Below are 49,350 nucleotides of genomic sequence, written 5' to 3'. Positions count from 1 at the left end.
CATCCGCTACTTCGACCAGTTGGGAGTCCCCCGGCTGGCCGCGTGACCTCAACTCGCCGAACCGCCGGATGCGGACCCGCTTGTCCGGTGGTGTGGCAGGGGAACTCCGAGGCTATTCCTCGGAGCCCCTATGCCGATTGTCCTGGGTACGCCGAACGTCCGCTCGGCATAAGACCCGCTCCCTGATCCTTCGCTCGCGCTCAGGACAAGCTCTCGCGGTTCGTTGCTCGGGCATGGGGAATGGTCTGGAAGTCTCAAAGTCTGGAGGTCTGAAAGGTCGTCGCCCAACGCAAAGGTCCGTGCGCTGGGGTCCATTGAGTCCATTCAGTCCATCATGTCCATTGCCTATCGACCCGCTCCCTGACGGTCGCGGTTCGTACCGTCTCGATCCTCATGCCTACTTTGTCCGCTTGCGTTTTGGCGCCTTTTCCTTTTTCGGCGACGGCACCTGCCCGCGCGCGATCCGCACGACGCGGCGCGTCGCGGCAAACGCGCAATACAGCACGAGCGCGGCAAGCAGCCATCGCGCAATGTGGAACAGCGCGAGCCAGAATGTGAATCCGCGCGGCTTGAAATCCGCAAGCCCAAGATAGGCGTCGAGCCCGCCGGTGACGCGAAGGCGCGAGGTTTCGTCGTGAATATCCGCGACGGCAAGCCACGGCCGGCGGAAGATGCGCGCGAGGTCGCGGCCGTATTGCAAGCCCGGCAGCGCCCGGTGCACGTAGTCCGTCACATTCAGCGCGAAAAACGCGCCGCCGCGCGGTCCGCCGTCAAGGAAAATTTCGATGCGCGATCGCGGCGGTTCCGGCGGCGTCGCGCGCAGAATCTCGACGCCCGACGGCGTCGTGGACATGAGCAGCAGTCCCGCGTGCAGGTCCAGGAAGTACGGCTTGTCGTAGAGCATCATGCGCACGGGGCCGCCATCGGCCAGAACGCCGGCAAGATCGCCGAGCGCCTCCTCAAGTCGCGGGCGCGCCGCCTCCTGCTCGGCCTCCGGCAGCGTGCCGATGTAGCGATTCGCGTTCGCAACGCTGAAATGTTTCTGCGTGCGAAGGGCCTCGCGCAGGCTTTCGGCGGCGCCGAAGGCCTCCTCGAGATATTTTTTCTGCGAGGAATGCAGTGGCGGATTGCGCAGGTTTTCCACCGTCTTTCTGAAGATCGTCTCGTCCTTCACCTGCGCGACGACAAACCATTCCCCCTCCTTGTCGCGCGAAAAAATCACCTCCGGCCCGACGCCGGCAAGCACCTCGCGCACAAGGAGCGCGCTAAGCTTCTCGCGCAGCTTGTTGTCGCCCATCGCCTGCGTCGGAACGAGCAATGTGAGGAAGGCGTCGGCCAGATCGCCCAGCTCGCCTGACCGGATGCCCGCCGTGTAGGCGCGATCGTCGTTCAAAAAACGCCGCAGCGCCCAGGGGTCGTCGGTTGACTTCGCGGCGAATTGCCTGACGACAGCCTTTCCCGGTTTCGCTTTCAGGATCGCCTCGCCGCGAATGGCGTCGCCCTCCAAACGAAGCTGCAACGCGCCTCCGGCGAAATCGGATTCGGCCGCGAAAAACTTCTGGGTCGCGCTACCCGATTCACCGGAAATGATCGCCGTCGGCGTCAGTACCAACGCACGCACGTCCGCGGGGCCCGACAAAAGGCCGCGCGCGGCCGCGAGGCGATCGCCGTGCTCAACCGCGGCGGAAGGCAGCAGCCCCTTGAAGGCGGAAATGGCATCTTTCACCTCGCTGCTTCCGCCAATAACGATGAGGTTGCGAACGCGCGCGAGGCGCAGCTTATCCGACTCGTAGATGGGGTGTCCGAGGTGCTCGGCCGTCTTGTCGGCGCGCGCGGAGATGATGTCGAGCCCGAGCATCGACAGGAACACGATCGGGCGGCCGAGATCGATGACGAAAAGGCGCGGCACGGCGTCGGGGTCCGTCCAACTCGCGACGTCCGCGGGCGTCATGACGGACACGACGGGCTGGAAAAAGCGGATCGCGTCCCACGCGAACGGCTTGGCGCGAACCGCGTCCAGGATGCCGACGCCGAGCGCGAGCTGCTGCCCGCCGATGCCAAGTTCGGTCAGCACGCGAAACGAGTCGGACGCGATCAGCATCTCCGCCGTGCGGGCGAGGTCGGGCAACTGGACGATCATGCCCGTGTTCGCGGGCATGACGTCGGCCACGTCGATCGGCGCGAAGGCGACCCACGCGCCGGCCGCGGCGATCGCGGCGCCGATGAGAATGACGATGACGTTTCGAATCACCCGGCTCTCCTTTGGGCGCGGCCGATTGGACCCGGAACCCGCGCGGCAGGTTATGAGACGCGACAGGCGCGGGGATCGTCAAGGCGCCGCCGGGACCGCCGGGCCGGAAACGCCGCGAGCGATGCGCCACGCGCACACTCACGCTATTGGCCAAACGCCTTGGCGTGCGTCCGGAAGAGATCGAGACGTTCTGAAGCGCGATCCCGACGCGCGTGTAACCCGGCCCGCGTTGCTCCCGCCGCCCGTTGTTGATAAACAATTCGGTTCATCCGTCGCGCGCCGGCGCATGGCCTTCGTGAGCCGCGCGAATGTTCGAGGTGCGCTTGGAATCCGCCAACGTCGATCTTTCCGTCATCGCCCCGTGCCTGAACGAGGCGCCGAACATCCGGCCGCTTGCCGAGCGCGTCGGCGCGGCGCTCGCGGCGCACCCCGGCGGGTTCGAGCTTGTCATCGTCGACGACGGCAGCCGCGACGCGACGTTCGAGGAGATCGAGCGGGCCGCGAGGGATTTCCCCTTCGTCGTCCCCGCGCGGCACCGCGTCAATCGCGGCATCCCCGAAAGCTGGCGCACCGGCCTTGCGGCATGCCGCGGGCGGCGCGTCGTGACAATCGACTCCGATCTGCAATACCGCCCCGAGGACATTCCGCGCCTGGTGGCGGCGATGGACGAAACCGGTGCCGAGTTCGTGCAGGGATGGCGGCAAACGCAGGTGCGCCGCGGCCTGCTGCGCAAGGTGCTCACGGCGGGGCTATCGGGCCTTTTGAGCGCGATGTTCGGCGCGGGGCATCTGCGCGACAACAAAAGCGGCTTCGTGCTTTACTCGCGCGACGCGCTCTCCCGCGTTCTCGACTACCGCCGCCCCTTCCGCTACTACCAGCATTTCATCGGCATCGCGGCCATCGCGCACGGCCTGCGCATCGCCCAGGTGCCGATCGTGTTCGACGAGCGCGCCGCGGGCGAAAGCTTCATCCACGATCCGTTGCGCTTTTCGATGCGCGCGCTCGCGGACCTGCCGCGCGCGGTGATGGAGTTCGGCGTGTTTCGCCGGCGCGCGGCGGCGGTGAGGGACGCCTGATGTGCGGCATCGTCGGCATACATGATTCCCGCCCCGACGCGCCGCGCCCGCTGGCGCGTATGATTGAGCTCATCACGCACCGCGGCCCGGACGAGGAGGGCGCGTGCAACCTTGGCCCCGTCAGCCTTGGCGTTCGGCGGTTGAAGATCATCGATCTGGTGACCGGCCGGCAGCCGATGACCAGCGAGGACGGCCGCGTCGTTGCGGTTTACAACGGCGAAATCTACAACTTCCGCGCGCTCCGCGACGAGCTTGTCCGCGCGGGTCATGTCTTCCGGACGAAGACCGACACGGAGGTGCTCGTCCACGGCTACGAGCAGTGGGGCGAAGGTCTCATCGGCCGCCTGAACGGCATGTTTGGCTTTGCGATCTGGGACGGAGAACGCCTTTTGCTCGCGCGCGACCGCATGGGCGAAAAGCCGCTGTACTACGCGTTCGAGAACGGGATGCTCGTGTTCGCCTCCGAGATCAAGGCGATCCTGCCCGCGTTCGAGTCCGCGCCCGATGTCGACGAGGAGTTCTGGGTTTACGACACGCCGGTCGAGGGACGCACGCTCTTTCGCGGGATCCGCGAGCTGCTTCCCGGCCGGCGACTGATCTACGACGGCAAGGATCTGTCGGTCGAGCCGTATTGGGACATCCCCGCCTCGCCGCCGTCGGAGGCACCCGTCGAGCGGCTGGCCGAGGAATTGCGCGAACTTCTGATCGACGCGGTGAACATTCGCCTGATGAGCGATGTGCCGCTCGGCATGTTTTTGTCCGGCGGCATCGACTCCGCGGCGATCGCGTGCATCGCGAGGCCCGGGACGGTTTACACGTGCCATTTTCCGCTCGGGGCGAAGTTCGACGAGCTGCCCTTTGCGCGGCTCGTCGCCGAGCGCATCGGCGCACGCCACACGATCGTCACGCCGACGGTCAACGATTTCAAAAAGCGCCTGCCGCGCGTGATCTGGCACGTCGATCAGCCGATCGCCACCGCCTCGACGATCAGCGAGTTCATGCTCGCCGAGCGCGCGTCCGCCGACGGCATCAAGGTGATCCTCGGCGGACAGGGCGCCGACGAAATCTTCGGCGGCTACGTTCGATACCTCTTCATGACCGGCGGCGACGCGCCCGGCGCGCCGGAGCTTGCCAATTATCGAAGCCTCGCGGCGTATTTCGAAAAAGGCGCCGGACTGCCCGACGACGCGGCGCGTTATCACCGCCTCGTGCGGCGCGCCGCGCCCGCCGACGACACGCCATACGAAAACCGCCTGCGCCGTTTTTTCTCGCGCCACGACGCGCTCATCGACAAGATCGGGCACGCCGACGCGCGGCTGTCCCTGCCGTCGCTCCTGACCATGAACGATCGCGCGTGCGCCGCGTTCGGCCTCGAGAATCGCTGCCCGTTCCTCGATCACCGCGTCGTCGAGTTCGCTTTCCGCCTGCCGCCGGCGGCGAAGATCGACGGATTGCGCACCAAGAGCGTGCTGCGCCTTGCCTTGCGCGGCATCGTGCCTGACGAGATTCTCGACCGGCGCGACAAAATGGGGCTCGTCGTGCCGTTTCATCAGTGGCTGAACGGCCCCCTGAATGCGTGGGCGGCCGATCTCGAGGCGAGCCTCGCGCGGCGCATTCCGTTACCCGACAACAACACGGGCCGAGGCGAGTTCGACCGCTCGCGCTACACGCGCGTTTGCCTCGAGCTCTGGTTCCGCCAGTTTTTTCCGGATTACGTTCGTGCATGAGGTGGCGGTTGTCGTGCCGGTGAAAAACCGGCGCGAGATGGTCGTGCGGGCGATCGCGTCCGTCCTCGGCCAGACCGCGCCGCCCTCCGAGATCGTGGTCGTCGACGACGGCTCCACCGACGGAACCGCCGACGCCGTGCGCGCGCTGGGCGATCCGCGCGTGGCGGTCATCCCGTCGCGCTCGGCCGGCCCGGCGGGCGCGCGTAACACCGGCATCGACGCGACGGCCGCGCCCCATATCGCGTTTCTCGATTCGGACGACACGTGGGAGCCGGGCAAGCTCGCCGCGCAACTCGATCTGCTCGACCGCGCGCCGGCGGCCGGTCTCGTGTTTTCGGACGCCTGGATTGTCCCCGCGAGCTTTCGCGGCCCGACGGTTTTTACACGGCAGCCGCCGGCATGCGGCGACATCGAATTTCGTCTCCTGCTCGACAACTTCATCCCGACGTCCACGGTGATCGTGCGCCGTGATGCCTTGGGCGACCTTCGTTTCCGCCCGGAATTTTCGCCGGCCGAAGACTACGATCTGTGGCAGCGTCTGATTGTCGGCACGAAGGCCACTTTCGTGCCGAAGGCGCTGGCCGTGTATCGCCTGCATCGGGGGCAGCTCGGCGCCGATCTGCCGGCGATGTACCGCGCGACGCGCCGTGTCGTCGCCGAGGCAAGCCGCGCCGCAAGTCTGTCGCCGGCGCAAAAGCGCGCGGTGGATCGGCGCATGTATCGCCTGTCGATGGCCGCGCGCCGCGCGGCCGCGCGCCGGGCATGGACGCCGGCCTATTGAGCGCGCGCGCCGGGCGACGGAACCGAGCGGGCCATCCGGACGTCGAACGATCATCCGACGACCGGCCTTGACAGCCCATGGCGATTGCTCATTGATGAATGCTTGATGCGTTGACACGCGGAATGTAGGGTCCAAATTTCGATTCCACATGGCCGAAACCTCCGAAATTCTTGAAAAAGCGTCCTCCGGTGATCTGGCCGGAGCGGATCTGTCGCGCGCGAACCTGAAAAACCAGGATTTGTCCGGCGCGAAACTGGCCGGCGCGAATCTCGCGCGCGCCAGGCTGGCCGGCGCAAACCTCGCCGGGGCGGATCTTTCCGGCGCGGATCTTTCCGGCGCGAACGTTTCCGGCGCGAACCTTAACGGCGCCAAATTGGCGGGCGCCAGACTCGGCCGCGCGTCGTTCGACGGCTCGGACCTGACCGGCGCCGATTTTTCGGGCGCCGAGGGCGATCGCGCGGGTTTCCGCAAGGCCACCGGCGAAGGCGCGAACTTTCGCGAGGCAAAGATTCCCGGCGCCGCGTTCAGCAATGCCGCGCTCGTCGGCCCCGATTTCACGGGAGCCGACTTGACGGACGCCGATGCCGCGGACATGACGGTAAAGGGCGGCCGTTACGCGGGCGCGACCCTGTCCGGCGGTGTCTATCAAAACGCCATATTCGAGGCCTGCGACTTCGCCGCGATTGCCGGCGAGCGCGCGGATTTCTCCCTCGCGACGATCAGGGACGGCACATTTGCCGGCGCGCGTCTCGCGGAAGCGGACTACTCGAACGCGCTTCTGGAACGCACCTCGTTCGCCGACGCCGACCTGACCGGCGCGCGTTTCAACATCAGCGACCACCTCGAGGTGAATCTGACCGGGGCGACGCTGGACCGCGCGAGCTTCAAGTCGGTCTCGGGGTACACGGAGGAGGAAATCGGCGCATTCGCGGAGCGCGGCGCTCGCGTCGATCGCTTCGTCATCCGCCGCGCCCTCCGCTTCGTGCGGCGCAGCCGTCCCGCGCAGGCTGTCCTTCTTGCCGCCGTCGTTGCTCTCGGATTCGGTGTTCAAGCCTGGCTCGCCAACCCGGAAAACTGGTCGTTCGCCAAGCTCGATGAGCGCGGGCAGGAGGCGCGCGATCGCGGCGATTACGAAACGGCGCGACGCTATTATCAGATTGTCGTCCGCAAGTACGCGGCCAATCCCTTGCGCGTCGCGCAGGCGATGAACGCCATTGCGTCGACCGCGCTGGACCAGAGAAAGGTCAGCGAGGCGCGCCGGCTCTTTCAGGAGGTCATCGACACCTTCCCGGATCAGGACAATGCCCTGCTCACCGCGGAATTCGGCATGGCCGCGACCTACGCGGAGGAAGGTAAATTCGAGGAGGCGATCGAGCGATACAAGGCGTACGCGGAGAAATGGAAGGATTTCCCCCAGGCGGCCGACGCGCACGACCGCGTCGCGCGCATCTATGTCCGGATCAACGAGTTTGAAAAGGCGGAAGAGCAGTATCGGCTGATCATCGAAAAGTACGCCGCGGACCCGAACATCATCCTGCGCGCGGAATTCGACGTCGCCAACCTGTTTCTCGAGAACGGCCGCGTGCGCGAAGCCGTCGACCGTTACCGGAAAATCGCGGAGGCCTACGCCGACCGACCCGACACCGCGTCGCGCGCGTTCGCCGGCGTCATCAACGGCCTGGTGACGATGAGCAAGCTCGACGAGGCGCGCGAAGTTCTCGCGCGGATGCGCGAAACCTATCCCGATCAGACCGACAACCTCGTTCAGGCCGAATCTCAGATCGCAAACGTCGAGGCGGTCATCGGCGATCCGGGCAAGGCCGAGGAGCGATTCCTGGCGATGCTCGAGCGCCTGGGCGGCGATTCGCAGGCCCGATGGGTCGGATCAAGACTGGCGCAGCTTTACACCAACACCGGCCGGCCCGGCATGGCGCTCGAACTCTACGACCGCCTCATCGATCGCTTCCGCGACCGCCCCGCCGAGCGGGACGATCTCAAGATCGAACAGGCTCAGGTGCTCATCCTCGTGGATCGCGTCAACGACGGCGTCAACGCCCTTCGCGCGGTCGCCAACGACGCGGTGGAAACCGATCAACGGCGGCGCGCCACGGTGCAACTGGCCAATGTGCTCGCGCAGCATCGCCGCTACGACGAAGCGCGACCCATCTTTGTCGAGCTGACCGAACTCGGCAAGAACGATCCCGCCACCGCGTCGCAGGCCTTCGTGGGACTTGGACACATCGCGCTCGAAACCGGGCGCTTCGACGAGGCGGCCACGCAGTTCGAGCGAGCCATCGACGTCGCGCACGAAAATGGTGACAAGTTCCAGGCGTTCGGTGCCCTGCGCCGCCTGTGGGAGGAAGCGAAAGATCCCAAAAAAGAGTTGCAGACGCTTGAACGCATCCGCGAGACGTTTCGCGACGAGCCGAACTTCGAGAGCCTGATCGACGTCCTCTTCGCCGATTATTATCGGCGCGCCGGCGATATCGACGCCGCCAAGGAGGCGCTGCGCGCGGGTGCGGACACGGACAACGCCAATCAGGCGGCGGCCGCTCTCTCCACGCTTGTGCGGCTGTTGACCGAGACGGGCGATCTCGACGGCGCCAAGCAGGTGCAGGACGAGATCAACGCGCGATTCCCTAACAACACCGGGGCGATTCTCGACGCGCAGATCGCGCGCGCGCAAAGCCTGCTGGCGCGCGGCGACGAAGACGAGGGCATCGCGTTGTACGAACAGGTGACGCAATCGGGCGACGCCGCGCGGAGCCGCCACGCGTTGTTGGCGCTCATGAATCACCACGCGCAAAAGCGCGATATCGGAAGCGCGCGGCGATACTACGATCGCCTGATCGAAAACGCGCCCGAAGCTTCGCACGAGGCGGTCACCGCGCGACTGACGTTCGCCAGCGCGTTGCGCACGGCCGGACTCGGGGACGAAGCCCTGAAACATTATCAGGACATGGCGGAAAGCGGCTTCGGCAAGCAGGTCCGCGCATGGGCGCTCGACGGCATCGCCGGCATTCACGTCGACCGCAAGCAGTACGGCGACGCCGAGGCGCTCTACCGAACGATTGTCGAGGAGTTTCCCGGCGAAATGTACGCGCGCGACCGCTTCCGGGCGCACATCGGACTGGCCACGGTTTACGAGGCCAAGCGCAACTACGCCGAGGCGGAACAGGAATACGAAAAGGCGAGCGAGCTGGTTTCCGACGCCGAAAGCCGCGGCCAGGCCCGCGCCGCGCTGGTACGCGTGGTCGCCGACTCGGGCGATATCGCGCGCGCCGAGCAGATGGTCGACGAGTTCGAAAAGAGCGCGTCGGCCCATCCCTCGCAGATCGAGCAGGCCCGCCTGTCCGTGGCGACCGCGATGAGCACGCAGGGGCGCAAGGACGAGGCGCTGCGCCGCCTGGAGTCGATTATCAAGGAGGTCGATACGCCGTCGGCCCTGGGACAGGCGCTCACGACGATGGCACACACCTACGCGCAGGTCGGCAGGATCGACGACGCGGTGCGTTCCTTCGAGCGACTCGAGACGGAATTTCCCGGCGATCCCGCGGTGTTCGAAACCGCGCGTTTCGGCAAGGCGCAGGTGTACCTGGGCGCGGGCCGGCTGGATCGGGCCGCGCGCGAGTACGAGGCGATCCTCAAGGGCGACGAGCGCCCGTCGGTGCGCTTGCGCGCCAAGGCGGAACTGGCCGCGCTGCGCGCGCGCGAGGGCCGCTTCGACGAGGCTCGCCTGGCCTACGAGGAGATCCTGGCCGAGCACGCGGACAACCTCGAGGCGGTGGCGGCGGCCAACCGCGGCATGGGCGCCATCCTCCGGACGCAGGGCCGATACGACGAGGCGATCGAGGTCTGGCGGCGCAATGCCGGCGAGAAATTCGAGGAAGGCGTCCGCGTGGAGGCGCTTTCGTCGATCGCGAATCTCAGCACCGAGCTTGGCCGGTTCGCCGAGGCGCAAAAGGCTTACGAGGAAATCGAGGCGGTCTCGCCGGGCTCTCGCGGGCTCGCGGCGAATTCGAAGTTCGGCCAGGCGCAGGTCTTGCGGCAGAACAACCAGTTCGAGGACGCCGCCAGTCTCTTCGCCGAGGCGGCCAAGGAGGCGCCTGACCGCCAGACGCGTGGCAACGCGCTGATCGCCGTCGCGCAGATCCAGGCGCAGCTCGGCCGCAAGGACGTCGCGCACGAGCAGTTCAACGAGATCGTCGAATCCTTCGCGGGCGTGCCTTCGGTGGTCGCGCAGGCGCGTTTCGGCCGCGCCGAACTGCTGCGCACGGATAAACGCCTGGACGAGGCGTTCGCGCTCATGGATCAGGTCGCCCAAAGCGCGCAGGAAGAGAGCGAGCGTATCCAGGCCATGAGCGCCATGGCGCAAATCCGGCTGGAGCAGGGCCGCTTCGACGACGCCGTGGCCGACTACGAACGGATGCTCAAGGCCTTCGAGGGCAACGATTCCGTGCGTCTCGACGCGCTCGGCGGCATGGCCGACGTGTACCGCCGCCAGGGAAAGATCGAACGCGCCCTGGCGACCTACCGCCGGGTTCGGGCCGAGGCGCCCGACGAAACGCGGCGCCTATGGGCCGACTCGGCCGTCGCGAGGATGCGCCTGGAGCGCGGCGAGCACGACCAGGCCATTCGTGCGTATCAGGCGATCGTCGATGAATACGGCGCGAACAAGGCCGCGCGCCTGGATGCGCGGATGGGGATCGCGGAGGCGCTCAAGGAACAGCGGAAACTCGGCGAGGCCGAGAAAATGTTCCAGGCCGTCGTGGACGAGGCGCCGGAAAGCCCGCAGGCTTATTGGGCGATGATGGGCACGGCGCAGATCGCCGGCGAAAAGGGCGCGTTCGACAAGGCGCAGGCGATCTACAAGGAGGTCGGCGAGCGATTCGGCCAGAACGCGCAATCCGTCGCCGACAGCAAGATGAATCTCGCGAATCTCTTGCGGAGCGGAAACAAGAACCGCGAGGCCCTCGCCGCGTATCAGGAGATTCTCAAGGAGTTTCCGAACACACCCTACGCGGGCTGGTCGCTCGGGGCGATCGCGCAGATTCATCTGGGCTTCGGCGAATACGACGCCGCGCGCGAGGCTTACAAGCGGATGATGGAGACGTTCCCGGCGCATCCCGAATTCACGGAGCAGGCGCGCATGGGCCTGGCGGAGGTGGAAAACCAGGCCGGAAATCGCGAAGCGGCGCTCGCCGCCTACCGCGAGATCGTCGACAAGGCGCAGGATCCGGAGGCCGCGATGCGCGCCCGGCTCGCCATCGCGCGCTCGCTCATGGCGGTCGAGGAGTACGCCGAGGCGCGCAAGATTTTCGAGGAAATCGCCGGCGCCGCGAAGGTCGAGCCGAGCCTGAAGCTGCAAGCCAGCCTCGGTGTCGGCGAAACCGCGATGGCCGGCGGCGATTCGCGCACCGCGCGCCGCGTTTTCGAGGAGGTCGCCCGGGAGGCCGGCGATCGCTCCGAGGCCGGCAGCGCGCTGCAATTGCTGGGACAGGCGCTCGTGAATCTCGGCGAGTTCCGCGAGGTCGAGAACGTCATCCGCGAGATCAAGAGCCGATTCCCCGGCGACCAGAACAGCGTCATCAACGTGCGTCTCGCGCTTGTCGGCAAGTTGCGCGAGGAAAGGCGTTTCGACGAGGCGATCGCCAAGCTCGATCCGCTCATCAAGGAATACGAAGGCCAGCCGCAAACCGCGTGGGCATTGCATGCCAAGGCGCAAATCCTCTCGCACCAGCGTCGCACGGACGACGCCAACGCCGTCTACGAATCGCTCATCGAGGAGTATCCGAACAATCTGACCTCCCTGATCGACGCGCACCTCGGCATCGCGCGCAACCTTCACGAGGGGGGCCGGGGCGACGACGCTCTCGATCGATATCGCATGGTCGCCGAGAAGTGGCCCGACTATCCGCAGACGATCTCCGCGCTCAATCAGCTCGCCCAGCTCTATCAGGAACGCGGCAACGACGAGGCGCTCGAGGATGTCCTCAAGCGCACGCTCGCCATGGACGCCGCGGACGCGAATACCAAATCGAACGCGGCGATCACGCTGGCGGGCCTCTATGGGCGAAAGCACCGCATCCGCGACGCGCTCGCGCAATACGAGATGATTTACACGCGCTGGCCGGAAACCAACCAGGCGGCGTGGGCGATGTCCTCGGCCGCGCGCCTGTTGAACGAAAACGGCGAGCAGGCCGCGGCGGTGAAACTCCTCGAGGATCTCATCGCCAAATACCCGGCGACGCACGAGGCCGTCGTCGGCGCCAAGGCCGCCCTGGCGCAGATTTACGAGCGATAAGCAATTGGGAATTGGGAATTGCGAATGGGGAATGTCATCGCAATGCCGGGCTCCGAATGACGACGGCCGGGCGCGTCAGAGCCACGCGCGTCAGCAAGCGGCCGTGCGGTTCGCACAAGAAGCGGGTTGCCCGGAAAGAACCACGCCGCAACTTACGACGGCATTCCCAATTCCCAATTCCCCATTCCCAATTCACTTGAATGACCAAATCCCGAAGCTCTTCCCGTGCAGCGGGTGCGTACGAGCCTTGTCGGGCGTCGAGAACGCGGCGGCGACCGCCGAATCGTCAAGCGGCGTGAACGCGGCATAGCCCGTGTCGCCCACAAGGTCCGCGCGCAGAAACCCGAACGCCACAAGCGTCTCGCCGACGGGCAGGCTCACCAGGCGATAGTCCTGGCGCAAACGCGGCTCCTCGTAGATGCGGTATTGCACCGGTTCGAGCGCGTTTTCGTGAACCCACTTCGCAAAGCCGTCGGGCGTGCGTTCGTAGGCGCTCGGCAGCACCATCACGATTTCGGGCCGCGTCGAAAGCGAATACGCGTGGTCATATTTCTGGTGTCCGACGACGCCTTTGGTCATGTCGAGTTCCATCTTCGCGATATTCGGCTCGACAAGCCCCATCATGTCGTGGATCGATCTCTCCGAAAAAAATCCGACGGCGCCGATCGGCAGCGTCGCGATGGTCGCATCCGGCGGCGTGTGCTCGCCAAGCTCGCGCCCGACGTCGGCGAAGTGCCGCACCACACGTTGCAGATCGCGGTGGATGAGCCCCTGGAACGTGTAGAAATACGCGAACACGTTCAGGACCAGCACGAGGCCCGCCGCGCGCGCAAAGGCTTTCGCCGCGAGCGGTTTGGGGTCGGTTGTCTCCATCTCCACGTCGTCCGTGCGCGCGCGTCCCAAATGCCAGAACGCCAGCGTCACCGGCGCGAATTCCGCGAAGAAAAAACGATGGAACGGGTAGAAGTCGCCGCCGACGCGCACGATGTACAACCCGTGCAGCGCCGCAAGGCCAAGCGCCAGCCACACCAAACGCGGCAGGTTCCGCACCGGTTTGGGCCGCGTCACGGCGATGACAGCGATCAGCAAGGCGGCAACGGCCATCAGCGCGTTCGGCGCAACCAGGAAAGCGAGCGCCGCCGGCGCGATCGCCACCCACGCGCGTCCGCGCGTCGACAGCCGCCATGCGCGATCGGCGAAAAGCGCCGCGAACGCAATCGGCACGAGCGTGCCGAACCACGCGACGCGCAGATACGTCAGACCCGCGTGCAACAGCGCGGCGCCGCTTCCGCCGACCTTGGCGTAGAACGTGTTCGGCATGAGCTGGCCGAAGTACGACCATCGCCACAGCCAGTAGCCGCCAAAGAGCGCCACGACGATGGCGCCGTAAAACACGCCGCGCGCCGCGCGATCGCGATTGAACGGAACGAGCCACGAGAGCCCGAGCACCGGCGCGATCAACATGCCGTCCGGATGAAAAAGCCCCGCCGCCACCGTCGCGAGCGCGCTTTTCAAGGGCCAGCGGCCGAGGTGCTGCTCGTCCAGGTGCCCCATCAGCGCGGCAAGCAAGCAAAGCGCCATCGGCGCGGTTTCCATGCCCGCCCACGCCCACACAAGGCTCGTCGCCGAAAGTGCGAGGAACGTGGCGACAAACGCCTCCGGCTCGCCGGGGGGCCGTTTTCGCGCGTGCGTCGTGTGACGCCACGCGATCGCGACGACGCCCGCCTGCGCGAGTAGGGAGATCGCCACGGCGACAAGGTCCACGCGCTTGACGCCGAATGCGGCAAACGGCGCAAGAAGCGCGATGAGCGCGACGCTCGTTCCGCCCTCCACGCGCTCGCCTTCATTGTAAACAAGCCCCAGCCCCGCGCCGGCGTTTCGCGCGTAGCGGTGCGTGATGTAGGCGTCGTCCACGGGGCGCAGGAAGTCGATCGGGTTACTCGGCCGCGCCAGCGAGAGCAACGCAAGCAGCGCCTTCGCGCTGATCATCGCAAAAAGCGCAAGCACGAAAACACGCCGCGCGGTCAGCATGCGCTCGCTCCCGTTGCCCCGGCGCAACGCTCATTCCGTGCCCGTGCCCGTGCCCGATGGGCCGGCCGGTCGCCGGTCAGCGTTCGCCGGTCGCCGGTTTTCATCGCGCCGCCTCGGTCAACGGCGCTGGCCGCGGCGGACGTTTGCCGCGCAGCACGCCGCGCAGCGCGGGGAAAAACATCGCGAACGCGAACGACGCGGGGAATGACAGCCAGTGTGCCACGTGCACGTTCGCGTTCCCCGGCCACGAGGCGCCGTAGTGCAAAAGGCCGCTCGCAAGCGAGAATGTCGCCAGCGTGATGCCCCAGCGCCGCGCGTACGCGGGATCGTTCGCGCCCGCGTCGCGCCTGGCGGCAAGGCGCTTCACCGTCACGGTCACAAGCGCGAGCACGGCGGCAAGAACGGGAAACATCATGATCGGGCGGTTGAAGAAGATGACGAGGATTTCCATGAAAAGCCAATGCGAAATGAAAAACAGGAACGATTCGCGGCCGATCAGCTCAAACCACCGCGCCGCGCGCGAGCGGCCCCGATACCACCAACGCAGTCCCAGAAACAAGAGTCCCGCCGCGCCCAGGTAACGAAGCACGTAATCGCCCTTGCCGCGGAAGTAGAAGTCGATGAGGTTCCGCTCGATGAAAAACGGAACGAAAAACGACGCCGCGAACGACACGAAAAACAGCGCGGCGAGCGCCGCCGTCACTTTCGGCTTGGCCGCGTCGCGCGCGATCACCCCGCCCACGAGCGCGAATCCCGCCCACGGCAGCACGGAAAAATGCACGAAGAGGAAGCGATCCCAAATCGGCAGCGCGGTGAGATCGGCGAGGAACGCGAGGTAGCGCGCCATCAGGTCGCCGTGCGGATAATCCGGCCGCAAGCCCCGTTGAAACTCGAGCGAACTCACCGTGATGTGCCCGTGCGCGATGTCCGGCGGCGTCACGGTGTATCCGAAGGCGATGCCGAAAAGCAAAAGCGCGATCGCGATGATCGACCACGCGGGCCAGCCCCGGCGCAGCGGGATGTATGTCAGAAGCGCTGCCGCCGCGATGCCCTGGAAGATGTCCATCAACCCGACGGACATGCGGTTCAGGTTGTAGGCGACGGCCAGCCCCGCAAGCGCGACGTTCGTGACGAGATACGCGCGCGTCGGCCCAAAATCCGTCTTGCTCGCGTTCGCCTTCACGTAATGCCAGACGTTCAGTCCCGTCGCCATGAAAAACAGTGCCACCGACAACTCGCCGACGATGACAAGCGGATAGAACATCGGCGCGCGAAACGACGGCACGCCGACCTGAAATCCCACGTGGCCGTAAGCCATCAGAACGCACGCGAGCCCCTTGGCGAAATCGATGTCCGCCTCGCGCGAGGGCGCCGGCGGTTTTCTGGCGGCGTCCGTGCTCATCTCACGATGACGTTCGCCCGGACGCCGGCGCGTCCTTCGGCGGGACGATATGGGTCCAGCGCGCGCGCAGCTTCGCGCGCAGGTCGGGGAAGACGAACGCGAACGCGAACGCGGACGCGAACGCGAACAGGCGCGAGACGGGGAAGGCGCGCCCCGAAAGGACGACGCCGAACACGAACGTCACGAGCAGCACGGCCATCGCGCCGCCGACAAAACTCGCGCGCTTGCTGAAACGCTCGCGCAACCGCGCGAAAAGCGGCAGCGTCACCGCCGTCGCCGCGACGATGATCACGGCGCGCGTGTACATGCCGGACTTCGGCAAAAGGAAAAGCGACATGACGATGAGGAAAAAGTGCAGGATCAAAAACAGCAGCGATTCCAGCCCCGCGAACTCGAGCGCCCCGAGCAGACGGTTTTTCCCCGCGCCGCGATACAGGTGACGCATTACCAGGAAAATCAGCCCCGACGCCGCGCCGGTCTGCAGCACGTACCCCGGCACGCCGCGCAGCATGAGCTGGAACATGTCGCCGAAAAACGCCTGCGGAAGCAGGAAGGAGCCGGCGATCATCGCGACGAACAGCGCGCCGATCGCGATTTCTCCCTCGCGGGTGCGCGTGCGGTAGAGCGCCGCGCCGATGAGGAAAAACACAATCCAGGGAAACAGCGAGAAGTGCGCGAAGAGCTGTCGTTCCCAAAGCGGCATCGCGAGAATCGCCTCGCGCGTCGGCTCGAGATTCATCCGCACCGGCCAGTAGATCGCGTACGCGACGCCCGCGAGCACGAGATACACCCAGGCGGGCGGGGAGAACCGCGCGACGAGAAACAGCACGGCGGTGCAGATCGCGACGCCCTGAAAGATATCCGGCACGCCGAACAGGATCGACATGACCGAAAAGTTGTACGTGTAGCCGAGGAAAAACAGCACGGCCGCGCTCGCGAGGTAAAACGGCGTCATCGAAAAGCCGGGCTTGCCGCGGTTGCGGTCGACGAACGTCAGCACGTTCATGCCGGAGGCGACAAAGAACATCGGCCCGGAAAAATCCATGATGTAAAGGACGATCTTGTCGAACGCGGATAGCGACGGCAGCCCCGCCGGCAGTGCGCGCATCGCATGGCCGACGAGCATGAGGTAACAAGCCAGTCCCTTGAGCAGGTCGATTTCGTGATAGCGCTGGAAACGGGGTTCGAGGGTGGCCATGGGTTAGGAGGAGTGAGGATTGAGGATTGAGGACTGAGAGAAATCGCAAGGGCGCAATTGTGCTCGACGATTGGGCTGTGGTGGTCTGCGGCTCATCATCCGGAACGAAATATAGAACACCCGCACCGCGAACGGTATCGCCAAAGCATGGCTGCGATGGACTCGATCCTCAATCCTCGATCCTCGATCCTCAAGCCGACGCGTAGCGTCGGCGAAGCCGCTCGCGCAACCAGGGATGAAGAAACGCGAAAGCGTAGGCCGACGGGAACGCCACGAGCATCGCGGCGCCCGGGCCAAATCGCGCCATCACGAAAAGTCCCGCCACAAAACTTGCGCCAAGAAGCGTCGCCATCAACGCGACGCCGTGCCTTGTCGCCATCACCTTGTCGCGCAGGGCGGCGATCGAATGCAAAGTCGAAAACGAAACCACGAGAACGATGAGCGCGCGCAGCCACAGGTTGAGCCCGGCGCCGCGCGCCAGCAGAAGCAGCGCCAGCACGCCCAGGTGATGCACGAGGAACAAAAACGACTCGCGCCCGGCGTATTCGATAAGCCCGCGCGCGTGCCCCGGCTCGCCCGCCGGATAAATCCGCCGCAACGCGAACATCAAAAGCGCGGACGCCGACACGAAACGCATCGTGTAGGTGCCGCTGGCGCGCATCAGCATCTCGTATTTGTCGAGATACACCACCGGCCGCATCGCGATGTCGGAATAGACCAACATGGCCGCGAAAAACACGGCGAGCGCGACGAGCCACGCGCGCGATCGCACGCGGTAGAGCAGGGCGCCGATCACCACCATGCCCGCCCAGGGAAAAAACGCGAAGTGCAAAAACCAGAAACGCGCGACCCAGGGAAGCCGGCGGAACGCTTCCTCGGTCGGCGGAACCAGCGCGTGCGCCTGGCCCGAGATATTGAAAATGGCGTACGCCACGGCGAACAGCAGCCAATTTGGCGCGCCGGCGCGAAGCAACACGTACGTCAGCGCCGTGCCCATCGCGACGCCCTGAAAGATGTCCGGAACGCCCAGGTGCGCCGTGCCGAGCGCGAGCGCGTACGTGTAACCGAGGAAAAACAGCGCGGCAGCGTTGGCGAGATAAAAACGCGTCGCCGAAAAATCCTTGCGCTTTCCGTATCGCTCAAAAAACTGCAGCACGCCCACACCCGCGGCGACAAAAAAAATCACCGCGCCAATGTCGATCGTCAAAACGAAAAGTTGCGCGGCAAACGGCATCGGCGCGCCGCCGGCATCGGCGATCGTTTCCTGCACGCGCAGCGGATGGGCGAGCACCATCGCGACGCATCCCATCCCGCGCCAGAAGTCGATGTCGCCAAGGCGTGCGCGCGTTTTATCCGGCGGTGGCAAGGAGGCCATTGTCCCTCAAAAAGCGTGCGAGGTTTTCCGCGTACCACGGCATGACGTAAGCCGGCGGATGGATGTCCCGATACTCCCGCGCGCGGTCCTCGGCCGATAGCACGAGCGTCGGCACGCCGCCACGCCCGGCGTAGTCGTGATAGTTTTCGACGACGGACCCCGGCCCGACAAACACCGCTACGCGCACCTCCCGCGCGCGGGCCGCGGCGATAAGCGCGTCAAACCCCGCCAGTCCGCGCTCGTGGGAGTCGATCGTGCCGAGCCACCCTTCTTTTCGCTCGTACAAATAGGCCAGCAACGCCAGCCGGTAGAGCGCGACCTTCGACGCCAATGACACGTGATACGACGGCACCCGCGGGTCGTTTCCGTCGAACGTCCAGATCACACTCAGCAGATTCGGCAGCAACGCCGGATCGCGCGCAAGATACGGGGCCAGGCGCGATCCGCGCAGCATCGGGCGGGAATAAAAATTCGAGGGAGCGAAAAGGACAAGGTCCGGATCGTACTTTTCGAGTGCCTGCCGCCCGACGATCGCCATCTGTTCCGGCGCGTAACCCGGCGTGCCGAAGTTCCACACCTCGTAGCGCCCCGGCTCCATTTCGTTCAGGGCTTGTTCGAGCCGCGCCGGCCAGGCCTCCTCGTTGGAAAGGCCGAGGCCGTACACGTTCGATCCGCCGACGACGACGATGCGAAAGACGCCGCCGGGTTTTTCGGCCGCGTACTCCGGGCTTCGCGCGCCGAACCGGTTGATGGTGACGCGGCGCGATTTCTCGAGGATCGCCGAGCCCGGCTTGAGCCGATAGAAAAGATCCGGATCGGGATCGGCGACGTGCACCGCGAGGTCCGCATTCTGATAGAACATCAGCTTCTCGGCCACCAGGAGGTCAAGCTCGAGAGTGCGTGTGAGCAGTTCGGCGAACGCAAGGCCCGCGGCCGTGCCGATCGCGAGCGAGCCCACGACAAACAACACGCGACGCCCGACAACCGCGGATTGCAGAACGAATCGGTAGGGAAGCTTCATCGAACGCGCGCGGGCCGTATCACGGAGCCGACGCCGTGACCTTCTCCGCGAACTTCGCGAGAGCCTGCCCGTACGCCGGCCCGGCGACGATGGCCACGTCGTTGTGCCCCGCGCCCGGGAAGATCACGATATCCTTCGGCTCCTTCGCCGCGTCATGGAGCTTTTTCCCCTCGGAAACCGGGATCAATTCGTCCTCGTCGCCGTGCAGGACGAGCACCGGAGCGTCGATCCTGCCGATCCGCGCGGCGGAGTCGTAGCGCTCGCCGCCGGATATCGGCCCTTCCGGCAAAAAAGGAAACAGGCGCCGGGCGACCGCGGGGATCGACGTGAAGGTCGATTCGAGCACGACGCCCGCCACCTTGCGTTCGCTCGCCACCTTCGTCGTCACGCCGCCACCCAGCGACTTGCCGAAAACGATGATGTTTTCGCCCGACACGCCATTTTGCGTCAGCCACGCGTACGTCGCGAAGCCCGCGGCGTAGAGCGACTCCTCCGACGGCGTGCCGCGGCTTTTGCCGTAGCCGGGATAGTCCACAAGGAACAGGCCCGCGTTCATCGGCGCGAGATCCTCGCGGATAAGCGCCCATTCGAACACCGTCTGCGCGTTGCCGTGAAAAAACAGCACCGTGGGCCGGCCCGCGGGCGCCTTCCAGTAGAGGGCGTGCACCTCGCCGCCGCCATCGATCGGCACGAAGACCTCTTCGGCATCCCGCGCGTACGACGGCGGCGCAAGATCGCGCGCAAGGGGCGTGGGGTAATACAAAAACCGGCGGATGATGTTTGCGATCATGACCGAATCTTTGCCCTCGATGTCGCCGCTTGCCGCCGGCGGCTTTAACGTCCCGCAAGAAAAAGCGAGGATGGCGGCAAGAATCCCCGCGGCCGCCGCGACGACGGCGAACGAAACGCGCGCGCGGCGGGTCCCCAACATCGGCGCGGATTATGAACGAATCGACGAAGGATGACACGCTCACGCCGCTGGGGCGGCGGCTGGTCGAACGGGCGCCCGCCCACGGCTTTCCGCTCGCGGGCGTGCTCGACCTGGCGGCGGCGCGCGGCGCGCTTTCGCCGCACGTGGCGCGATACGAAGCGTTTCTGTCCGCCGGCCGCCACGGCGATATGCACTATCTGGCGCGCGGGCGCGACCGCCGCGCCGATCCCGCGCTTGTGTTTGAAAACGCGCGCGGCGTGCTGTGCGTCGCCGTGCCGTACGGCCCGGACGTTGACGAAAACCTGGGAGCGCAGGCGTCTCGCCTGCTTCGGAACCACCCGCTCCCTGACGGTCGCGGCTCTGATCGCGCCACCTACGCGCGTTATCTTCGCGGCGAGGATTATCACGCCGCGATCCCGCGCCGCCTCGAAGCGCTTTGCGCCGACGCCGCGCGCGATTTCGAATTCGCGTTCAAAATCTGCTGCGATACGAGCGCCGTGCTCGAACGATCGCTTGCGCACCTGGCCGGCCTCGGCTGGATCGGCAAGAACACCTGCCTCATCCATCCGCGCCTGGGCAGCTACCTTTTTCTCGCCGAGGCGCTCATCAGCGAGCCGACCGGCGGGATGCCCAAGCCGATGCGCGATCACTGCGGCACGTGCTCGGCATGCCTTTTGGCCTGCCCGACGGCCGCGTTTCCGCACGCGGGCGAGCTCGACGCGCGCCGGTGCTTGTCGTACTGGACACTCGAAACGCGCGGGAGTCTCGCGCTCGATCCGCGCGACGCACGCGCAATCGAAAACCGCGTCGCCGGCTGTGATGTCTGCCAGGAGGTGTGCCCGTTCAACGCGAAGCCGCGTCCCGATTTGTGGCCCGAGTGGCGCGACGCGAGCGCGGACGCGACGGCGCTTGTCGCCTGGCGGGAGCTGTTGACGGAGGACGACGCAGCCTATCGCGCGCGCGTGTCGCGCTCGGCGCTCGCGTGGGTGAAGCCGCACGCCTTTCGCCGCAATGTCGCGCTGGCGATCGCCGCGTGCGCGGACGATCTGGACGCGACGCAGCGCGCCGACCTTGCCGCCGCGGCCCGCACCGCGCTCGATCGCGAACGAAATGCCGCCGCGCGCGACGCGCTATCCAAAGCGATCGCCTCGCTGTCAGGGCCGCAAATGAAAATGTGATCGCGGCGTCAGGGCCGCGCGACGTCAGGGCCGCAAATGAAGGCCCCGCTCCGAGCGGGGCCGGAATGCGCGGTCGAGTTCGCCCCGGCATCCCCGGTATCGCGGTTTCTTGCCAAGGCGTGGCCGACCGCGCACTCCGGCCACGCCGCCGGCGTGGCCTGCGCTTGCGGCTCTGACATCGCCGGCGGGGGCGTTAGCCGACAAATTTCTCCGCCACACGCGCGAAGATCTCGACCCCCAGCGGCATGACGCGCTCGTCGAAATCGAACTCCGGGTGGTGGTGCGGCTTGTCGAGGCCGCGCGAGGGATCCGCGGACGTGAGGAAGAAAAAGCAGCCCGGCACTTTTTCGAGGAAATACGACATATCCTCGCCGCCGAGCGTCACCTCGGGCGGGCGCACGAAATCCGCCCCGGCCGCCTCGCGCGCGCAGGCGGCGACGAGTTCGGCCGCGCCGGTGTCGTTGACCGTGACGGGATATTGCGGAATCCACTCGAAGCGGTGCGTCGCGCCCATCGCGCGGCAGATGCCCGCGCCGATTTCCTCCACGCGCTTGGGCATGCGCGCGCGCAGGTCCGGATTCAGCGTACGCACCGTGCCGCGCAGGCGCACCTCGGGCGCGATGATGTTGAAGTTCGATCCGCCGCCGATCTGCCCCACGGTGACGACCGCGGCTTCGATGGGGTTCGTTTCGCGGCTGACGATCGTCTGCCACGCGGTGACGATGTGTGCTGCGACGACAATCGAATCGACGGTCTGGTGCGGCATCGCGCCGTGCCCGCCGCGCCCGACGACGGTGAAGACGAACTCGTCCACGCTTCCCATGATCGGCCCCGCCCCGACGCCGACAAACCCGGCCGGCGCGCCGTTCCAAAGGTGCAGCCCCACGGCCATATCGACCGTCGGGTTTTCGAGCGCACCGTCATCGATCATCGGTTTGGCGCCGCCGGGCCCTTCCTCCGCCGGCTGAAACAGCAGCTTGAGGTTGCCCGCGAACGTGCGCGTGGCCGCCCACTCGGCGAACGCGAGCAGGATCGACGTGTGCCCGTCGTGTCCGCAGGCGTGCATGCGCCCCGCGTTTCGCGAGCGATAGGGCGGCGTGCCGGCCTCGTCCATCGGCAGCGCGTCCATGTCCGCGCGCAGCGCCAGCGTTCGCTGGCCCTCGCGACCGCGCTTGACGCCGATCACGCCGGTTTTCGCGGCGCGTCGCGTCTCGTATCCAAGCTCGGTGAGCCGAGCGAGCACGATGCCGCCGGTGCGTTCTTCCTCGAAAGCGAGTTCCGGGTGCGCGTGCAGATCGCGGCGCGTTTCGACCATGCGCGGGTAGAGCGCGCGGATCTCGTCGCGGACGTTGCCGGGGATGTTGTCGTCGGTCATCGAATCGCCTTTCGCTGTTTCCGAATGGACCCTATGGACATCAATGACGGGATGGACTTGATGGACACGATAACGAGCGCCATTCGTGCCCGCGACCGTGCCCGCTTGCGGTGTCCGAGCCGCAAACGAAGTCGCCCCCGCTCCGAGCGGGGCGACGAAGTGCGCGGTTGAGTTCGCCCCGGCATCCCCGGCATCGCGGTTCCATGCCGGGGCGGTATCGACCACGCACTCCGGCCACGCCGCCGGCGTGGCCTGCGTTTGCGGCCCTGACATCGCCGGTGGCCTGCGTTTGCGGCCTGACATCGCCGGTCGTCGCTACCGGTCGCCAGTCGCCGCGCGCCGGTTGCCCGTTATCCATCGCCCGATCGCGGCAAAGTTTTCGCGCAACTCGCGAAGGCCCATGTTCGCCGCGCCGTGCGAAAAGCGCCACGCGGACAGCACGCCGAGCACCGCCGCGGACGCGGCCATCACCGCGCCCGCCGCGCCCTCGAAGTCACCGGCGAGCTTCGGCACGACCGACACGCCGATCGACGCAAGGGCGAAATCGAGCGCGAACCCCGCCGCCAGCGCGCCAAGCGCGATCGCCGCGAGGTAGACGCGGACGAATCCGCGGCCGAACACCCCGCGCAGCACGACGACGGTCGCCGCGTTGGTCGCCGGGCCGGACAGCAAGAACACGAGCGCCGCGCCCGGGCTGACGCCCTTGGCGACGAGCGCCGCGGCCACGGGCGTGCTCGCGGACGCGCACATATATAAAGGTATGCCCGCGGCGAGCATGACAAGGTACGACGCATGCCCGCCGCCCAGCCCGATTGAGGCAAGGTCGTTCGGAACAAGTACGGTGATGACGCCGGTCAGCAACAGGCCCGCGAACAGCCAGAAGAGGATGTCGTCGGCCACCTCGACAAAAGCGTAGCGCGCGCCCCGCCGCAAAAGCGAGCCAAAAGGCTCGACTCCCGGTTCCGTTTTTCGCGCGATCGCGTTTCGGATCGAGCGGCCCACGCCGGCGAATCCCACGCCGTCCGGCGATTTCGCGCCCGCCGTGTTGCAGACGGCCGAGTCGCAACACGCCGCCTCGATCGCCTTCTCGTCGATCTCCGGACCGGCCGGCGCGTCGCCCTCGCCGCGCGCGGGAAAGAACATCGCGAATACGCCCGCGAGCACGGCGGTGAAAAACGACGCGATCGGCCGCGCGATCGCCACAAACGGGCCGAGCATCCCCCACGTCAGCAGGATCGCGTCCGCGCTGGATTCGGGCGTCGTGATGAGAAACGACATCGTCGCCGGACGGCTCGCGCCTTTTCGCGACAACTCGATGCCGATCGGAACGACGCCGCAACTGCAGATCGGCAAAGGGATCCCGAACGCCGCCGCGCGCGCGACCGAGCCCATCCCGCCGCCGCCCAGGTGCCGCTCCACCGCGTGGCGCGATAGCGCGACGTGCAAAAGCCCCGCCCCGGCCAGCCCGAAAAGCAAGAACGGCGCGGCCAGCACATACGCGTCGAGGGTCGCCGAAAGAATGTCCAGGATGATGTTCATCGCTCTCGCCCGCCAGCATCGCGGCGCGCGATTCCGGGTGTCAAGCCGAAACCGCGCTTCGGGCAAGGGGGCGGGTCGCCCGCGACGGGCAATTTGGTTATTGTGCGGACCTTCGAGCGATACCCATGAAAAGCCCACCCGCGACAAACACGAAGCGCCGATCCGCCGCGAGCGCGTCGAAATCCGGCGCGACGCGCGGCCGGCGCCTTGCCGTCGCCGCCGCGATCATCGCCGCGATTCTGGCCGCGTTCGAGATCGCGCTTCGTCTTGCGGGCTATGACGTGCCGCCGCCGGGCCTGACGAACGACGGCACGCCCGTCGCCGGCAACGCCTACGAGCCGCGCAACACCTACCTCGATTCGCCGTTTTCCGGCGCGACATTCAATGTCGTCGTCGCCGGCGGCGCGTGGCCGTTCGGTCTCGGGCTGAAACGCGCCGAGACGTTTCCCGCGATTCTTGCGGGCAGACTCGAGACCGCGGAGATCGCCGCCCGTGTCGTCAACCTTTCGCATCCCGACCACACGAGCAACGACGTCGCCTCGCTGTTGCCGCGCGCGCTCGGGCGCTACAAGGCGGATCTGGCGATCGTCATGACCGGTTTGACGGACAGCGTTCCGGGGACGCTGCAACGGGAGTTTTTCGCTCGAAAGCCGCACTCGGCCGTGCCCGCGGCGCCGGGCGGGCTTGCGCTGGCGCGCCTTGCTTCGAACCTCGCCTTCGCGCTTGCGTTGAGCGCCAACGACATCGATCCGGAACGCGAACACGACGACGCGGTGCGCCAGCGTTCACTCACGCAGACGCAGTCCGCGCTTCTCGAGATCGGCGCGGCCGCCAAACGTGCCGGGGCGCCGCTGGTGTTCATCACGTACCCGCGCCTTGCCGCCCCCGGATGGGTGCATCCGCATTACCCGCTGTATCACCGCCGCAACTTCCTCGTGCGGACGGCCGCGACGAGTTTCGGCGCGCGACTCGTGGACCTTGAGATCCGCATCCCCAGGGAAAAGACGCCGCGCTATCTCGTGCCGTGGATGCGTTGGCCGCACCCGAACGCCGCCGCGCACGCCATGATTGCGGACGAACTTTGGCCGATCGTTCTCGCGCACGCGCGCACGCAAGCCTTTCGCCCGGAACCGGTTTCGCCGGACGGCGCGATGGACTAGAATTTGGCTGTTTCCACGGATTCGCGGATGACGCAGGCGGCTTGAGCGGCGAGGGGCGATCTTTCGTTCCCTTTCCACCTTTCTCCTTTCTCGTCTTGCTCGGGAGTCGTTCATGCACAAGAACGTGTTGCGCACGGTTCAGGCGCCGGAGGCGATCGGACCCTACAGCCAGGGCGTTCGTTCCGGGAATCTCGTCTTCACGTCGGGTCAGCTACCGATCGACCCGGCGACGGGCACAATCGCGGCGGACATCAAGACGCAGGCGCGGCAGGCGCTCGAAAACGTGGCGAGTGTCCTTGAAGCCGGTGGCAGCAATCTTCACGGCATCCTCAAGGTCACCGTTTTCCTGACGGACATGGCGGACTTCGCGGCGGTGAACGAGGTGTACGCGGCGTTTTTCGAGCACGCCGCGCCGTTTCCCGCGCGCAGCGCCGTTCAGGTGTCCGCGCTTCCCAAACCCGAGGCGAAAATCGAGATCGAGGCCATCGGCGTCGTCGCGCTGTGAAAAGTCTGAAAGTCCGGAAGTCCGGAAGTCTCGAAGTCTGGAACGTCGTCGCACGCGCTCGTCATCCTGAGGCGAGCGCAGCGAGCCGAAGGATCTGGCCCCGTCCCTGTCGGCGCGTGCCCGTCAACAGGGGCCGGGCAGATCCTTCGCTTCGCTCAGGATGACGACGCCTCGCACGCTTCACTCGTCATTCGTCGCCGGCCATTCGGCATTCGTCGCTCGCCACGCGTCACTTGCCGTTCGGCTCTCGACACTCGGCACTCCGCATTCAAAATTCCGGATTACCTCTCCGGCGCGGCGTCTGCCGCGGAGATGTGCGCCTGGAGAAAGTCGCGCCAGGGATCGCGTTCGGACCACGGGAGTTCCGGCGGCGGCGACGTCATGCGCGCGACGGCGAGGCGCTCGGCGCTTGCAAGGTGAAACCAGATGTCGCCAAGCACCAGCCCCGGTTCCACCGCGTGGAGAAATTTCTCCGGGATGACCCCAAGCGCCTTGGCGCGCAGCGCGTCGTCGTCGCGCGTCGAGGCCGCGACGCCCGTGCCGATGCCCAGGTGGCAATACGGACGCCACGTCTTCGGTAACACCTCGCATTTATCGACGGCGACGTTCAGGTGATCGATGTAAAACAGGCCGTACGTCGTTCCCGCGCCGTAGGCCATCTCCCGCCGGGCGAAAGGCGGCACCGCGGCGAGCCATTTGTTCATTTCCTCGGGCGCCCGCGCCCATTTTCGGCCGATCTCGCCGTAAATGACGCCGCGATCGTAGGCGTTGGAACGCAGCCGATCGAATTGCGGGCGCGAAAGATCGATGAACCGAAAGACGCCCGCGGCGCCGAACGCGACAAGAAACACGGTTAAAAGCGTCACCACGCGCGGCACGCGCTCGTACAGCAGGCCGCCGGCCACGGCGGCCCCCAGGATGAACATGGGATAGAGTTGAAAGATGTGCGCGTGGTTTTCCGCGTCCAGCCCCTGCCACGTCGCGGCGAAAAGGCCGTAGCCCGTCAGGATGTAAACCGCGCCGTACAGGGCGATGTAGACGACGGGCGTCATCGACGCGAGGCTCCGTTCGGCAAGGCCAAGGCGCGCCCGTGCGCGATAGAGCATGCGGCCCCAGGCCCGCAGCCGGCCGCGCGCCGCAACGACGATCGCGATGACGGCCGCCGTCAGGACGCCCTGATACGCGTAGCTGACGGCGCGGTCGATTGATTCGCGTCCGAAGCGAAAGTGCATGCCGGCCGCGAAATCGGACAAGACCAGATCGGCAAGGCGCGAAAGGACGCCCGGCTTTTGCCACGCCTCGGGATTCGTGTCGAACGCGTCGCTGATGCGATGCAGCCCCCAGAAGTGATGTGTCAGGTTGTAGGCGAACCAGGGCGAAAAACCGGCGATCGCGCACGCGATCGCGACCCATAAGCGGCGGTCGGCAAGCAGATTGCGCGTGGACAGGTGCCAGATCAAAAGGCACGCAAGCGGCGTGACGGCGTAGCCGTAATGGACCCACGTGCCGAAGCCCCATAGAAAGCCAAGCACCGCCGCGCGGCGCATCGTGCCGCGGTCCTCGAACAGGAAGTCGTGGAAGATGACGAGCGTCACCATGGTGAGCATCGCCGTCTCGGCGTAGTTGCCCCACGGCAAGCTCATGATTTGCACGACGGCGGGCACAGGCACGAGGTAAAGCGCCGCGGCGACAAGCGCCGCTCGGTCGCCGGCGATGCGGTCGGCCAGCAGGATGAGGCAAACACCAAGGACGAGCCCGGTGACGGTCGCCATGGCCTTGAGCGCAAGGTATTTGGGGCCGAGCACGACGAAAAACGGAATCGTCATCAATCCGAAAAAGAGCGTGCCGCCTTCGTAATCGCCCGGCTGGTATTCGAGAAGCGGCAGCGGCGGGCCGTCCATGACAAGCTTGCCGATGCTGCCCGTCTTGTATTCCTCCTCGTCGTAGACGTATTCGGAATACGACAGCACGAATCCGCGCGAAAGGACGAACAGCACCGCGAAGGCGATGAGAATGTTTCGCGTCATTCGGGGTCGGCGGGGATAGGGCGGCGGCGCCGGCGCACGGGGATCACCAACATCGCGCGCAACTTAGCACGGAAGCGCGCTTTGCGCGCGGCCGAAAATGCGCTCGAAAAGCGCGGCCGTTCAGAAGTCGCGATCGACGATGCGAATCGTCTCCTCGAAGATGTCGACGCACGTCGAAAGAAGCGGGGCGTTCACGTTCTCCGGGACGTCGGTGTGGTAGTGGTAGTTCGGCGGATAATCGTTCTCGTTCAGACAGATGAGCCCTGTCGCCTTGTAACCCCGCACGGTGGGCGGCGTCGCGTCGGTGCCGCCCGTTCGCAGGACGATCGGCGACACGCCGGCGTGCCCGAGCCGCCGCGCGGCGATCAGCATCGCGCCGCACAGCGCGGAGTCGTGGTAGTGCGCCGCCGTGACCGCCTCTCCGACGATGACGCGCGGCGTGCCTTGGGCGAGCGTTTCAGGAACGAGGAAATAGGTATTTTCCTTGTCCAGCAGCGCCCGGCGGTCGTCCATGAATTTGGCCATGCCGTTCATGTATGTTTCCTCGCTGCCGACGCCGACGAACATGACCTCGGTGTTTTCCGTGGGATTTTCCTTCAACCGGCGGGCGACATCGAGCATGAGCGCGACCGCGGACGCATTGTCGGACGCGCCAGGGCTGATACCCGCGAATTCCATCTGGCCGAAAATGGCGACGGTGATGAGGTTGCCGAGGACGCCGGCGACAAGAACGCCGCGTGTCACGCCGCCCGGACCGAAAACGGCGTACAGGATCGCGCCGGAAAGCGCCAGAACCATCGCGGCCATGATCAGCGCCAGAAGGGGCGGGGCCATGTTGAAGTTTTTCTTGAAGAAGCGCGCGGTCGGCTCGGCGCGATGCGGCTGAATCGCCCAGCCCATCTGCCCGGCGTCCAGGTGAGCGGCGATCACCACACGCTTGCCGCGCCAGGGCTCTCCGATCTTGTGCCCCTTCGCCGGCAAGCGGCCGATGACGTGCCGGCTCTCGCGCCGGGGAAACAGGGAGCGCAACAGGTAGTAGCGCGTGTTCGAATCGCCGTGAAACGAGATCATCGTAAAGACGATCACGGCCGCGGCCGCGAGCGGATACCAAAACGCCAGCACGCACGCCGCGGACGCGATCAGGCCGTGAAGCGCCCACGCCGCGGGAAAATACGGGGACAGGCGGAAGGGTTCCGTTTTTGGGGAAAGCCCCAACTCTTCCATACGGCCGTGGACGTAGCGCGCCGCCTCGGCCTCGCCGGGCGTGGCCGGGCCGCGATGCGGCTTGATCCCCGCGAGCGCGCGGATATCGGCCATCATCTGGTCCTCGGATGCGGATCGCCGCGCGTCGCCGTTGGCCTTGCCCGGCGCCTCGGTCCCCTCGCGCGCCGCGGCGCCGTTCCCGGTTGCCGTTTCCATCCGATCTCCCCCTTTAGGCGCGACTAGAGCGCGTCGTCGGCGTATTCCTTCACCCAGTCCGGCACATCGAAAGGAATATCGATCGATCCCTCGCCGGCGATGTTCAGTTCGAATTTCTCGATCGTCAGCCGCCATTTGGAAACCGACGTGAGCGACGCGTCCTTCAGATTATCGACAAGACCGCCCCAGTCGCCTTCCTCGGCGGGAACCTCGGTGTCGTAATCGAGCGCGAGCGTGTTCAATTCGTTGAGCGCGGCGACGAGGTTCTCAAGGTTGCCGGTCGTCACGGTCTTGGTCTCGCCGGGCGCGAGTTCGAACGTGCAGTTGCAATTCGGCGTATCGTCCGTGGTGACAAGCGCGCCCGCGCGCGTGTCGGTCGACTTGCTGTGCACGGCCGCGGCGTCCCCGACAAACAGCGAAAAACGCACCGGCGCCGCCCACCAGTCGCCCGTGTCGTTCGTGATTTCCAGGTTGAGGCTCGCCTCCTTCACCGTAATCGCGCCCTTGAACAGGCTCGCGATCTGCCCGTTGACGGACGCCGTCAGCGGCCCTTGCTCGAAAAACGGTACCTTCTGGCCAAGCGCCCACTCGAGCATGTTCTTGATCTTGCCCTCGACGCCGTTCGGGATGACTTCATCCAGATCCACGCTGCCCACGGGAAGCTCGTCGTTGATGGGATCCTCGATCATCGCGAGGATCTCGTCGTAGAAATCGTCGACCGGCTCTTCGTACTGGGTGTTGACCTCCTCGGCCTTGTTCGAGGTGAACGTCTGCGGATACAGCGGGAATCCGCCGGGCAAAAGCGGAATATCCTCGGCCTCGAACTCCCCGGTGATCGACTCGCCGTCGGATTCCACGCCCTCGCAACCGGGGTAGAGCATCACAGCAAGGCCAAGCAAAAAACCCAGGCCGACGAACGCAAACGGCCCGCCGCAAAGCGCACGGAATGCGCGAAAACTCATGCGTCCCTCCGAAATTTCGTTTTTCGATGCCCGAAACCCTGCGTACCATCGGCGCGGGGATTGGGCAAGCGGCGTTTTTTCGCCGATCTTCCGGTCGGCCCGCCTTTTTTTGCGTTTTTTTGCCGAACCGGGCTCCAAAACGAAAATCATTTATAAAATCAACATCTTGGTGTCAGTTCCGGGTTTGGGGCCGTTTCCGACGCGCATGGCCCGGCCGATCGGGCACCAATTGCAGGGAACCTCGCAAAATCTCTAGCAAATTCTCGCGAACATCGCCTAACGTGCCGAATCATTTGCGGAAGGTCTTTTTTTATTTCCGCTAAAGTCTGGTTGACGATCGGCCGAAATTTGCTGTTGCACGGCAACTGGTGTTGTGTTAGATAAACGCGCACCGACAACCCCTCAGGAGGGACCTAAGAGATGAATTTCAAACTGTTCTCGCTTTTGACGATCCTTGCCATGGTTCTTGGAACCGTGGCCATCGGCGTTGTGGCCTGCGGTGACGACGACGATGACGACGATGATGACGACGACGATCTGGGTGACGATGACGACGATGACGACGATGACGACGATGACGATGATGACGACGACGATGACGCGGGTGACGATGACGCCGGTGACGACGACGATGACGGCTATTGCGCCGATGCGATGGCGTCCCTGTACAACGACTGCGGCATGGGCCTCGCGGATGACAGCGGCGACTTGAGCGAAGCGGAAGCCACGGCGGCTTGCGAAGGTGGCGATCCGTTCGCCGACTGCGTGGCCGGATGTGTGTGGGCCTCCGAGTTCTGCGAAGACGTCGAGACGTGCGTCGCGGACAACTGCTAATCTGATCGAAAGCTGAGAAAAAAACGCCCCGCGGTGAAAGCCGCGGGGCGTTTTGCTTGGGGGCCCGGGCGCGTCTCTCGAAGGGCAAAATGGACATCATGGACCGGACGGACATGATGGACAGCGGTGACAGGGGCGCGTGCCGGAGTGATCGCCTTTAAGCCGCCAGCCTTCAGCCTTTTGGCCTTTCTGCCTTCAGGCGTCTGGCGTCAGCCGATTGTCGAGGCTTCGGCGGGCGTCGGCGCCGGGGCGGCGGCGGGCTTTTCCAGCGCAAAGATATTCTTGCGGCGAATGCGATCGATGACGCCATTGACCTCGTTTTCGCGGCGCTCGGCGTCCCACGCCAGGCGCTCTCCCATCAGGGACGCGATGCGATGTGCGCCTGCCTTGTCGATCGCGCCCGTTGTGCCAAGGCCCGTGCGGCGAAAGACGACATCCGCGAGCGTTCGGGCCATCTCCAGGCGCACCGCCCGGTCGACGTTCGCCGCCGTCTCGATCTCGCCCGCGGCAAGCGGTTCCGCGAGCGTCGCGTCCCTTCGAGCGGCGGCCATGAGGCCCGGCGCGTGCGCGCCGTAGGTGCGCGTCCATTTTTCGGCCTCGCCCTCGGACAGGCCGAATTCGCGCATCAGCCGCGCGACAAATCCGCGCCACGATCCGATCCGCCCGCCGGGCAGGACGAATCCGGCGGAGACGCGCGCCGGGCGCGGTCGGCCCAGGCGCTGGGCGGCCAGTTCCACCACCGTCTCGGCGAGGCCCCGGCTGGTCGTGTATTTGCCGCCGATCACGGTGACAAACCCCGCGACGCCGCCGGCCGTCTCATGGTCGGTGATCTCGTATTTGCGCGACGCGCGGTTCACGTTCATCACCGCCGTTTCGGTTTCGACGATCGGGCGCAGGCCGCCGTAGGTCCAGTCGATGTCGTCCGTCGTCAACCGCGCGTTCGGCAGCGCCTCATTCACCTCGCCGATGAACTCCGCGACCTTCTCCGGCGTAACGCGGTACGCGTCGGGATCGCCCGCGAAGACGCTGTCCGTCGTGCCGATCAGCGACCGATCCCGCCACGGGATGACAAAAAACAGCCGCCCCGACTTCGTCGAGAGCACCAGCCCCTGCTTGCCGGACAGGCGTTTGGTGACCAGGTGGATGCCCTGGCTGCGCACGAGGTCGAGCCCTTTGTCGTCGCCGGCGTAACGGTCGATCAGATCCGCCCACGGCCCCGCCGCGTTGATCGTGACGCGGCCGGTGATCTCGTGCGCGCGGCCCGTTTCCAGATCGGTCACGCGCGCCCCGCGCACGCGGCGCTTCTCGACGATGAGCTCGTCCACGCGCGCGTAATTGGCGAGCATCGCGCCGTTCGCGTCCGCGGCCAGCAGGAATTCGAGGGTCAGGCGCTCGGGCGCCCACATCTGGCAATCAAAGTACAGCACCGCGCCGGTCATGCCCGCTTTGTGCAGGCCCGGTTCCATCTCGAGCGCGCGACGCGGCGACATCGGCCGCCAGCCGGGCAGGCGGCGGTCCGGGTCGTCGAGTCTGTTTTTGTCGTAGGAGAGCACGTTGTAGATCAGCATCGCGGAAACGATGGCCGCAAGGCCGTTGGAGCGCCCGCGATAGGTCGGCAACAGGAAAGGCACCGGCGCGACGATGTGCGGCGCGATGAACTCCATGATGCGCCGCTCGCGCAACGACTCCCGCACGAGCGCGAAGTCGTACATCTTCAGGTAACGCAGCCCGCCGTGGATGAGCTTGCTCGTGGCGGCGCTCGTGCCGCCGCCGAAATCGGATTTTTCAAGGAGCGCGACCGACAGCCCGCGCAGCGCCGCCTCGTGCGCGATCGCCGCGCCGCTGATGCCGCCGCCGATGATGACGAGATCGTGCTCGACCGCGGACATCGACGCGAGATCGCGAATCACGCCCCGCTCCTTGCCCGCGCCCCGACAATCTTGTTCTCGAACGCCTTCACCGCGTCGATGAGGGCGTGCACGCGCGCGTCGCCGCGTTTTTTCGCGGCTTTCAGCCCCGCGGCGTTCTCGACCGGCTCAAAGGCGGCCGCGTAGTGCTTGATCTTCGGCTCCGTGCCCGACGGCCGCACCGTGACGCGCGTGCGTCCTTCGTCATCGAACCAGAATTGCATCACATCGCCCTTGGCGCCCTTGATTTTCCGGGTCTTGCCCGTCGAAAGATCGCGCATCGTCCCGGTCTTGCGGTCGATAACGGCGCGCACCTTCATGTCCGCGATTTTTTGCGGCGGCGATGAGCGCAACGCGGACATGATTTTTTCCATCTTCTGATGACCGTTGGCGCCGGTCAGGAACACCGAAAATTGCTCCTCCACGAAATAACCGAAGTTCGCGTAAATCTCGTCCAGATACTCCGAAAGCGTCCGGTCCGTCGCGACAAGCCGCGCGCCGAGCTGCGCCAGCGTCACGGCCGCCGCCGCGGCGTCCTTGTCGCGCACGTGCGGGCCGCGCAAAAAGCCGATCGACTCCTCGAACGCGAACACGAAGCCGTCCATCTTGCCGCCCGCCTCGGCGCCGGCCAGATATTCCGCCACGTATTTGAACCCGACAAGCAGGTCGTCCTTGATTTTGGTCCGGTATCGCCCGGCGATCGCGCGGGCGAGTTGCGTCGATACGAGGGTCGTCAGCGTGAACGGCGCCTTGGGCATCTCGCCGCGTTCGGCCAGCGATGCGAGCACGAAATGCAACATCGCCGCGCCCATCTTGTTACCGGAGATGTAAGAAAAGCTCCCGTCGCGCTCGCGCGCCATGCAACCGACGCGATCCGCGTCCGGGTCCGAGGCCAAAACGAGAAACGCTCCCTTTTCGCGCGCCAGATCGACCGCGGCCTTCATCGCGGGCGGCTCCTCCGGGTTCGGATAATTTCGCGGCACGGTGGGAAACGTGCCGTCCATCGTCGCCTGTTCCCCGGGAACGATGACGTCGCGAAAGCCCATCGCCACAAGCGCGCGGGGGATGATGGTCACGCCCGTGCCGTGAAGCGGCGTGTAAACGATGCGCACGTCGCGCTCGTCGCAAAGCCAGAGATCCTTCGGCAACCGATCGAGGTAGGCCTTGTCGATCTCCTTGCCGATGGTACGGACGAGCCCGGCCTGCCTCGCGGCGGCCAGCGGCATGGTCTTCACCTCGCCGACGGCCATCACGCGCTTGAGGATCTCGGTGTCGTGCGGCGGCACGACCTGTCCGCCGTCGTCCCAATACGCCTTGAAACCGTTATCCGTCGGGGGATTGTGGCTCGCGGTGATGACGATGCCCGAGACGCACTTCCGTTGCCGGACCGCGAACGAGAGCAGCGGGGTGGGGCGCGGCGTGTCGAACAAGTGCACGCGCACACCGTTGGCGGCGAGCACGCGCGCGGAAATCTCCGCGAACTTCCGGGATTGCGGGCGCACGTCGTAAGCGATCGCCACGCCGCGTTTGGCAAGCTTGCCGCCCGTATCGACATCCAGGATATATCGCGCAAGGCCCTGCGCGCTTTCGCCGATCGTCCGCTCGTTGATGCGGTTTGGTCCCACGCCCACGGGCCCGCGCCGCCCGCCGGTGCCGAACGGGATAATCCGGTAGAAGCTGTCGACAAGGTCCGTCGGACGCAGCAAATCGGCGACATCCGCGCGGTATTTGCGATAAGCCGGATCGGACAGCCAGCGTTTGGCGTTTTCGTAGGCCGCGTCGTCGATCTCACCGAGCTCGCGATGCAGTTCAAGCAGCCGCAGGGCCGATTTCGGGTTCACGGAATACCCCTATCCCGATCGCCATCCCGAAACCTTCTTGAGGTTCGCGATGGACAAAATGGACATCATGGACGACAGGGACGTGACGGACCCGGGCGCCGTCACGCGCCGGTGTCCGCCGCCTCGAGCGCGGACGGCGATTCGGGCATCGCGATGAACGCATCGATCGCCGCATAAAAGCCCGCCGCATCCGACAGGTCGTCAAAGCAAAGATGAGCGCCGCATTCGGTGAGCGCCTCGGGTGTATAGCTGCTCGTCGCGACGGCGACGGAGGTCACGCCGTTGTCGAGCGCGCACGCCACATCCATCGGCGTGTCGCCGATGACAAACACATGCGGCCCGAGGCCGATCGCGCGGCCCGTGTGCTCCTCCGCCTTGGCCACGGCGATCGGCACCAGCTCCGCGCGCACTTCGCTGTCGGACGCGTATGCGCCGAACGCGAAAAAGCGGTTCAGGTCGAATCGCGCAAGCTTGATGCGGGCGCAACGCTCGAAGTTGCCGGTCAGAAGGCCGAGGATCGCATCGGACCTGGCGGCCAGATATTCCAGCGCGGGCACGACGTTCGGCATCATCCGCGCGTTGGGCGAGATCGGCATCTCGTCGGCGAGGTAGCGCTCGTAGAGTCCGGCGACCTTGCCGACGATCGCCAGCTCGTCGCCGCGGATTTCGTGCTTGCGGACGATTTCGCGGATGATCATCGGGTCGGTCTTGCCGGCGGGCTTGATGCCCTCGAACGCGCCGCTGACGCCGTACAATTCGAGAAACGCGCGGTCCAGCGCGCGCGCGCCCGCCCCGCCGGACAGCAGAAGGGTTCCGTCGAGATCAAAAAGCAGAAGTTTTTCGCGCATTTTGCCGATCGGATTCCAAGGCCGGCGCGACAGGCCCGGCAGGCGGAAGATGGCGGATTTTGCCCGTGTCTTCCGGGATTTGTCCGGCGTTTGTAACAGCCGCGACGCGCCGCGTAAAGCCACGAAGCGGCTTTTCCGGTAGGGTCGTAAGCGCGCTCCTTGCGCCGGACCGCCCTTGTGGACAAGCATTGATCGATCGACAAGAATCGATTAATGAAGCGGGGCTTCACCAGGCAAAATATGCGTACGTATCGACATTTTCTTGTTCCGATCGCCCTCGCGGCCGTATTCGCGGCAAGCGCCTGCACCTTCTATTACCAGGCGCAGGCGAGCCGCGCCGTCGATAACGTCCACGCCGACATCCCCGCGCTGCTTCGCGCGCGCGCGCAGGCCGACACCGCCGTGCTAAAGGCGATCGCCGAACATCGCGCCAAGGCGTTTGCCGAAACGCGCCAGGGCGATACGTGGATCGCCGACGCCGGCGTGCTCGCGCCCGAGTCCGCCCTTCGCTTTGTCGCCGACCACGCCGCCGCGGCCGACCACGACAAGCTCGTCGAAGCCCTTCGGGCGTCGCGCGATGACGGCCTTTCGCCGGATGCCTTCCAGGTGAACGAGATGTCCGCGCGCGCCAAGACGCTTTCCGAATACGAAGCCCGCATTGCGAATGCCGTCAACGTGACGCTCGACGAGGCGGGACGCGCCCGGCTTGTGGAAGACCTCGTCGCCGCCGCGAAAAAGGACGAGGACAAACCGCCCCGGCTCGACGGGCTGGGGATCGTCGATTTCATGCTGAAGCCCGCGCACCGCGCGAACTATCCCGATATCGCCGCCGCCTACGACAAGGCCGCCGAGCTTGTCGCCGAACGCGGCGTGCTCGAAACGCAGATCGAAACCGCGGGCACGCGCGCGTATTTCAAGCTCGCCCGCGCGATGGGGCTGAAGCGCGAGATGGCGCCCGCAAGCTGGGAGGCTTCGAAATCCGACCTGACGGCTGCCGTCAAGCAGATGGCGCCTTCGACGCCGCACTACGTTCGGCTGCGCGGCGAGCTTGGCCGCTACCGGCGCCTCGCGGAAAAGTACGCGGACCTGCCGCCCGTGAAGGCGTCCGTCAAGTTGAAAAAGGGGGCGAAAGATTCCGACACCGTGCGCACGGTGCAAGAGCGCCTTTCGCTCGAGGGCTACTACTCCGGTCCGATCGACGGGCATTTCGACGAAGTGACCGAGGCGGCGCTCATCGAATACCAGCAAACGCACCAGGTGGTGCCGGACGGCGTGATCTTCAAGGGCACGGCCGAGGCGATGAACGTCTCGTACGAAAAGCGCGTGCGCCAGATCCGCCTCGCGCTTGCCAAGCTTCGCCAGTCCGACTCGCGGTGGGAGAACTATTTCGTCCGCGTCAACATTCCCGAATTCATGGTGGAGGTTGTGGAGGACGGCAAGATCCTTCGCCGGCACAAGGTCATCGTCGGCAACCGCGCGGCGATCAACCACACGCCGGAGTTTACCGCGACGATCAAGACGGTCGTCTACAATCCGGCGTGGTACATGACCTCGCGCATCTTCAAGCTCGAGGAATTGCCGAACTGGCACGAGGATCCGGACTACTTCAAGAAAAAGGGGTACGTCGCGCATTTCAACAAGGAAGGCATCCCGATCGCCGCCTACCAGCCGCCGGGGCCGGGCAACGCGCTCGGCAAGGTAAAGATTCTTTTCCCGAACAAGAACGACGTGTACATGCACGACACGCCGACCAAATACCTCTTCAACCGCAACGACCGGGCGTTCAGTCACGGCTGCATCCGTCTTCACAATCCGCTCGACATGGCGCAGTTCCTCCTCGAAAAAGACGGCAACGCGGCGCTTGCCGAGCTCGACAAAATCCTCGACTCCCGGAGCACGCGCGAGATCGTCCTGAACAAGGAAATCCCGATCTTCATCGAATACGTCACCGTCTCCACCGACGAACAAGGCCGCGCGGTTTTCCTCTTTGACGTCTACGACGAGGAAGACAAGCAGTTCGCCGCGATGGAGGAGATGGCGTAGGCGCGAGAAAATAGAAAAGAGGAAACAGAAAATAGTATCGTCGCGACAGCTGTCGCGGTTTGGCGATACCGATCGGCGTGGCGATGTCCGGAGTTGCGACATCAGTGCCGCGACCGACAGGGAGCGGTCAATTCGGCATTCGCGCCGGCACGGGCATCGTCGTAAAACCGTCGTCGATGAGGCTCCCCAAATACAGCGTCCCGTTCCGCTCCTGCACGCTTGTCACCATCGTGATCTTCGCACCCTTCGGATCGAAGAGGTCGGCGACGACATGGCCCTCGGCGTCGATGCCGATGACGCGCGAGGTGCGTTTGGGACCGGGCATCAGAAATTTCGGCAGGCGGACGATCGCACGGCGCCATTCGGGATGCCGCGATAGTTTGTCCAGGATGAAATCGCGCGGGCTCGCGATTGCGATCCAGAACACGCCGTTCGAGCCGGTCGAGATGCCGTCCGGGAAGCCGGGAAGGTTGTCGATGAGGATGTCGGACGGGTGCCGGTCGGGGTATCTTTCCGCGAGGTCGCGTTCGATGGACCGAATTTTCTCCCAGTCCGGTTCGGGTGCGTCGAGAAGCGGCGAGACAAGGCGCATCCACTCGACGGAACGATCGTGCGCGTCGATCCACACCCGACGCACCCGGTATCGCGACGTCTCATTCACGAGAATGAAGCGCCCGTCCGGGTCGATCGCGACGCCGTTGGCGAAATGCATGCCCGGCGGCACTTCACGGGTGTCGCCCGTCGCCGGATCGTAAACGCAAAGCCGCCCGTTCGGCCGGTTTTCAATGATATCGAGCTTCCAGTCGCGGACGCCGTATTTAACGGACGCGTCCGTGAACCAGATGCGCCCGTCGCGCGTGGTTTCGAGATCGTCCGTGAAGCCGAGCTTGCGCCCGCCGCATTCGGTCGCGAGCGTCGTGATCGCGCCGTCGCGTTCCAGCCGCAGCAAGCCCATCAAGGCGTCGGCGATAATGAGGCGTCCGTCGATATCCCAATGCAGCCCCAACGGTCTGCCACCTGTGTCGGCAATCGTCTCCGGCGCGCCGCCGTCTTTCGGAAAACGCACGATGCGCCCGTCATCGAGGCCCACGACGACGCGCCCTTTGCCATCGACGTCGATGTCCTCCGGCCCGCGTCCGCCTTCGATCGGCACGCGCACGGCGTCCGCGAAGTCGCCGGTCGGCGCGTATTCCGCCGATTTTGGTGCTTCCCACGCGGCGGGGGCAACGTCCACGGGCCATAGGGCGAGGTACGCCGCGAGCGCGGCGAGAATCGCCAACGCGGCAATCCACGCCAGAATACGGAAGATCGGGGTCATGCGTGCAAGGACGATAGACCAAACGCGGGGGACAGGCGAGCGGCGGGCCGACGCGATCGCGCGGGGCGTTCGGAAATTGACATATTTTACGAAAATGCGTATATTCCGGCGATTTTTCGGCCGGCATAAAAAATTCGGCCGCACCGCGTGCGGCGCCCTTTGCGCTAATGCACGCGGCCCTGTGGGTTCCTTAACGACAACAAAAATTCGCTGACCTCAAAAACGAAAGGCCGAGCCATGAACGTAGCCCGTTTCGTGCGCCCGACCGGTACGGTCGTTCTGCTTTTGATAACGCTGACCGTCCTTGCCCTTGCGCCGCCCGCGTTTGCCGCGGATGAGTCGCCGGACGTTCTGGCCAACCGCGAACCCGAGACCATTGCCGAACTGCTCGCCGTCGAGCTCGGCCTCGATCTGGAGTCCGCGATGGAACTGGCCGCCGGCGCCTCCGCCGACGGCGTGCTTTTCGAGGACGAGGTCGATGAAGATCTCGCCGACTCCGCCTTCACCGCCGACGACATCGACCTGACGGGCCGCGACCTCTCGTCGCTGCCGTGCCTGTCGGTCGGATCGGCATCGCGCGGACGCCTGGTGAACGGCATCAAGATGACGTCGTCGCCCGGGATTCGCGTCCGTTCCGGTAGCAATAACTACGGCACGCCCGAAACCATCGCCGCGTTGCGGTACGCGGTGGCGAAGGTGCACGAGAACTATCCGGACAGCCACGATCTGCTTGTCGGTGACATCTCCGCGCCTGGCGGCGGGCGCCTCAAGCGCCATCGCTCGCATCAGGCCGGCCGCGATGTCGACATCAGCATGTATTACCGAAACGGCGGGCAGCCCGCGACGTTCATCGCCGCCGGCGCGAACAACCTCGACGTGCCGCGCACCTGGGCGTTTCTCGAGGCGTTGATGGAAGACAACAAGACCGAATACGTCTTCCTGGACGCGGGCGTGCAGCGCATTCTGCGCGATTACGTGAAATACAAATTGAAGGCGTCGCCGGAATATCTCGATCGCGTCTTTTCGATCGAAGGCCGGCCACGCCAGGCGTTGATCCGCCACGCGCGCGGGCATCGTAATCACATCCACGTGCGTTTCTGGTCGCCCATCGCGGTGGCGAACGCGCGCAAATACGACTTCCGCGACGCGCACCTCGCCAAACTCCAGGGCGTCGGGCGCGACGTGCTGCAGGGCGACGCCTACGTCGCGCGCGAGGATCTCGGCACGGTCGATAACGGCGAAGCGCCGGCCTACCGCCTCGTGAAGGAATGGAAGACGGTGCCCGTCGCGTACCGGGTGCGTTCCGGGGATACGCTCAGCACGATCGCCAAACGCAATCGCGTCGGAACCGCCAAGCTCATGAAGTGGAACCGGCTTAGCGGCAAATCGGTTCTGCGCCCCGGGCAGAAGATCACCATCTACAAGCGGCAGCTCGTCGAGGAGCACGTTGCCGTTCCCGCCGAGGAACGCGCCGCGTTAGAAACCGGCTCCGGAACCGCCGACAGCGCGCCGGCGCCCGCGATCGACACCGTGACGGCCGAGGCCGCCGCGAACGCGGCGACCGGCGAAGCGGCGCCCATCGCGTCCGTGCCGGCGGCGCCGACGACGAAGGTCGTCTGGAAGAACAGCTACCACAAGGTGCGTTCCGGCGATAACCTCTGGTCCATCGCCAAGAAATACGGAACGACGATCGAAAAGATCTGCGCCCTCAACAAGGGCCTCTCGAAAAAGTCGAAGCTCAAGCTCGGCCGGAGCATCAAGGTGAAATCCTGGAAGGAGACCGTGGTCATCGACGGCGTGTCCTCCGAATCCGGCGCGAACAGCGGCGCGTAGAACGGCTTGCGCTCGCCGTCGACAAACTCACGAACCCCGGGCCGGAAAAGCCCGGGGTTTTTGTTTGCGCTTCTCCTTGCGCTGGCCGCGCCGTCGCACGCGGGCGACTTCCTCTACCCAATGAAACTTCGGCCGATCGTCACCGGCACGTTCGGCGAATATCGCCTCAATCACCCGCACGGCGGCGTCGATCTCGGCACCGAGGGACGCGAGGGCGTGCCGGTCGTCGCCGCGAAGGCCGGGCGCATCGTGCAGATGCGATGCTCGTCGCTCGGCTACGGCAAGGTCGTTTATCTCGCGCACGCCGACGGCACGCAGACCGTGTATGCGCACTTGTCCGAGTTCGGCGGCGCGCTCGATCCGATCGCCCGCGGCATCTGGGCGAAATCCGGTCGCTTCTCGTTTCGCCGGGAATTCGGCGGCGGCGGGCCGCGTGTCGAGGCGGGCGAGGTGATCGGCTACTCCGGCATGACCGGTACGGACGTGCCGCACCTTCACTTCGAGATCCGCCGCGGCCTGCCGGTCAATCCTCTCGCGAGCGGGCTCGCAATTACCGACACCATCGCGCCCGTCGTGACGCGCCTTCTGGCCGAGCCGCTTTCCGCGAACGCGCACGCGGACGGATCGTTCGATCGGAAGATCGTCGCGTTCGCGGACGGCATGATCGCGGAGCCGGTCGTTGTCGGCGGCCGCGTAGGGCTTGCGGTTGAGGTGATCGACCGCGCCGATGGCTCGGAACGCGACCTTGCGCCGTACGAGATCGCTTTTTCCATCGACGGCCGCACGGTGTACCGAAACCGCTACGACCGATTCGACTACGCGGACAAGCGCCACTCCGAACTCGACTATCACTACGAGTTGAAGGAGACGAAGAAGGGCGTGTTTCATCGCCTTTTCGCGATGGCCGGACGCACGATCTTCCATCCGGAAAATCTCGCGGGCGATCTTTCCGGGCTTGCAGCCGGCGACCACGCGGCCGAGATCGTCGCGCGCGACGCGGCGGGCAACGTCGGCCGCGGGCGATTCACGCTGCGCGTCGTGGCGGGTCGCGCCGCGGCAACAGCACCGAGCGCCCCGGCCATGCCGCAAGGTGAACGCGCCGCGGAATTTTCGCTGCGCGAGCGGGTGCTGATCGCGTCGATTCTGGGTGAGGTCCGCGCCGCCTCCGCATCGCTTTCTCCCGGCGGCGACGCGCGCGCGTCTATCGAGACCGGAACGGATGGCGCGCGGATCTTTGTCGATCTGCCGCCGGGCTTTGGCGGGACGGCAAGTATCAAATGGCAGGACGCGAACGGTACGAACGAAGAAACCGCGAATCTTCAGGCCGTGCGCAACGGCGCGACGATAACGACGCCGGATGGCGACGCGACGATTGCGCTGCCCGCGGGCGCGGCGTATCGGCCGTTTTCGGTCCTCGCCGGCACGCGGGCGACACCCGCGGGGGAGGGACTCGAACGGCTGTCGCCTCTCTATGCGTTTTCGCCGATGTGGGAGCCGCTGCGTCAGCCCGCGCGCGTCACGGTGAACGGCGGCGTCGGGCGCGGCGTGGGGTTGTATCTGCACGATCGCGGTACCTGGTGGCACCTGGCCAACGGGCGCACGTCCGATGTCGTCCATCTTGGCGAGTTTGCGCTTATGCGCGACGTGTCGCCGCCGGCGATCGGCGAGGCGCGCGTGGAATGGCTGCGCGGCCGGCCGGTTTTGGCCGTCGAATTTTCCGACGCGGGATCGGGCGTGGCCGAGGGGGGATTCGACCTGTCGGTGGACGGACGGCGCGTGATGGCCGAGCCGAACCCCGCCGCGGGGCGCGTGTCGTATCTTCCGGCCGAAGGCCTTTTGCGCGGAACGCGGCACGTGCGCCTGACGGTGACGGACCGCGCCGGGCTATCGGCCACGCGCGAATTCGAGCTAGTCGTCGGCGAGGCGCCCGATGTGTCCGTGGGGGCGGCGATAACGCCCTGAAGCGCGGCGTTTTTCGCATTTCACCACCCGCATATCAGGCGATCCCCCATGCCCAAATGGGGACATGCCCGATACACGCCATATTCGTTCCCGTGTAAATACAATCTCGACGGAAGGCAGATCGAGGAATTAACGCGTCGATTCCGTCTGACCGGATAGCCGGAAACCTCGATACGAGTTCGAGCGACCCCGCAAGGGTCGCAGGCCCTCCTGAGAAAAATACGTCCCATTTCTTTGCTCCAGGCGGCGCCAAGTCGCCTTTTTTTATGCCTGGAGGGTGCGCCGCGCGCACCAACGGCAACGGCCCGGCGCAACGCGCCGGGCCGCCGTATGGCTCGATCGGATTCGGGCTTAACCGAAGGACTTGCCGCAAGCGCACGAGGTGCGCGCGTTCGGGTTCTTGAACATGAAGCCCTGGCCGCCGAGCCCGCCCTGATAGTCGAGTTCGATGCCGGCGAGGTTGAAGTAGCTTTCCGTATCGCAAAGGATCTTCACGCCGTTCGCCTCGAAGACCTGATCGGCTTCGCCCTTCTCCGTTTCGAACTGCATGATGTACGAAAGACCCGAGCAACCGCCTTCCTGCGTTCCCAGGCGCAGATAGACGCCGTCGCTTCCGCCGAGGCCTTCCTGCTCGATGAGGCGCCTGACTTCCTGCGCGGCACGATCGCTGAGGGTGATTTCCGTTCCGTTTGCCTCGTTTGCGGCCATTCCTGACTCCTCCTGAAAGCGCGGCAAACCGCGCCTTGATCACGTCGATTCGGGCGCTAAATGCGCACCATTGCGTATGAAAAGAATAATCCCGAACGGCGCGAAGTCAAGCGGAACGGGCGTATCGGGGCGCCCGGGAGCGCCGCGGCGACCGCGGCTGTGAGCCCAATTACCCGGCGGATGCGCCGCCCGCGAACATGGCGTCCACGAACTCGCGCGCATCGAACGGACGCAGGTCGTCGATCTTCTCGCCGATGCCGATGAATCGGATCGGAACGTGCAGCGTGTCGCAGATGCCGACGATGCACCCGCCCTTGGAGGTGCCGTCGAGCTTGGTCAGAATGATGCCCGACAGCTCGATGGCCTCATTGAAGGTCTTGGCCTGGTTGATCGCGTTTTGGCCGGTCGTGGCGTCAAGGACGAGCACCGTCTCGTGCGGCGCGGACGGGACGATCCTGGCCATGACGCGCTTGGTCTTTTTGAGTTCTTCCATGAGGTTCGATTTCGTGTGCAGGCGCCCGGCGGTATCGACGATGACGACATCCGCGCCGCGTGCGACGCCCGCCTGCACCGCGTCGAACGCGACGGCCGACGGGTCGGCGCCCGCGGCCTGTTTGATGATGTCGCAGCCGACGCGTTCGGCCCAGATCTCGAGCTGCTCGATGGCCGCGGCGCGGAAGGTGTCGCCCGCGGCGACGAGCACCGCCTTGCCCTCGTTCGTGTAGCGCGCGGCGAGCTTGCCGATCGTCGTCGTCTTGCCCACGCCGTTGACGCCGACGACCATGATGACAAACGGCTTGCCGGCCGCGACATCAAGCGGAATCGACTCCGCCTTCATGATGTCGAGCACCGCTTCCTTGAGGACATCGTGGATTTTCGCCGGGTCGGTGATGCCGCGCTCCTTGACGGTCTCTTGCGTCTTTTCCAGAAGCGACGAGGCGGTCTTCACGCCGAGGTCCGCGGTGATGAGCGCCTCCTCCAGATCGAGGTACAGCTCGTCGTCGATCGCCTTGCGCCCGGAGAGGATCTGGTCGACGCGGCCGACGAATCCCGCGCTTGTTTTCGCAAGACCCAGCTTGAGCCGCGCAAACAGCGAGAGTTTCGGCGGCGGCGGAGCTTCCGGAACCTCGACGGGCGCGGGAACGGGTTCGGGTAGCGGCGGCGGGGCGACGGGCTTTTCCCGGATCGCCTCGGGCATAGGCGCGATCGCCTCGGCTCTTGCGGGCGGCGCCTCCGGTGCGGGCTCCTCGCCGATTTCTTCCTCGACCCATTCGAAGCCGGCGTCAGCCGCGAGCTCGGCTTCGATCTCCTCGTCGGAAAGGCCGGATTCGGCGGTCTCGGCATCCTCGTCGCCCATCGAGAACGGCTCGTCGGAGACCATCGCCGCCTCGAGGTCTTCGTGCCGGTGGCGCCGGCGGATGCGGATCAGCAGCCAGGCAAGCAGCAACGCCAGGGCGGCCAGAAGCGGCCCGTCCACGCGGCCTTCGGCGAAAAACGGATTATCCGCGAGGTAGCGGTTGATTTCGGCGAGCACCGGCGCCCAGTAGCGTTCGATGGACGGGCCGATGGCGGGTATCGAAGTGAAGTCCATGGAGTTCAGCCTGCTCTCAAGGTCAAGACGAAAGAAAGCGGGAAACAGGAACGAAAAATAATGCGGACGTGCGGATATCGGTCGTCAAGACGGTTTCCTACTTGCTGTTTTCTGCTTTAGCGCCCGGCGGGCTCAAGAAGACCACCGACGGACGCTGGGCGTCGGCGATATCTTCCTCGGCGAACAGCAGCGGGTGGTCCTCCACATGGAACCACGCGGAAAGCAGATTCGTCCATGCGGGATGCGCCGGCACCTCGGACTGTCCAAGGGGATAGGAAAAGCGCGCGCGCTCCGGGTGCGCCATGTCAACAAGAAAACGCAGCGAGGCGATCACCTCCACGTCGTACGTCTCACCGAGGTGAAACGCGCCCATGTTCACCGTGTTCGCGTCGCCGCCGTACGGCGCGCTCGGCAGCGCGTACGACGCGCCGATGAGCGGCGCGTCGGAAAGCGGATGGTGGAAATTCAGCCGGTGCAGGTCGCCCCACGTCGCGGTCGCGAGATTTTCGCCGAAGCGATCGCGCAACTCGCGCACCGTGGCGCGAAGCGCGCGGCGGATGCGTTCGTCACGCGCGTCGTTGTCGGCCCACAGCGCGGTTTCCTTGCGATAAAACGCGTCCACCGGCATCTGCCGCGACGGGATCATCGCGAAAAACGCGTGGCGCGTGTCGGGGCGGAACGTCTCGGCGAAGCCGAGCTGGAAGTGCGTGAGGAAGACCTCGTAATACATCGCGCCGCGCGAATCGCCGGTGACGCGGCGGTCCCAGTTGCGCAGCTCCTGGATCGCGCGGCGCACGTCGGCGTCGTCGCTCTGGATGTTCTGCACCCAGGGCAGGATGAGGCTCGCCTGGCGGCTGTATTGGTCGGCCTGGATGGCGCGCATGTCGTTGACGTTCAGTTTTTCCTTCTGTTCGAGCCGCCACTTGATCTGCTCGAACCGGTAGGGCGCGACGTAGTTCGATCCGATGGCGTCCGCGGTCGGAATCTCGGGCCGGTTGTTGGCGGTCGCGATGAATCCCTCTTCCGGGTTCACGATCTCGCCCATGTCGCGCGGATCGGCGAACCCTTCCCAGCGCTGGTCGGGCGTGCTCGCGTCGTGGGGCAGTAAGCCGGCGAAGCCCACGCGGCGGGGCGCGTCACCGGTGATCGTCCAGCCGATGTTTCCGGCGGTGTCCGCGGCAAGCAGGTTGAAGTTGAAGTGGCCGAATCCCCGCCCCGCGTCGAGCGCGTCACGCACGGAGCCCGCGCGCATGAGCGCGAATCCGGAGTCGATGACGTCGGAGGCAAACCACCCCGTCCAGCGCAGCGACACAGCGCTTTTGGAGTCGGGCGTGAGCCGGGAGACGATCGGGCCGAAGCGCGTCGCAAAGATCGTTCGCGTCTCGCCGCCGGCGGTCACCGGGCGGCGCACGAGCGGGTAGGTCTTGCCGTCGTATTCGTACGTCTTGCGCGCGCCGTCGACGATCTCCACCGCGAGGTCGGAGTTGTCCACGCGGGCCATGGTGACGCCCCAGGCGGTCTTTTCGTTGTGGCCGACCATCATGATCGGCGTGCCGGGGATCATCGCGCCGGCGACGTTCATCGCCGGGCTGCGCAGGTGCGCGACATACCACGGCCCGGGCGTGGCAAGCGACAGGTGCGGATCGTTGGACAGAAGCGGCAGGCCGGATTCGGTCTTTTTACCGGAGACGACCCAATTGTTGCTGCCGCCCGCGGGGCCGGTGAGCTTGGTTCCGTCCATCAGGTCGCGAAGGCCCTGCAACCCGGGCGTGAACTCCACGCCGGCCAGGCGCTCGCGCATCGCGGCCTGCGTCTCGAACGGCCTGGGGTTCAGCGGGTAATACGGCGAAAGCAGATCGACCAGGAACGGGACCTCCATGCCGTCGCGCAAGGCGAGCACGGCGAAGATCTCGTCCTCGTAGTTTTTCGAAAGGAACCAGCTCGACAACTCGGCGACCGCCATGGAGTCGTCCACCGTCCACGGGCGGAACTCCTTGCCGCCGATCATCGCGGGGATGGAGTAAGGCGCGGGCAGGCGGCGCCGGTTGCCCTCCACGAACGCGTTGACGCCCATCGCGAAGGCGTCGATGAGCGCGCGCGACGGGGCGGACGACCGCTCGTAAAGGCGGCGGCCGGAGTCGGCGAAATCGAGGATCTTCAGGAAGTGGTCCACCTCCGCGACGTCGATTTCGACCTCGGTGCCGACCTTCATGACCGTGGCGGAATCGCCGGTCAGAAGCGACATCTCCCCGCGCGCGAGATGGCGGAACATGTCCATCTGGAACAGGCGCGCGGAGGCCATGGCCCATCCCAGGCCGAACATCGCGTCTTCATCGGACGAGGCGTAGACGTGCGGTACGTAGAGGTAGTCGAACTCGATCCGCACGCGCTCGGCCGCGCCGGCGGCGTCCTGTCTTGAATCGCCGGGCGCGGGAAACCCGCGGCCTACCCAGCGTGCCGCGCACGCGGCTTGCGTCAACAGGCCAAGGGCGATCGAGCCCGCGACGAGCGCAAGCCGGGCTCGCCGGGCCAACGAAACGGTATCCTGTCCGCGCCGCGTCATGGTCGGGTGGCGGCTCCTTGCCCCGGCCGCGGGGCGGATCGAGCTATTTCGTGCGAACCTTGTGGGTTTAGTGCATGAGCTTGTTGTGAGGCGGCGGCGCGGCCGGCGGGCGCGTGGAGAAGGCGTACGGATCGGCCTCCTCGCGCGTTCCGACGGACGAATGGCAGCGCGTGCAGCGGTAGTCGAACAGGTTCTTTCCCGGCAGAACGAGCAGCAAGACCTCGCGCACCGGAACGCTGGCGCGGCAACGCGCGCAGAACAGTTCCGTGGCGCCAAAGTCGCGATACTGCCTCACGCGCGACATCTTAGCGGCATGGCGCGGCGGCTGTCGAGGCGGCGCGGATCAAGGTCGACGGGAGCCGAAGGGGGCCGCGCGCGGTTCGGATCGCCCCGCCACCCGCGTTCGCCGCCGGGTCCATCACGTCCATGATGTCCATGATGTCCATCGCGCGAAGCCCGGGCGGCGTCGTTTGCGGCGCCGCCGGTGCGTCAACGAAAAACCCCGGAGGGGCCTCCTCCGGGGTTTTTCGTTTGAAATGTCTGTCACGAAGCCGGCGTCACGTCCTTGTGCCTTTCGGCGGCTCCTTCACCGCCGGCCCGCGACCGGGAAACGGGATTATCCGGCGAGCAGGGCCAGGGCCACGGTGGGCGTCTGGTTGGCCTGCGAGAGGACGGACACGCCGGCCTGGACCAGGATGCTGTATTTGGTCAGGTTGGCGGTCTCCTCGGCGATGTCCACGTCGCGGATGCGGCTCTCGGCGGAGGAAAGGTTCTCGACCTGGTTGTCGATCGAGGCCACCACCGATTCGAGGCGGTTCTGCAGGGCGCCCAGCGAAGCGCGGCGGCTGGCCACCGTGCCGATCGCCGTGCTCGTCGTCGCCAGCGCCGCCACCGCCTTGGTGGTCGTGCTGATGCTCGTCGCCAGCGAAAGCGCCGCGGAGTCCACGTCCGAGATCGTCACGTTGATCGTCTCGCCCGAGGTGATGCCGATCTGCAGGTTCTTGTTCAGCGAACCGTCCAGAAGCGACGTCTCGTTGAACTTCGTGTTGTCCGCGATGCGCGTGATTTCCGTGCGCAGCGCGTTGAACTCCGTGTTCAGGTAGCCGCGCTCCGCGGTGCCCACGGTGCCCGTGGCCGCCTGCTCGGCCAGCTCCTTCATGCGGATCATCATCGAGCTGATCTCGTCCATCGCGCCTTCCGCGGTCTGGATCAGCGAAACGCCGTCCATCGCGTTGCGGCCCGCCTGGTCCAGAGCCCGGATGTTCGCGCGCAACTTCTCGGAAATCGCAAGACCCGCCGCGTCGTCGCCGGCGCGATTGATCCGAAGACCCGAAGACAGGCGCTCGAGGGAACGGGACAACCCGCCCTGCGAACGGTTGATGTGACGCTGCGCGTTCAGAGACGAAATGTTGTTGGTTACGGTAAGAGACATCGGCGTATCCTCCTTGATACTGTTGCCGTCCTTGGTGAAACCTTCCCTGGCTTCCAGCCTGATTTTTCCCGTTGGGTTTCGTCCTGAATCCCAACGCACACGCGGTCTGACGAATCCTTCGCTTGCGGTCCTGCAGGGTGACCTTTGTGCTCTGGATTATCTTTTCGGACGAAACGCAACGACGCTTTAGGAGTTTTCGAAGCGGGCC

Annotated in this window: 32 protein-coding genes; 11 read left to right on the top strand and 21 right to left on the bottom strand. The window is 65.7% G+C overall.

All coding sequences use genetic code 11. The features are described 5' to 3' along the window. Nucleotides 1-397: 397 nt before the first annotated feature. Entirely contained in the window at nucleotides 398-2,251 is a 1,854-nt protein-coding gene (locus K8I61_12180) for a hypothetical protein (GenBank protein MBZ0272787.1), read from the bottom strand. Between the two features lie 323 nt (nucleotides 2,252-2,574). Between K8I61_12180 and K8I61_12175 the strand changes: the two genes are divergently transcribed. The 4 genes from K8I61_12175 to K8I61_12160 all read left to right on the top strand — a co-directional run bounded on the left by K8I61_12175 (nucleotide 2,575) and on the right by K8I61_12160 (nucleotide 12,139). After that, a complete protein-coding gene (locus K8I61_12175; protein ID MBZ0272786.1) occupies nucleotides 2,575-3,327 on the top strand; it encodes a glycosyltransferase family 2 protein in 753 nt (250 codons plus the stop codon). Then, nucleotides 3,327-5,054, top strand: a complete 1,728-nt coding sequence (gene asnB / locus K8I61_12170) for an asparagine synthase (glutamine-hydrolyzing) (protein ID MBZ0272785.1) — start codon at nucleotides 3,327-3,329, stop codon at nucleotides 5,052-5,054. Before K8I61_12175 ends, asnB begins: the two co-directional genes overlap by 1 nt. Further along, nucleotides 5,047-5,835, top strand: a complete 789-nt coding sequence (locus K8I61_12165; protein ID MBZ0272784.1) for a glycosyltransferase — start codon at nucleotides 5,047-5,049, stop codon at nucleotides 5,833-5,835. The genes asnB and K8I61_12165 overlap by 8 nt, the downstream gene beginning before the upstream one ends. A gap of 148 nt (nucleotides 5,836-5,983) precedes the next feature. Further along, nucleotides 5,984-12,139 carry a tetratricopeptide repeat protein gene (locus K8I61_12160; protein MBZ0272783.1) on the top strand — a complete coding sequence of 2,052 codons (6,156 nt, stop codon included), beginning with the start codon at nucleotides 5,984-5,986 and terminating at the stop codon, nucleotides 12,137-12,139. Nucleotides 12,140-12,331: 192 nt separating this feature from the next. On the opposite strand, the gene K8I61_12155 is transcribed toward K8I61_12160, so the two are convergent. From K8I61_12155 to K8I61_12130, 6 genes are all read right to left on the bottom strand, one after another. Next, nucleotides 12,332-14,170, bottom strand: a complete 1,839-nt coding sequence (locus K8I61_12155) for a hypothetical protein (GenBank protein MBZ0272782.1) — start codon at nucleotides 14,168-14,170, stop codon at nucleotides 12,332-12,334. A gap of 100 nt (nucleotides 14,171-14,270) precedes the next feature. Further along, nucleotides 14,271-15,572: an acyltransferase gene (locus K8I61_12150; GenBank protein ID MBZ0272781.1), complete on the bottom strand. Its 1,302-nt coding sequence runs from the start codon at nucleotides 15,570-15,572 to the stop codon at nucleotides 14,271-14,273. 1 nt (nucleotide 15,573) lies between these two features. Next, the gene (locus K8I61_12145) at nucleotides 15,574-16,770 is read right to left on the bottom strand and encodes a heparan-alpha-glucosaminide N-acetyltransferase domain-containing protein (protein MBZ0272780.1); all 1,197 of its coding nucleotides are present in this window, start codon (nucleotides 16,768-16,770) and stop codon (nucleotides 15,574-15,576) included. A gap of 190 nt (nucleotides 16,771-16,960) precedes the next feature. Further along, nucleotides 16,961-18,145 carry a hypothetical protein gene (locus tag K8I61_12140; GenBank protein ID MBZ0272779.1) on the bottom strand — a complete coding sequence of 395 codons (1,185 nt, stop codon included), beginning with the start codon at nucleotides 18,143-18,145 and terminating at the stop codon, nucleotides 16,961-16,963. Then, entirely contained in the window at nucleotides 18,120-19,166 is a 1,047-nt protein-coding gene (locus K8I61_12135) for a hypothetical protein (protein ID MBZ0272778.1), read from the bottom strand. Before K8I61_12135 ends, K8I61_12140 begins: the two co-directional genes overlap by 26 nt. 19 nt (nucleotides 19,167-19,185) lie before the next feature. Continuing rightward, complete coding sequence (locus K8I61_12130) at nucleotides 19,186-20,097, bottom strand: alpha/beta hydrolase (protein MBZ0272777.1); 912 nt, start codon at nucleotides 20,095-20,097, stop codon at nucleotides 19,186-19,188. Between the two features lie 11 nt (nucleotides 20,098-20,108). On the opposite strand from K8I61_12130, the gene queG reads away from it, so the two are divergent. Beyond that, complete coding sequence (gene queG, locus K8I61_12125) at nucleotides 20,109-21,275, top strand: tRNA epoxyqueuosine(34) reductase QueG (protein MBZ0272776.1); 1,167 nt, start codon at nucleotides 20,109-20,111, stop codon at nucleotides 21,273-21,275. A 193-nt stretch (nucleotides 21,276-21,468) separates the two neighbouring features. Here the strand turns inward: queG and K8I61_12120 are convergent, their stop codons facing one another. Then, a complete protein-coding gene (locus tag K8I61_12120) occupies nucleotides 21,469-22,650 on the bottom strand; it encodes an amidohydrolase (GenBank protein ID MBZ0272775.1) in 1,182 nt (393 codons plus the stop codon). Between the two features lie 315 nt (nucleotides 22,651-22,965). Then, entirely contained in the window at nucleotides 22,966-24,189 is a 1,224-nt protein-coding gene (locus K8I61_12115; GenBank protein MBZ0272774.1) for an SO_0444 family Cu/Zn efflux transporter, read from the bottom strand. 125 nt (nucleotides 24,190-24,314) lie between these two features. Between K8I61_12115 and K8I61_12110 the strand changes: the two genes are divergently transcribed. Together K8I61_12110 and K8I61_12105 are read left to right on the top strand one after the other, a co-directional pair. Next, nucleotides 24,315-25,349 carry a hypothetical protein gene (locus K8I61_12110; protein MBZ0272773.1) on the top strand — a complete coding sequence of 345 codons (1,035 nt, stop codon included), beginning with the start codon at nucleotides 24,315-24,317 and terminating at the stop codon, nucleotides 25,347-25,349. Between the two features lie 112 nt (nucleotides 25,350-25,461). After that, the gene (locus K8I61_12105) at nucleotides 25,462-25,854 is read left to right on the top strand and encodes a Rid family detoxifying hydrolase (protein MBZ0272772.1); all 393 of its coding nucleotides are present in this window, start codon (nucleotides 25,462-25,464) and stop codon (nucleotides 25,852-25,854) included. A gap of 281 nt (nucleotides 25,855-26,135) precedes the next feature. Here the strand turns inward: K8I61_12105 and K8I61_12100 are convergent, their stop codons facing one another. From K8I61_12100 to K8I61_12090, 3 genes are all read right to left on the bottom strand, one after another. Then, nucleotides 26,136-27,881, bottom strand: a complete 1,746-nt coding sequence (locus K8I61_12100) for a glycosyltransferase family 39 protein (GenBank protein MBZ0272771.1) — start codon at nucleotides 27,879-27,881, stop codon at nucleotides 26,136-26,138. Nucleotides 27,882-28,001: 120 nt separating this feature from the next. Next, nucleotides 28,002-29,300: a Zn-dependent exopeptidase M28 gene (locus K8I61_12095; protein ID MBZ0272770.1), complete on the bottom strand. Its 1,299-nt coding sequence runs from the start codon at nucleotides 29,298-29,300 to the stop codon at nucleotides 28,002-28,004. Nucleotides 29,301-29,323: 23 nt separating this feature from the next. Further along, the gene (locus tag K8I61_12090; GenBank protein ID MBZ0272769.1) at nucleotides 29,324-30,262 is read right to left on the bottom strand and encodes a hypothetical protein; all 939 of its coding nucleotides are present in this window, start codon (nucleotides 30,260-30,262) and stop codon (nucleotides 29,324-29,326) included. Nucleotides 30,263-30,682: 420 nt separating this feature from the next. Between K8I61_12090 and K8I61_12085 the strand changes: the two genes are divergently transcribed. After that, nucleotides 30,683-31,096 (top strand): hypothetical protein, encoded by a 414-nt coding sequence (locus K8I61_12085; GenBank protein ID MBZ0272768.1) that lies wholly within the window; start codon nucleotides 30,683-30,685, stop codon nucleotides 31,094-31,096. Between the two features lie 209 nt (nucleotides 31,097-31,305). Here K8I61_12085 and K8I61_12080 read toward each other — a convergent pair whose 3' ends face one another. The 3 genes from K8I61_12080 to K8I61_12070 all read right to left on the bottom strand — a co-directional run bounded on the left by K8I61_12080 (nucleotide 31,306) and on the right by K8I61_12070 (nucleotide 35,692). Continuing rightward, complete coding sequence (locus K8I61_12080) at nucleotides 31,306-33,006, bottom strand: glycerol-3-phosphate dehydrogenase/oxidase (GenBank protein MBZ0272767.1); 1,701 nt, start codon at nucleotides 33,004-33,006, stop codon at nucleotides 31,306-31,308. Continuing rightward, on the bottom strand, nucleotides 33,003-34,844 hold the full coding sequence (locus tag K8I61_12075; protein MBZ0272766.1) for a phospho-sugar mutase: 1,842 nt from the start codon (nucleotides 34,842-34,844) through the stop codon (nucleotides 33,003-33,005). Before K8I61_12075 ends, K8I61_12080 begins: the two co-directional genes overlap by 4 nt. A 101-nt stretch (nucleotides 34,845-34,945) precedes the next feature. Next, nucleotides 34,946-35,692: a haloacid dehalogenase-like hydrolase gene (locus tag K8I61_12070; protein MBZ0272765.1), complete on the bottom strand. Its 747-nt coding sequence runs from the start codon at nucleotides 35,690-35,692 to the stop codon at nucleotides 34,946-34,948. Nucleotides 35,693-35,932: 240 nt separating this feature from the next. On the opposite strand from K8I61_12070, the gene K8I61_12065 reads away from it, so the two are divergent. Then, the gene (locus K8I61_12065) at nucleotides 35,933-37,735 is read left to right on the top strand and encodes a L,D-transpeptidase family protein (GenBank protein MBZ0272764.1); all 1,803 of its coding nucleotides are present in this window, start codon (nucleotides 35,933-35,935) and stop codon (nucleotides 37,733-37,735) included. A 127-nt stretch (nucleotides 37,736-37,862) separates the two neighbouring features. On the opposite strand, the gene K8I61_12060 is transcribed toward K8I61_12065, so the two are convergent. Next, complete coding sequence (locus K8I61_12060; GenBank protein MBZ0272763.1) at nucleotides 37,863-39,053, bottom strand: SMP-30/gluconolactonase/LRE family protein; 1,191 nt, start codon at nucleotides 39,051-39,053, stop codon at nucleotides 37,863-37,865. Nucleotides 39,054-39,290: 237 nt separating this feature from the next. On the opposite strand from K8I61_12060, the gene K8I61_12055 reads away from it, so the two are divergent. After that, a complete protein-coding gene (locus K8I61_12055; protein ID MBZ0272762.1) occupies nucleotides 39,291-40,886 on the top strand; it encodes a penicillin-insensitive murein endopeptidase in 1,596 nt (531 codons plus the stop codon). A gap of 60 nt (nucleotides 40,887-40,946) precedes the next feature. Further along, entirely contained in the window at nucleotides 40,947-42,848 is a 1,902-nt protein-coding gene (locus K8I61_12050; GenBank protein ID MBZ0272761.1) for a M23 family metallopeptidase, read from the top strand. A gap of 351 nt (nucleotides 42,849-43,199) precedes the next feature. On the opposite strand, the gene K8I61_12045 is transcribed toward K8I61_12050, so the two are convergent. The 5 genes from K8I61_12045 to K8I61_12025 all read right to left on the bottom strand — a co-directional run bounded on the left by K8I61_12045 (nucleotide 43,200) and on the right by K8I61_12025 (nucleotide 49,142). After that, the gene (locus K8I61_12045) at nucleotides 43,200-43,556 is read right to left on the bottom strand and encodes an iron-sulfur cluster assembly accessory protein (GenBank protein ID MBZ0272760.1); all 357 of its coding nucleotides are present in this window, start codon (nucleotides 43,554-43,556) and stop codon (nucleotides 43,200-43,202) included. Between the two features lie 169 nt (nucleotides 43,557-43,725). After that, complete coding sequence (gene ftsY, locus K8I61_12040) at nucleotides 43,726-44,754, bottom strand: signal recognition particle-docking protein FtsY (protein MBZ0272759.1); 1,029 nt, start codon at nucleotides 44,752-44,754, stop codon at nucleotides 43,726-43,728. Nucleotides 44,755-45,244: 490 nt separating this feature from the next. Further along, nucleotides 45,245-47,710: a penicillin acylase family protein gene (locus tag K8I61_12035; protein ID MBZ0272758.1), complete on the bottom strand. Its 2,466-nt coding sequence runs from the start codon at nucleotides 47,708-47,710 to the stop codon at nucleotides 45,245-45,247. Nucleotides 47,711-47,777: 67 nt separating this feature from the next. Next, entirely contained in the window at nucleotides 47,778-48,005 is a 228-nt protein-coding gene (locus K8I61_12030) for a hypothetical protein (protein ID MBZ0272757.1), read from the bottom strand. Between the two features lie 321 nt (nucleotides 48,006-48,326). Continuing rightward, nucleotides 48,327-49,142 (bottom strand): flagellin FliC, encoded by an 816-nt coding sequence (locus K8I61_12025; GenBank protein MBZ0272756.1) that lies wholly within the window; start codon nucleotides 49,140-49,142, stop codon nucleotides 48,327-48,329. Nucleotides 49,143-49,350: the final 208 nt, after the last annotated feature.

This window comes from bacterium (assembly GCA_019912885.1).
In the GTDB taxonomy this organism is placed as follows: Bacteria; Lernaellota; Lernaellaia; order JACKCT01; family JACKCT01; genus JAIOHV01.
The sequence above is the reverse complement of the archived record's forward strand: the minus strand, read 5'-3'. Positions and strand labels throughout refer to the sequence as shown.

Excerpts from the sequence above, each read along its gene's own strand:
- K8I61_12130 (MBZ0272777.1), bottom strand. The coding sequence starts at position 20,097 with ATGTTGGGGACCCGCCGCGCGCGCGTTTCGTTCGCCGTCGTCGCGGCG.
- K8I61_12140 (MBZ0272779.1), bottom strand. The coding sequence starts at position 18,145 with ATGGCCTCCTTGCCACCGCCGGATAAAACGCGCGCACGCCTTGGCGAC.
- K8I61_12150 (MBZ0272781.1), bottom strand. The coding sequence starts at position 15,572 with ATGAGCACGGACGCCGCCAGAAAACCGCCGGCGCCCTCGCGCGAGGCG.
- K8I61_12085 (MBZ0272768.1), top strand. The coding sequence starts at position 30,683 with ATGAATTTCAAACTGTTCTCGCTTTTGACGATCCTTGCCATGGTTCTT.
- K8I61_12120 (MBZ0272775.1), bottom strand. The coding sequence starts at position 22,650 with ATGACCGACGACAACATCCCCGGCAACGTCCGCGACGAGATCCGCGCG.
- K8I61_12155 (MBZ0272782.1), bottom strand. The coding sequence starts at position 14,170 with ATGCTGACCGCGCGGCGTGTTTTCGTGCTTGCGCTTTTTGCGATGATC.
- K8I61_12095 (MBZ0272770.1), bottom strand. The coding sequence starts at position 29,300 with ATGGAAACGGCAACCGGGAACGGCGCCGCGGCGCGCGAGGGGACCGAG.
- K8I61_12025 (MBZ0272756.1), bottom strand. The coding sequence starts at position 49,142 with ATGTCTCTTACCGTAACCAACAACATTTCGTCTCTGAACGCGCAGCGT.
- asnB (MBZ0272785.1), top strand. The coding sequence starts at position 3,327 with ATGTGCGGCATCGTCGGCATACATGATTCCCGCCCCGACGCGCCGCGC.
- queG (MBZ0272776.1), top strand. The coding sequence starts at position 20,109 with ATGAACGAATCGACGAAGGATGACACGCTCACGCCGCTGGGGCGGCGG.
- K8I61_12105 (MBZ0272772.1), top strand. The coding sequence starts at position 25,462 with ATGCACAAGAACGTGTTGCGCACGGTTCAGGCGCCGGAGGCGATCGGA.
- K8I61_12065 (MBZ0272764.1), top strand. The coding sequence starts at position 35,933 with ATGCGTACGTATCGACATTTTCTTGTTCCGATCGCCCTCGCGGCCGTA.
- K8I61_12060 (MBZ0272763.1), bottom strand. The coding sequence starts at position 39,053 with ATGACCCCGATCTTCCGTATTCTGGCGTGGATTGCCGCGTTGGCGATT.
- K8I61_12100 (MBZ0272771.1), bottom strand. The coding sequence starts at position 27,881 with ATGACGCGAAACATTCTCATCGCCTTCGCGGTGCTGTTCGTCCTTTCG.
- K8I61_12115 (MBZ0272774.1), bottom strand. The coding sequence starts at position 24,189 with ATGAACATCATCCTGGACATTCTTTCGGCGACCCTCGACGCGTATGTG.
- K8I61_12135 (MBZ0272778.1), bottom strand. The coding sequence starts at position 19,166 with ATGAAGCTTCCCTACCGATTCGTTCTGCAATCCGCGGTTGTCGGGCGT.
- K8I61_12035 (MBZ0272758.1), bottom strand. The coding sequence starts at position 47,710 with ATGACGCGGCGCGGACAGGATACCGTTTCGTTGGCCCGGCGAGCCCGG.
- K8I61_12160 (MBZ0272783.1), top strand. The coding sequence starts at position 5,984 with ATGGCCGAAACCTCCGAAATTCTTGAAAAAGCGTCCTCCGGTGATCTG.
- K8I61_12070 (MBZ0272765.1), bottom strand. The coding sequence starts at position 35,692 with ATGCGCGAAAAACTTCTGCTTTTTGATCTCGACGGAACCCTTCTGCTG.
- K8I61_12110 (MBZ0272773.1), top strand. The coding sequence starts at position 24,315 with ATGAAAAGCCCACCCGCGACAAACACGAAGCGCCGATCCGCCGCGAGC.
- ftsY (MBZ0272759.1), bottom strand. The coding sequence starts at position 44,754 with ATGCCCGAGGCGATCCGGGAAAAGCCCGTCGCCCCGCCGCCGCTACCC.
- K8I61_12090 (MBZ0272769.1), bottom strand. The coding sequence starts at position 30,262 with ATGAGTTTTCGCGCATTCCGTGCGCTTTGCGGCGGGCCGTTTGCGTTC.
- K8I61_12045 (MBZ0272760.1), bottom strand. The coding sequence starts at position 43,556 with ATGGCCGCAAACGAGGCAAACGGAACGGAAATCACCCTCAGCGATCGT.
- K8I61_12055 (MBZ0272762.1), top strand. The coding sequence starts at position 39,291 with ATGAACGTAGCCCGTTTCGTGCGCCCGACCGGTACGGTCGTTCTGCTT.
- K8I61_12145 (MBZ0272780.1), bottom strand. The coding sequence starts at position 16,770 with ATGGCCACCCTCGAACCCCGTTTCCAGCGCTATCACGAAATCGACCTG.